Raw genomic sequence first — 53,433 nt, forward strand, 5'->3', positions numbered from 1 at the left:
CCAATTGTTGTTGGTTCAGCGCTGAAAGCACTGGAAGGTGATACAAGTGAGATTGGTGTGCCAGCGATTGAAAAATTGGTTGAAACACTGGATGCATATATCCCTGAACCAGTAAGAAACATAGACAAATCATTCTTATTACCGATTGAAGACGTATTCTCTATATCTGGTCGTGGAACAGTAGTNACAGGCCGTGTTGAGAGTGGAATAGTAAAAGTTGGTGAAGAGATCGAGATTGTAGGTATCCGTGATACACAGAAAACGACTTGTACTGGTGTTGAGATGTTCCGCAAACTTCTTGATGAAGGCCGTGCAGGAGATAACGTAGGTGTGTTATTACGTGGAACGAAGCGTGATGAAGTTGAGCGTGGCCAAGTATTAGCTAAGCCAGGCACAATCAAGCCGCATACAAAGTTTGAAGCTGAAGTGTACGTATTATCAAAAGAAGAAGGTGGACGTCATACTCCATTCTTCAATGGATACCGTCCACAGTTCTACTTCAGAACCACAGACGTAACAGGTACTTGTGACCTGCCCTCTGGAACAGAAATGGTAATGCCAGGTGATAACGTACAGTTAGTTATCAATCTGCATGCGCCTATCGCGATGACAGAAGGTTTACGTTTCGCAATTCGGGAAGGTGGCCGTACAGTAGGCGCCGGTGTTGTCGCTAAAATAATCGAGTAATTATAATGAGTAGCAATCAAAACATTAAAATAAGATTAAAATCCTTTGACCATCGATTGATTGATCTATCAACTCGAGAAATCGTAGAGACAGCTAAGCGTACTGGTGCACAAATTCGTGGACCAATACCCTTACCTATCCGTAAGGAAAAATTTACCGTATTGACTTCACCGCATGTGAATAAAGATGCACGAGATCAATATGAATTACGTACTCATAAACGCCTGGTCGTTATTGTTAAGCCAACTGAAAAAACAGTAGATGCTTTGATGAAACTGGATCTGGCCGCTGGGGTTGATGTTCAGATTAGCCTTGACGAATAAAGAATCGGAAAGGATATTAAAGAGGTGTTACAATGATGATCGGTTTATTAGGCCGTAAAATCGGCATGACGCGTGTATTCACACCAGAAGGAGTGTCAGTTCCTGTTTCTGTTGTTGAAGTACACCCAAATCGTGTTTCTCAGATTAAAACTGTAGAAAATGATGGTTATACTGCTGTTCAGCTTACTGGCGGAACCAAAAAGGCGAGTAAAGTGAGCAAGCCAATGGCTGGTCATTTCGCTAAAGCTGAGATTGAAGCTGGTGATATGCAAGTTGAATTTCATATTGATTCAGAAGATGCATTCAAACTAGGCCAGGTTATATCTGTTGCTGATGTTTTTACCGCCGGACAACATGTTGATGTATCAGGAACCACTAAAGGTAAAGGGTTTGCTGGTACAGTCAAGCGTTATAACTTCAGAACACAAGATGCTACACACGGTAACTCAAGATCACACCGTGTACCCGGATCTATTGGTCAAAACCAGACTCCAGGTAAAGTATTCAAAGGTAAGAAAATGGCTGGACATATGGGTAATGTTCGTTGCACTACACAAAGCCTGGAATTAGTTCGCGTTGATGCTGATAGAAATTTACTACTTATCAAAGGCGCTATTCCTGGAGCTCCAGGTTCACGAATAGAAATTAAGCCTGCTGTTAAAAAGCCAGCAAGAGGTGAATGATGGAAATTACTACGATAGATACAAAAGCACAACTAAAGCTGAACAAAGATGTTTTTGCCTACGATTATAACGAAGGTTTAGTTCATCAGGCAGTTGTTACTTATATGAATAATGCCCGAAGTGGTAATAGTGCTCAAAAAACTCGTGCTGAAGTACGAGGCGGTGGAAAGAAGCCTTGGAACCAAAAAGGTACTGGTCGTGCTCGTGCAGGAACCATACGAAGCCCTATTTGGAGAAGTGGTGGAGTGACTTTCGCATCTAAAAAGAGAGATTACTCACAAAAACTTAATAAAAAAATGTACAAACGCGCATTACGTAGTATAATCTCCGAACTTTGTCGTACTGGCAACCTTGTGGTAGTCAGTGATTTTCAGTGTGAAAGCCATAAGACAAAAGATTTCATCAGCAAAATGAATCAAATGAACATTAAAAATGCTTTGATCATTATGAATGAAGTTGGTGAAAGTGAATACTTAGGTTCAAGAAACCTGATTGATTATGATATCTGTGATGTTACAACTATAGATCCTGTTTCCTTACTCAGATTTGAAAAAGTTGTTGTTACAGAAGCTGCAATTAAAAAAATTGAGGAACAGTTACAATGAACGCTGAGAGATTGATGATGGTTCTACGCGAACCACATACTTCTGAAAAGGCTACTGTCATGGCCGATAAGTTTAAACAGTTCACTTTCAAAGTAATGAAAAATGCAACTAAAACTGAAATTAAAATGGCTGTAGAGCATATATTTAACGTAAAAGTTAAAAATGTATCTGTTATCAATGTAAAAGGTAAAGCAAAGCGCTTTAAGCAAACCAGTGGCAGAAGAAGTGACTGGAAGAAGGCATTTGTATCCCTTCACGCTGATCAAGATATTGACTTTACAGTTACTGAATAAGGCAGATTAAGATGGCACTATTAAAATCTAAACCGACTTCGCCTGGTAGACGTGGCGAAATACGAGTTGTTCATCACAATATACATAAAGGTAAGCCACATGCCGCTTTAGTTGAAAAACTAAAAAAATCAGGTGGCCGAAATAATCAAGGTCGCATTACTGTAAGACATATCGGTGGTGGGCAACGTCAAAAGTACAGACTTGTTGATTTCAAGCGTGATAAAGATGGAATCGCTGGTCGAGTAGAGCGTTTGGAATACGATCCAAACAGAACTGCTTTGATTGCTCTTATCGCTTACAAAGATGGTGAAAAAAGATATATAATCGCTCCAGCTAACCTTGAAGTCGGGGCAACAGTAGTAAGCGGTGCTGATTCACCAATAAGCGTAGGCAACTGCTTACCTTTAAAAAATATTCCAGTTGGTTCAACAATTCATTGTGTTGAAATGAAACCTGGGAAAGGTGCTCAGATGTTACGAAGTGCCGGATGCAGTGGACAGATCGTTGCAAAAGAAGGTATTTATGCAACATTAAGACTACGTTCTGGTGAAATGCGTAAAATTCATGTTTTATGCCGAGCTGTAATCGGTGAGGTTAGCAATAGCGAACATAGTTTACGTGCGCTAGGAAAAGCAGGAGCTAAGCGTTGGAGAGGTATAAGACCAACGGTACGAGGCGTTGCAATGAACCCTGTTGATCACCCACATGGTGGTGGTGAAGGTCGTACGTCTGGTGGTCGTCATCCAGTATCTCCTTGGGGAGTTCCGACTAAAGGATACAAAACCAGAAGTAATAAGCGTACAGATGGCTTCATAGTCAGAAGACGTAAGAAGAAATAATTATTGAGAGGATATCAAGTGGCTCGTTCAATTAGAAAAGGTCCATTTATTGACCATCATTTGATCAGCAAAGTTGAAGCTGCAATCGAATCAAAATCAAAGAAACCAATTAAAACCTGGTCTAGACGTTCAACAATCGTTCCTGAAATGATTGATTTAACTATAGCTGTGCATAACGGCAAAGACCATGTTCCTGTATACATTACAGATAATATGGTTGGTCACAAATTAGGTGAGTTTGCCATGACTCGTACATTCAAAGGCCACTCTGGTGACAGAAAGGCTAAAGGCAAGTAAGAGGATATGATGGAAGTTACAGCTAAGTTAAAAGGTGCTCCTTTATCCGCTCAAAAGGGCAGATTAGTAGCCGATATGATACGAAACATGAACGTATCTGGTGCGCTTGATGTCCTCAAGTTTACACCAAAAAAGGGTGCTCAATTAATGCTTAAATTATTAGAATCAGCAATTGCTAACGCTGAAAATAATAATGGTGCTGATATTGATGATCTGAAAGTAGGTATGGTATGCGTTGATGAAGCTACAACTTTAAAACGCATTAGTCCCAGAGCTAAAGGACGTGCAAATCGAATTTGCAAACGTACCTGCCATATCACGATTAAAGTGTCTGACGAGGAATAGCAATGGGACAAAAAGTCAATCCAATAGGCATACGCCTTGGTATTATAAAAGATTGGAATTCTAAATGGTTCGCAGGTAAGCGATATGCTGAATTTTTGATTCAGGATATTAAATTACGTAATGAACTCAAGAAGAAACTGATGGCTGCTGCAGTCAGTAAAATCCTGATTGAGCGTCCTGCTAACAACGCCGTAGTTACTATTCTTACAGCCAGACCTGGTGTAATTATAGGTAAAAAAGGTGGTGGTATTGAGACCTTACGTAAAGAAATCTCTACCAAGTTGGGCGTGCCTGTTCATCTGAATATTGAAGAAATTAAAAAGCCTGAATTAGATTCTACTCTTGTCGCTGAAGGTATTGCGCAACAGCTTGAACAGCGTGTTATGTTCAGAAGAGCTATGAAACGTGCAGTTACCTCTGCTTTAAAGGCAGGCGCGAAAGGTATTAAAATTTGTGTAAGTGGTCGTCTTGGCGGTGCTGAAATTGCTCGTAGTGAATGGTATAGAGAAGGTCGTGTGCCTTTACATACTTTCAGAGCTGACATTGATTATGGTACAGCAGAGTCTAAAACTACCTACGGAATTATTGGTGTAAAAGTCTGGATCTTCAAAGGTGAAGTTTTACCTCAAAAGAAAAGATCTACTGACAGCGCCCAGTGAGTGAGGATTAAGTATCATGTTACAACCAAAGCGTACTAAGTACCGCAAACAAATGAAAGGCCGCAACAGAGGTTTAGCTCTGCGCGGTAGCAAAATCAGTTTCGGTGAGTTTGGTCTGAAGGCATTAGAGCGTGGACGTTTGACCGCTCGACAAATTGAAGCTGCACGTCGTGCTATGACACGTCATATCAAGCGTGGTGGTAAAATTTGGATCCGAGTATTCCCGGATAAACCTATCACACAAAAGCCTTTAGAAGTGAGACAAGGTAAAGGTAAAGGTAGCGTTGAATATTGGGTTGCTCAAATACAGCCTGGTAAGGTTTTATTTGAAATGGAAGGTGTTAGCAAAGAACTTGCAATTGAAGCATTTGACTTGGCTAAAGCAAAACTTCCTTTCAAAGTAATATTTGAAGAACGGACGGTAATGTAATGAAAAAAATCGATGAATTGCGCAATTTGACCGTTGAAGAATTGCAAACTGAATTGCTTTCATTACGTAAAGAACAATTTAATTTACGAATGAAGAAAGCAAGTGGCTCACTAGATAAAACACATCTCATCACTCTGGTGCGTAAGTCAGTGGCAAGAGTTAAAACAATGTTGACTGAAAAGGCAGGTAAGTGAAATGTCTACTAATAGTGAATCGAACGCCAGAACAATGGTTGGAAAAGTAGTTAGTGACAAAATGGATAAGACTATAGTTGTGATGATTGAGCGTACAGTGAAGCATCCTAAATATGGAAAAATCATGAAACGTAGAACTAAAATTCACGCTCATGATGAAAATCAAGTATGCCAAATTGGTAATACTGTGAAAGTCCGTGAGTCAAGACCACTCTCTAAAACGAAAAGCTGGGTATTAGTCGAAGTAATTTCTTAATCAACTTTGTTGATTTACTTTTAAAACCCTAAAAGGCCTGATATAATCAGCAACCTTTTTCTGGTCGAAATTAGAGCTGGAGAGTAAAATGATCCAAATGCAGACAGTGCTCGAAGTGGCTGACAACAGCGGAGCACGAAAGGTAATGTGTATTAAGGTACTTGGTGGATCCCACAGACGTTATGCGCGTGTTGGTGATGTTATCAAAGTGAGTATTAAAGATGCCATTCCAAGAAGTAAAGTAAAAAAAGGTGCCGTAATGAAGGCCGTAGTTGTACGAACAGCACAAGGTGTACGAAGAGACGATGGTTCTCTGATACGTTTTGATGGTAATGCTGCAGTACTGTTAAACAACCAAAACGAGCCAATTGGTACTCGTATATTTGGCCCCGTTACTCGCGAGCTACGAGAGAGATTTATGAAGATAATATCTCTGGCTGCTGAAGTTTTGTGAGAAGGATTAAATATGAAACGTATTAGATCAGGCGATGAAGTAATTATAACCGCCGGTAAAAGTAAAGGTCATGTGGGTAAAGTCCTGCGCGTAATAGATGATAGTGTTGTTGTCGAGGGCGGTAACTTAATTAAGAAACACGTTAAGGCGAATCCTCAGCAACCAGAAAACAAAGGTGGAATTATTACTCGTGAGGCTCCACTGCACGTTTCAAACGTTGCTCATTATAATCCTATTACTAAAAAAGCGGATAAAGTAGGCTTTAAGTATCTTGAGAATGACGGCGTTAGCAAAAAAGTTAGATATTTTAAATCTAACAATGAAATAATAGACCGTGTTTAATTAGGTGAACGAAATGGCGAGACTTAAAGAGTTTTACAAGAAAGACGTCGTCTCTATGATGATGAAGCGATTCAACTATGCCAGCATTATGGAAGTCCCTAAAATACTCAAGATTACTTTGAACATGGGTGTTGGTGAGGCTGTAGGTGATAAGAAAGTGATGAACCACGCAGTTGAAGATATGACTTTAATTGCTGGACAAAAGCCGGTTGTTACCAAGGCGAAAAAATCACTCGCTGGTTTTAAAATCAGAGAAGGTTGGCCTATTGGTTGTAAGGTTACATTGAGACGTGAGCGCATGTACGAGTTTTTAGACAGGTTAATTTCTGTTACTCTACCCCGCGTAAGAGATTTTCGTGGTCTGAATCCTAAATCTTTCGATGGTACTGGAAATTACAGTATGGGTATACATGAGCAAATCGTATTCCCCGAAATTGATTTTGATAAAACAGATGGTATACGAGGATTAGACATTTGTATTACTACAAGTGCTAAAACAAACGAAGAAGCTAAAGCTTTACTAGAAGCATTTAATCTTCCATTGAAAGATAGAGATAGAAAATAAAAGGGTGAAATTGTGGCTAAGAAATCAATGCTTGTGAGAGAGTTAAAGCGCGGAAAACTGGTAGAAAAATACAGACAGCGCAGAAACGAATTAAAACAATTGATTAAATCATCTGATGATTTCCAAGTAATTATGGAAAGTCAGGCAAAACTAGCAAAATTACCAGTTAATTCAAATCCTGTTCGTCATAGTACTCGATGCCAGTGTTGTGGTAGACCACACGCGGTATATCGCAAGTTTAGTCTTTGCAGAATCTGCTTGAGACAACAGCTTATGATTGGCAATGTACCTGGCGGTAGAAAATCAAGCTGGTAAATTATTTTGATTGGAGAACGATTGTGAGTATGCATGATCCAGTTGCTGATATGCTGACCAGAATAAGAAATGGTCAACAGGCGAAACATCAGCAGGTAACGTTAGTTTCTTCTAAGTTAAAAGAAGAAATTGCACGTGTTTTAAAAGAAGAAGGTTATATTGAAAATTTCTTTGTTGAAACTTTAGATAATAATCTGAAATCTATAACTGTTAAGCTGAAGTACTATCACGGCCGACCAGTAATTGAGTTGATTAAAAGAATCAGTCGCCCTGGTTTAAGAGTATATAAGTCATATAAAGATTTATCCTCTATCCCTGGTTTTGGAGTGGCTATATTATCCACCTCTAAAGGTATAATGACTCATATATCTGCAAAGCTGAAAGGTGTTGGTGGCGAAGTCATTTGTGAAGTGGCTTAATACTTGCGAGGAATGATATGTCTAGAGTAGCAAAAGCCCCAGTTGTTCATCCTGCGAATGTTGATGTAACTTTTGCAGACGGAACAATAACAATTAAAGGGCCTAAAGGAACACTAACCCAAAAGATTAACAGGTTAGTTAGTATTACGAAAAATAAAGAGTCTAATCAGTTAGAATTTGCTCCAGCTGCAAATGATCCTAAAGCATGGGCTCAGGCAGGAACTGCAAGAGCATTAGTAAGCAACATGGTTCATGGTGTTACTGAAGGCTTTACGATTACTTTGGAATTGGTTGGCGTGGGATATAGAGCACAAGCTAAAGACCAATCTATAAGCTTATCTCTTGGTTTTTCGCATCCTGTTGAATATGAGTTGCCAAAAGGTGTAGCCGTAGAGACTCCTAACAATACCACAATAATTCTCAAGGGTGTTGATAAGCAAATTTTAGGACAGGTAGCTTCTGAAATCAGAGCATTCAGACCGCCAGAGCCTTATAAAGGTAAAGGTGTTCGTTACGCTGGTGAAGTCATTGTTCGTAAAGAAGCGAAGAAGAAATAAGGTATAAGTTATGAATAAGCAAAACTCTCGTGATAGACGTGGATTAAAAGCTAAAGCTTTAATTCGTAAGTCGGGTAGAGCAAGGTTAGTTGTTTATAGAAGCGGAACGCATATCTATTCTCAAATAGTCCAGGCTGATAAACTCGGTGATAAGGTATTAGTAGTTTGTTCAACTAATGATAAAGAATTAAGAGCCAGTTTATCTGGAAAATGCAAAGTAGAGCAGGCCACTCTTGTTGGCAAGCTGTTGGGTAAACGCGCTAAAGAAAATGGCATTACTCAAGTTGCATTTGATCGTGCTGGTTATAAATATCATGGCCGAGTGAAAGCGCTTGCTGAAGGTGCTCGCGAAGCTGGATTAGATTTTTAAGGAACGATTATGGCATTCGAAGAATCACCCAAGTCAGATGGATATCAGGAAAAGCTGGTATCAGTCACTCGTACAGCCAAAGTAGTTAAAGGTGGACGTGTTTTTGGCTTTGCTGTTTTAGTTGTTGTTGGTGACGGTAAAGGTAAAGTTGGATTTGGCAGAGGTAAAGCAAGAGAAGTTCCTATTGCAATACAAAAAGCTATGGATCAAGCCAAGAAAAATATGGTTTATATACCACTTTCTGGCACTACTATTTTCCATGAAATCACATGGAACTATGGTGCATCAAAAGTATTTATGAAACCAGCCAGCGAAGGTACTGGAATTATTGCCGGTGGCGCTATGAGAGCGGTATTGGAAGTTCTTGGTGTTCAAAATATTTTAGCTAAAAGCATAGGTTCTACTAATCCAAGTAACATTGTGAGAGCTACTATCGGAGCTTTGACAAGTATTGGAACTCCTGATTATGTAGCAGCCAAACGTGGTAAAACTGTTGAAGAAGTTATGGCGGGCTAATTATGGAAAAGAAAATTAAAATTACTTTGGTTAAGAGCACTATAGGTCGAAAACCAAAACATATTAATATTGCCAAGCAATTAGGGTTGGGCAAGACTAATTCAAGTGTATGTCATAACGATACTCCAGCGATACGCGGACTCGTTAATGCCATTAACTACTTATTGCTAGTTGAGGAGAGTGTATAATGAATTTAAATTCACTATCACCAGATCCCGGTTCACGACCACCTAAAAAGCGTTTAGGTCGTGGTATTGGTTCCGGATTAGGTAAAACCAGTGGTAAAGGTCATAAAGGTCAAAAGGCCAGAGCTGGTGGTTACCACAAAATCAACTTTGAAGGCGGTCAAATGCCAATTCAAAGAAGATTACCAAAAATGGGCTTTAAATCTCGTGTTGGTAGAACTGTCGACCAGGTTTGCCTTAGTGAGCTTGCTAAATTGACTGCTGAAGTCATTGACTTACAGGTTTTACGTGATGCAGGAATAATTAATAGCTCAATAAAAGAGGTAAAAGTAATCTTATCCGGCGAACTAACCACTGCTGTTAAGCTAAAAGGCTTAAGAGTCACTAAAGGAGCTCGCTCGGCCATTGAAGGTTTGGGCGGTAGCATAGAAGAGTGACTATGAAAAACCAAAAGCATAATGGAAGCCAATCCCGAGGTGGGTTGGCAGAACTAAAATCAAGATTATTTTTTGTTATTTTAGGAATCTTAGTCTATCGTTTAGGTGCTCATATACCTGTTCCAGGTCTTGATCCCGCTAAACTGGCTAACTTTTTTAATGAGCAACAAAATACAATCTTTGGCTTGTTTAATATGTTTTCTGGTGGTGCATTATCGCGTGTTACAGTATTTGCAATAGGTATAATGCCTTACATTTCTGCATCTATTATTATTCAGCTTTTTTCTGTTGTGTCTCCGAAACTGGAGCAATTAAAGAAAGAAGGTGAATCCGGGCGTAGGAAGATTAATCAATATACACGCTATTTAACTTTGTTGTTGTCGATTTTCCAGTCTTTGGGGATGGCTCGATGGCTGGCTGGCCAACAAATAGCATTGCAACCTGATTTTTCATTTTATTTCACGGCAGTTACTACATTAGTTACGGGTACTATGTTTCTGATGTGGCTGGGTGAGCAAATAACTGAAAAAGGCGTAGGAAACGGAATTTCTCTGATTATTTTCTCAGGTATTGTATCGAGCATGCCTGGTGCTATTGCATCTGTACTTCAGCAAGTCAAGGAAGGCCAAATGCAAGCATTGACTCTGGTTATCGTTGCAGTAGTGGTCGTGGTAGTTACTGGATTTGTCGTCTTTATGGAACGTGCTCAGCGCCGTATAAGAGTAAACTACGCGCAAAGAACGCAGGGTAGAAAAGTGTATGCAGCTCAGACAAGTCATCTGCCATTAAAAATTAATATGTCTGGTGTGATACCTCCAATCTTCGCATCCAGTATCATATTATTACCAGCTACTTTGGCTCAATTCTTTTCACATACAAAAGGAATGGGTTGGTTATCAGATGTTGGTATGGCTTTGTCTCCAGGACAACCGTTGTATCTGATGGTTTATGCTGCTGCGATATTGTTTTTTGCATTCTTTTATGCAGCATTGGTTTTTAACCCAAAGGATACCGCAGAGAATCTGAAAAAGTCAGGTGCGTATATTCCCGGAATCAGACCTGGTGAACAAACTACAAAGTATATCGATGCGGTCATGACTCGTTTAACTTTGGTGGGTGCAATATATCTGGTTTTAGTATGTTTGTTGCCTCAGATTTTAATGTACACATGGCATGTTCCCTTTTATTTTGGAGGAACATCATTGTTAATTATCGTTGTAGTTATTATGGATTTTGTAGCTCAGATACAAGCTCATTTAATGACCCAACAATATGATTCTTTAATGAAAAAGGCTAATTTTAAAGGTACGAAACTACCTGGTCTTCTATGATTTTTATCGGAGTTAGGAATGAAAGTAAGAGCATCAGTAAAGCGAATTTGTCGCAATTGCAAAATAATTAAAAGAAGTGGCACTATACGAGTAATTTGTAAGGATGCCAGACATAAACAAAAGCAAGGTTAATCTGCTTGATTTTATTTTATAGAAATAGTATTCTTCTGTCCCTTTCGACAGAACAAAATAACGTTCGGAGAAGCTAATGGCTCGTATTGCAGGAGTGAACATACCTGACCACAAACATGTGGTGATTGCTTTAACAGCTATATATGGTATTGGTAAAACCACATCATTAAAATTATGTAAAACCGTTGAGATTGATCCTTCAGCGAAAGTATCACAATTAACAGATGCTCAATTAGAGTCACTGAGAACTGAAATCGCTAAAATTACTGTAGAAGGTGATTTACGTCGTGTTGTTACTATGAATATTAAACGACTGATGGACTTGGGCTGTTACCGTGGTCTCAGACACAGAAGAGGATTACCTTTACGCGGACAACGCACGAAGACTAATGCTCGTACAAGAAAAGGCCGTAGAAAAGGCACTACTAATTGATTTTTCATGTAGGAAAATAAGATGGCAATAACGAAGTCAAAACAGCAAAAAGTACGAAAGAAAGTTAAACGCGTCGTATCAGATGGTATAGTTCACGTTCATGCTTCTTTCAACAATACTATTGTTACCTTTACTGACAGACAAGGTAATGCTTTATGTTGGGCAACATCTGGTGGCTCTGGTTTCAGAGGTTCACGTAAAAGTACACCTTATGCTGCACAGGTAGCAACTGAACGTGCTGCTGCTGTTGCAAAAGAATATGGTATGAAATCTGTAGCTGTATTTGTTCATGGTCCTGGTCCTGGAAGAGAGTCCACTATTCGTGAATTAATAACTCAGGATTTTAAAATTGTTGAAATAACCGATGTGACTGGCATACCTCATAATGGATGTAAGCCACCTAAAAAACGTCGTGTATAAGACTCAGGAGTAATTAATGGCTAGATATCTTGGTCCAAAATGTAAATTATCACGTCGTGAAGGTTGTGATTTATTACTGAAAAGTGGAGTTCGTGATCATAAATCCAAGTGCAAATCTGAAAAATTGCCTGGACAACATGGTGATAAAAAGCCACGTTTAAATGGTTATGGAATTCAGCTTAGAGAGAAACAAAAAATCAGACGATTGTATGGTGTTCTTGAAAAGCAATTTAGAAACTACTATAAAATGGCTGCTCGCCAAAAGGGTTCTACTGGTGAAAACCTGATGTCCTTGTTGGAAAGACGCCTTGATAATGTTGTATATCGTATGGGTTTTGCCAGTACACGTGCTGAAGCTAGACAATTAGTGACACATAAGGCAATACTTGTTAATGATAAAATAGTTAACGTGCCATCTTTCCTGGTAAATCCAGGTGATAGTATATCTGTTCGTCAAAAAGCCAAGAGCCAGGGTCGTGTTCAGGCTGCACTAGCTTTATCCGAACAAAGAGCGCCATGTGACTGGATCACTGTGGATACTGCTTCCTTTAAAGGAACATTTTCTACAGCACCAACGTTAACTGACTTATCTTCAGACTACAACGTAAATCTTGTTGTAGAACTTTACTCTAAGTAAGCTCGGAGAAATAGCTGAATGTATACTGAAATCAATGAAATGCTGACGCCAAAAGTTCTCAAAGTACAGGCTGAGTCACCTTATAAAGCTAGAATAGTTCTAGAGCCTTTGGAGCGAGGTTTTGGTCATACTCTCGGCAATGCTTTGAGACGTATATTATTGTCATCTATGCCAGGGTCTGCCATTACAGAAGCTTCGATAGATGGTGTACTGCATGAGTACAGCACAATTGAAGGAGTGCAAGAAGACGTTGTTGATTTGTTGCTTAACCTGAAATTGGTTGCAATCAAATTGACAGTAGGGGAAGAGGCATTAATCACCCTGAACAAGCAAGGTCCTTGTCAAGTAACGGCTGGAGACATTCAATTGAGTCATGGTCAGGAAATCGTTAATCCTGAACTTGTGCTTGCAAACCTGAATGAAAAAGGCAAGTTGAGTATGACATTAAAAGTTGAACGCGGAATAGGTTTTCATAATACTGATTCTTTTGTTCGACATTTTGATGACGAAATTGAGAAGAAATCTGTTGGTAAACTGAAAATAGATAATAGTTTCTCACCAGTCAAAAAAGTTGCCTATTTTGTTGATAGTGCACGGGTAGAAAATCGAACTGACCTTGATAAGTTAACGATAGAATTAGAGACAAATGGAACGATTGACGCTGAAGAAGCGATACGTATATCTGCTAGTATTCTTCAAAGACAACTTCATTCATTTGTAGATATGAAGTTTGAAGAATCACGTTCTGACAATAAAGAACGCAATGATTTTGATCCTGTATTATTACGTTCTGTTGATGACTTGGAGTTAACTGTTCGATCTGCTAATTGTTTAAAAGCAGAAAACATACATTATATAGGCGACTTGGTTCAAAGAACTGAGAATGAACTATTAAAAACTCCTAATTTGGGTAAGAAGTCACTTACTGAAATTAAGGATGTTTTGGCATCACGTTCATTATCGCTAGGTATGAAACTTGAGAATTGGCCGCCAGCAAGTTTAGGCGAGTAATATTTAGGAGTCTTTGTTATGCGTCACCGTAATTCGGGCCGTAGTTTTAGCCGTACAAGTAGCCATCGTAAAGCCATGTTTTCTAACATGTGTTGTTCTTTGATTGAGCATGAGTTAATTAAAACAACTCTGCCCAAAGCTAAAGACTTACGTCGTTACATAGAGCCTTTAATTACTGTTAGTAAGGCTGATTCAGTGGCATCACGCCGTCATGCTTTCGATATTTTAAGATCTAAAGTAGCAGTCGGTAAGTTATTTTCTGATTTAGGACCTCGTTTTTCTGAGCGACCAGGTGGATATGTCCGTATCATTAAATGTGGTTATAGAGAAGGTGATAATGCCCCTATGGCTATCGTTGAATTGGTAGACAGACCAAGAGCTGATGAATCAGAAGAGTAAATGATGTTTTATTATGGTTAGTGCGAAGCATTTACCAATTAGTTTTTAGTATTCAAAAAGCCGATGATTATTAATCACCGGCTTTTTTTTATGGGCTACAGAAATCTACATGGCCGCAAAAGATAGTTCGATTGCTTGTACTTGCTTAAGAGGTTTTGTAGCCCGGTCTGCTTGCAGCCGGGATGGTGTCACTTCGATCCCGGCTGCAAGCAGACCGGGCTACACGTCTTGGCAGTATTTAGATTTCGTTGTTTGTATTTGGTGTCAGTCGTTATACGATCCACGTCGTCCTGAGCGCGTCTTTTTGCGCGAAGGATCTCCTGAAAGTGGCATGGTGTATTTGGAGATCCTTCGCGCAAAAAGACGCGCTCAGGACGACGTGGATCGGGGAATGGAAAGGATGTGTCAAAACCACTACAAAGAGACAGTTGCAAGCAACCGTGATCTTGAGTTTGATTGTTGTACTGTTCCTTCAATAGGGCTGAACACTTACTGTTTTGCGGGATATTTTAATCAAGAGCAGCGTTTTACGTTTCGCTAAAGCGAAACGTAAAACGGAGATTCGGCTATTTTAAAACGGGATGTCATCATCTAATTGATCAAACGCATCATGAGCTGCCTGTGATGGCTGTTGTCTTGCTGCAGAGCTCTGATTTGCTGATGGTGCTGATTGAGCTTGTGGCATATCATCGTAGTTTGCATAACTGCTGCCACCACCACTTTTGCTATCGAGCATTTGAATATCAGACGCAATAATTTCGGTTGTGTATCTATCCTGGCCTTGTTGATCTTGCCATTTGCGAGTACGTAAACTGCCCTCAACATAGAGTTTGGAACCCTTACGTACATATTCTCCGGCTATCTCGCCTAAACGGTTAAAACAGACAACACGATGCCACTCGGTTCTATCTTGCTTTTCACCAGTTGTTTTATCTTTCCATGACTCACTTGTAGCTATTGATAAAGACGTAACAGCATTACCGTTTGGCAAATAGCGAACTTCTGGATCGCCTCCAACATTGCCAACCAAGATGACTTTATTTATTCCTCTAGCCATGTTTATTTTCTCCTGTATGCGAAAGTTAGAGAGCTATTATACCTGATTTACAAGTGGTTGGTAGTTAGCCCATTGAATTAACTTGAGTTGTTATATAATCTGCGTTTTAGCCATGTTAAGTAGACATTGCATCCAAAGCTCGCTCAGCACTTCCTGGGCTATACAGTTCTCTGTCAATGCGTAAATACAGAACTTCTTCTTCCTTTGCGAGAACCACCTCTTTTATTCCCGGAACATTAACCAATGTTTGAAGATCCTCTTCAGAATGAGCATTGGATGAGGGATAGTTAAGGATGAGGGTGGACAGGTAGTTATTGGGTTTCATAAAACATGCAACAGCTAACCATACAGCAGCAAAGAGCGCATTGGCAATGAAAATCGCTTCACTGTTGTGCCATTGATACAGTACCCCGGCAATAGAACCACCTGCAAAAATACCTAAAAATTGCCCGGTGGAATAAACACCCATCGCAGTGCCCTTATTGCTAGGATTGGCCTGCTTTGACACGAGAGACGGCAGAGACGCTTCAAGGATATTAAAAACGACAAAATAGGCAAACATCAGCAGGCATAAGCTTAGCCAGTGAGAATAAGTAAAGGCTAAAAGAGCTTGTGCAATTACGGTCGTCAGCACCGATCCAATAAAAACGGTTTTCATTAAGCGCTTTTTCTCTGCCAGAATAATAAAAGGGATCATTAAAATAAAAGAACACAACATCAAGGGTAAATAAAAGTGCCATTGATGGGTTAAATGACCTTGCTTCATCTGCTCACTTAAAATCATTGGAATTGCGAAGAATGTTGCTGTCAAAATAAAATGCTGGCAGAAGATGCCCAGGTTTAAACGCAACAGGTGGTAATTTCCCAATACAGATTTAAATAAGTGGGGATTAGTTTCACTATCTGAATGAAAGCGCTCTTTTGCTGGGGTAGGTATTACCAGATGCAATAATACAATTCCGAAAACCACCAGCACAGTAGTGAAATAGAAAATGCCCGCCAAGCCATAATGATGCGAGAGCGCTGGGCTAATAACCATAGCCAGGCTAAACGATGTGCCTATAGTCATACCAATGACGGCCATGGCTTTAGTTCGTTGTTCATCAGGGGTTAAATCTGCAAGTAATGCAATCAATACGCTTCCGATAGCACCTGTGCCTTGCAGGGTTCTGGCTAATATCATGGAATAAATGGATTCAGACAGCGCTCCGAGCAAGCTGCCCGCAGCAAATAAAATTAATCCCAGTGTTATTATCGGCTTTCTTCCCAATTTATCAGATAGCATACCAAAAGGCATTTGCAGAAGGCCCTGAGTTAATCCATAACCACCTAAAGCAAGTCCGATCAAGGTTGGTGTCGCACCTTCCAGGTTTGCAGCATAAAGGGTGAATACCGGTATGAGTAAAAATAATCCCAGCATCCGAAATGAAAAAATTGCGGCAATGGGAAAAACTGTTTTAGACCAGGAATACTTCATTGATACTGTATTATAAGATTTACGATGTGCAGATGGTACAAAGTTAGGGAATGAGACACAAGGTAATTTACTCGCGTCTTTTGATATTTCTACTATTTTGGCCAAAATAAACAGATTTGATGTGTTCTTGCGACTCAGATCGTGCGATAAGTCGGGAATTGCTGTCATTACTGGATTGGTCATTGACAGACTATAAGAATCCCGGTAATTTGATGCCTTTTTATACTAGAGGACTACTCTATGAGTGCAGTATTTGCAGGAAAAGTGGCATTAATTACCGGTGGGGCGCGTGGAATAGGAAAGGCAACCGCTTTAAAATTAGCTCAGGCTGGGTGTGATATTGCCATTGTTTACTACAATAGCTCTGATGAGGCGCAAAGCCTGGTAAAAGAAATTCAGGATATGGGAAGAAAGGCAATCGCCTTACAAGCGAATGTCGCGGATCACCAGTCAGTAAAAGAAATGTTTGTCCAGTTTCGCGAACATTTTGAGCACCTCAATTTTTTAATCAGCAATGCGGCAAGTGGTGTATTAAAACCTGCATTGAAAATGTCCACCAAACACTGGCGCTGGTGCATGGAAACGAATGCTTTGGCTTTAAATCATCTGGCATCTGAAGGGCGTGAATTAATGCCTAAAAACAGTCGTGTTATTGCCTTGTCAAGCCTGGGCGCTGTGCGGGCAATCCCTAACTATGCATTCATCGGCGCATCTAAAGCGGCATTGGAAGCCCTGGTCCGCTCTTTAAGTCTGGAACTGGCGGTTTATGGTATTACCGTTAATACCATTTCTGCAGGTGTTGTAGACACTGACGCACTAAAGCATTTTCCTAACAGAGAGCAGTTATTGGATGAATATCAGGCTCATGCTTTGGCTGACAGGCCTTTGGTTCCGGCAGATGTTGCTAATGCAGTCTATCTGCTCTGTTTACCTGAAGCTGCCATGATAAATGCGCACACGTTGTTTGTAGATGCGGGATACAGTCAAGTAGGATAAATCGTTATAGGTGATTAATATTAATTCTATGATATAATTTGTAGCTTTATGAATTTGATTATCTCTGGGGATTAGAATGAATGTAGATAATGTTTACCCTAAAGTTAGGGAAATTATTGCTGATGTATTGGTCATTGATGAAAATGAAGTGTCTTTAAATAGTCGTCTGATTAATGATTTGGGTGCTGAATCCATTGATTTTCTTGACTTGGTGTTCCAGCTTGAAAAAGAATTTAAAATTAAAATTCCTCGCGGGCAATTAGAAAAAAATGCTCGTGGTGACCTTGCTGAAGATGAGTTTGAAAAAGGCGGTTCGTTAACTCCTGCTGGTCTTGATGCCCTAAAAAATTATTTAAGCGAAGTACCTGCTGATCAGTTTAAAGCGAATATGAAAGTGAACGAAATCCCTATGCTGTTTACGGTAGAAACCTTCTGTAAACTGGTTGTGGCCGCTGTTAGCCAACAAAAAGCGGAAACTGTTGCCTGATGCGATTCTTATTTGTCGACAGAATTGTGGAACTATCCCCTGGTGAATTAGTCAGGGGTGTGAAACACATTACCCGAGACGACAGCTGTTTGACCATAGATAAACAGGGTAAAACCTGCTTTATACCCTCTCTCATCGGTGAAACGCTTGGTCAGTTAGCTGCCTGGAATGTAATGCAGCACAATGGTTTTACCTTGCGCCCTGTTGCTGGCGTGGTGGCCAGTGCTCAATTGCATCGTCCGGCTTATGTTGGTGAAACATTATTGCTTGAGTCCTTCATTGATGGATTAGACGATAGAGCCGTGCAGTATCATAGCGTTGCACGCGTAGGAAATGAGCTTGTTTTTAGCATAGAGGGTGCCTTGGGACCTTTACTGCCCATGGCTGATTTTATAAACCCTGATGAAATAAAACAGCAGTTTGATGAAATTTATCGTCCTGGCGATTGGTCGGTGATTGCCAATGCGCATTTAAGTCCTGCTCAGGATGAATTGATTGGTACCCAGGGTTCGCCTTGTGCTCCCATGATGTTTGATCGGATTATTGCCAGCGATCCTGGTGTCAGTCTGGTTGCTGAAAAACGGATTACTCGTTCGGCACCTTATTTTCCAGATCATTTTCCCAATAAGCCTGTCCTGCCAATGACTGTATTGCTGGAATGTAAATTAAACCTGGCAGAAGAATTTTTATCTCGAGCTCATTTTGCTGCAGATTATCAGGTTAAAGAATTACGTAAAATTAAAATGAACGAATTTGTTCAGCCCGGTGATGTGATTGTTTGTCAGGTAAAAGTGAAGCAATTAACTGAAGAAGAACTGATTTTGACTTACCGAAGTGAAGTAGAGGGTAAGCGAGTCTGTGTGGTGGATGTAGTGCTTGTCCCTAAAGGTAACTGATATGAAGAAAAGAAGAGTAGCGATTACAGGTTTGGGTGCGGTGTCTCCTATAGGCAATGATGTACATTCTACCTGGACTAATTTAATGGCGGGGCATTCAGGAATAGCTGAAATTAAACAATTTGATGCCAGCGCATTCCCCACATACATAGCAGCTGAAGTGAAAAATTTCACTCCCAATCCTTCACTGACCGGCAAGCATACACGATTCGCCATGTCTTTTACCCATTACGCCCTGGAAGCAGCGCGTCAGGCTTTTGAAGATGCAGCTATTGTTCCTACAGAGCAAACCTCATCTCGTTGGGGCATTGTAACTGGCAGTGGCATGATGACTGCTGAATTTGACTATTTAAATCGCTTCCAACAAGTTTGTGCGACAGACGGTGAAACAGATTGGAGCAAGCTTCACGCTCAGTCCAGAGAATTTTACAAGCTGGTCGATTTTGGTAAAACCACTTCAAATTCTGGCTTGTCTTTACTCATCCAGCAATTTGGCATTACAGGCTATGCTACTTCAGTTCATACCGCATGTGCATCAGGCGGCCAGGCTTTAGGTTTAGCCATGCAAGTTATTCGCCGAGGAGAAGCGGATTTTATGCTGGCTGGCGGATTTGATTCCATGATTAATCCTCTGGGCTTATCCAGTTTTTGTCTTTTAGGCGCGTTATCTACTTATAATGATACGCCGGAAACTGCAAGCCGTCCTTTCGATGGGACGCGTAATGGTTTTGTTTTAGGTGAAGGGGCTGCGTTTTTAATTCTCGAAGAATGGGATAAGGCCAAAGCTCGTGGAGCACGTATTTATGCCGAATTAGCTGGTGAAGGCAATTCACTCAGCTCTTACCGAATCACAGATTCACACCCCAATGGTGATGGCGCTATCCAGGCAATAGAAAGAGCTCTTCAGGATGCCGGTGTTCAGGCGCGTGATGTGGACTATATTAATGCCCACGGTACTTCAACCAAGATGAATGACTTAAGCGAAACCAATGCCATTAAAGCAGTATTTGGTGAGCGAGTGGCCAGTTTACCTGCCAGTTCAACCAAGAGCCAGACAGGGCATTTGATTGCAGCAGCAGGGGCTCTTGAAGCGGTTCTTGCAGTGAAATCCATAGAGCATGCACGAATACCTAAAACTGCAAATTTAACTACTCCCGATCCGGAATGCGATTTGGATTATGTGGTTGATGGCCCTCGGGAAAAATCGCTCGGTGTGGTTTTATCTAACTCATTTGGATTTGGCGGTTCCAATAGCTGTCTTTTATTTAAGCACCCTGAGTTTGAAGGAGTTAATAAATGAGTGATTTCAATCGAGTATTTATTACAGGGCGCAGTGCTTTAACCGCATCCGGAGCTACGGCTGATGACACCTGGAATTCGGTAGTTAACGGAACAAGCGGAATTGATGAAATCAAGTATTGGGATTTGTCGCAGTGGACTCATCGCTTAGGCGGTGAATTAAAAGATTTTCAGCCTGCTAAAATGTTGCCAGATCGAAAATTGATCAAAGTGATTTCACGACAGGACGTAATGGGAATTAATGCCGCGATGCAGGCTGTAGAACACAGTCAAATGATACCTTATCGTGATTCACTGTCTTCTGCTGAAGAATTCAATGAACAAACAGCAGTTTACGTAGGTTCTCCAGGAAATAAGTATTTTCAGCAATATGATTTTTTACCTTTGCTGGCTAAAACACAAGGTGATATGCAAGGCTTTGCCGGTCAATTATTTGATGAAGTGCATCCTATGTGGTTACTGCGCATTTTACCGAATAATGTTCTTGCATATACCGGCATTACCTATGGTTTCAAAGGGCCAAATCATAATGTCACCAATCATGCAGCCGGTGGGACACAAGCCATTTTGGAAGCATACCATGCAATTCGCAGCGGCCAGGCAGACCGAGCCGTAGTAGTCGCCTATGACATGGGAGTGGAGCCACAGGCTTTATTTTATTATGAAAAACTGGGTGTGGTAAGCCAACGTCATTTAAAGCCATTTGATGCAGAACATGATGGTACACTCCTGGCAGAAGGTGCCGCTGCCCTGGTATTGGAAAGCGAAGCCAGCGTACAGGCGCGCTCCGCAACCTGCTATGGTGAAATTACCGGCGGGCTATCTGCAAGTGAGGCAGCAGGCTTATTTTCCATAGAATCAGACGGACAACATTTGACCGATTTAATGTCCCGTACTTTGGATTCAGCCGGATTAACTCCTGAAGATGTTGGACTTATAGTTGCTCATGGCAATGGCAATACCAAATCGGATGAAAGTGAAGCCCAGTCCATCAAAACGGTGTTTGCAGACCATAAGGTTCCAGTCACCGCATTTAAATGGTCCGTAGGGCATACCTTGTGTGCTTCTGGTGTTTTAGACGCCGTAATGACTACCTATGCGCTGGAAACAAAGTGTGCCCCAGGAATTGCCAATTTACAGCAAGTTGCAACTACCTGTGAAGGATTATCGGTCAGTTCAGCACATCAGCAACTAAAGAACAATTCCTGTGCCGTGATGATAAATCGCGGATTTGCCAGTATGAATGCCTGTTTGGTGATAAAAGCCTGTGACTGAACTACATCAACAAATTAATGCGTTGCCAGTAAGCCTTGCTGGCCGATTTATTTATAGGTTTTTACCCTATAGAAAGCGATTAGTCCTGAAGAATATTGATCAGGTTTATAAAGATCAATTAACTGATTCTCAAAAGCAGCATTTAGCCAAATCCTATTATTCGCATCTGGCAAAGTCAATCAAAGAAATCATACAAATGCGTTTCATGAGTGAAAAGAAATTGCGTGATTCTGTAGAAGTCATTGGTCATGAAAAAATGCTGGCGGTTGTAGCAGAACAGAAGGGTGTTTTGGTCGTGACCGGCCATTTTGGCAATTGGGAAGTTGCGCCCTTAGGTGGTGTGCTTAACTTTAAAGAGTTTAAAGGCCAATTTCATTTTATAAGACGCACACTTCGTTTCAAGCCTATAGAGCGTCTGGTATTTAAAAGCTATTACAAAGCTGGCCTAAATGTTATTCCCAAAGCCAATTCTCTTGAACAAGTCCGTGTAGCAATGGAAAACAATCACGCGGTCATTTTTGTTTTGGATCAACACGCTTCTTTAGTCAATAGAGACGGTATCGCTGTTGAATTTTTTGGAAAAAAAGCCGGAACCTATCGTAGTATTGCGACTTTATCACGATATACAGGCGTGCCAGTAATTCCGGCAGCAGGCTATCGTTTGCCTAACGGTAAGCATGTTTTGGAATTTCATGATCCTATCCCATGGCAGGATTATGAATCTACCCAGGAATCGTTGTATCGTAATACTTTGGCTTATAACCAGGCTTTAGAGAGGATTATTTTGGCGCATCCGGAGCAGTGGAACTGGATGCACAAGCGCTGGAAACTCCCCTGAATGGGCATATTTGGTGCATCTTGCACGATCTGAGCTAGAGAAAAATGCTCACATATCTGATGTATGCTCCGCTTTTTCTCTAGCTCAGATCGTGCAACCTGCACGCAAATCTGCCCATTCAACGGAGTTTTCAAGGTATCGCCTCCCCTTAAATCCACGTCGTCCTGAGCGCGTCTTTTTGCGCGAAGGATCTCCTGGAAATGGCATGGTGCCAGTATCGGGAGATCCTTCGCGCAAAAAGACGCGCTCAGGACGACGTGGATTTGTAGGAGAGGCAACGGATTAGCGAAGGGATTTGGTGGTACTGGAAACATAATCACCTTTCAATACGGTCTACGTATTTGCCCATTCAATTCAATTTTCTTTGCTCGTCCCTTAAATTTTTTAACGCTCGGAACAGTTTATTTATTTCGAATTCCTTTTTAAATATTAAAACCATGGTTTCTTCATCGGTTCTTAATATTTGATAATGTATCAACATGTCAAAATTGTTGATTATAATTTCGATGGTGCCGGTTTGAGACAGATTTATATTCTTCTTGATAACCAGCGCACCGGAAGAAGATATTTCTACTACTTCGAGCGACTGCTCTGAAGATTTGGCCAGGATTTCTCCATGGTTTTTCAGCCTGAAAAATTTACGCTTTTCATCCATTTACTTGTCTAAACTCAGAGAGTTAATTTTTCATTGTAGGTTTAATCCGATAGATGCGTCAAGAGGATGATTTTAAATATAAAAATATGCCCTGTAACGTATACAGGGCATGGATGGTTAAACAGGAGGAGTCGTTTGTGCTGATTCGGCAGGAATGGCTGGTTCGGCAATTGTCGGAGTGCTTTGTGGCACTTGAGTGCCTGCAAATAATCCCCATACGCCATTTTTTGTCCATTCCCAGGCATCATTTACCAATACAGTCGCATTTCCCATTACATCTGCTGGCAAGATCGCATGGCTTTTTTCTCCTGCGGGTACAATTTTTTCTTTGAACTCTGGATAGTCCCGGTTCAATTCATTGGCTACAGAGTGCAGGAACGTTGAGTCTTCATCAATTTGTTTGATTAGGGAATCTAATTCATTTTGATTGTCTTTAAGCAGTACCATTTCTACAAGCTTAAATTGATTCGCAATAAATACAGACTTATTCTTTATGAGCCACTCATTCATTTCACTATTTTGTTTGCCATTTGAACGCAATTCTTGAAATAAACGGTTTATTTTATGCCGGATAACCAGTTCATCTCTAGAATTGGTGCTGAACGAGAAAGTACTCAAGATCTTTATCAGTTCATCCCGCTTTGGTTCACTGTATTGCGTTTCCAATTCGAGCAGTAGTGAAGATAAATTTGCTTTTACACTATCTCCTTGGGCAGGCTCACCTTCGGGAAATGGGGGTATGCTGGTTACAGGTTTTACTTCATATGACGGACAAACATAAACCGGTAGATTCGGTGCAAAAAAGCCGGTCCACCCATAAACCCAGCAGCGGATGAATCGTTCAAATATACGGGCAAAGAACCCCTTTTCTTCATAAAACCCTAACTCTTTTTTGGCCTCAGCCTGAGCTTGAGTAACTATTTGGATAGTGTCCTCATGTTTTTGAGGATCCAGTTTTTTAAGCGCCTCGTCACATAAATTTATAACGTGGTTGTAATGTTCTGTTCCACCTTGCATGCCAAAATGGAGCAAGGTTCTTTTGGTATCAAACAAAAGCATGGAATAACTTATCTGTTCATCATACAAATCAGGATAATCTAAAAATGCACTGTAGAGTGCTTCCTTAATCGATGCTGGCATTTCCGGCCTGGTCATCAAAATAGACAGATGATGGAGTGTTACCCGACGATTTTCTGTACACCCTTCCTGCATATGAAAATCCAGATAATCTTTAACAACGGCCTTGATTTTATTACCATCGCCCTGGTAATGCATTAAAAAATAATCAAAGGATTTGACTGATTTCTTTCGTACCGCTAATTCTTTGATGATGGGATGTTCCGGGATTTTTTCCCACACCTTCTCTTGCTTGGGTTCATCCGGTTTAGCCGGCGCTAACAAGCTGTCAAAGAACCCTTTTTCAGGCTCGGGCTCTTCTACTGGCTGGGGGGCGGTAAGCTGGACGGATTGCACCATACTTAATATGTTAATTTTTCCTTTAGTGTAAAATAATTCAGTTTCCCCCGCGTTAGCTTTTACTCTCAGATAGTGATTCATCAGATAATGCGTTTTATTATTTAAATTACTAAATACGTGATGCTCATTGAGTGAAAGAAGCAACTGAATAGCCTCTAGAGACAGAGGATAAGCTTTATTCATTAAATGCTCAGCCAAACGCTGGATATAGGCTACGTAGTGTTCATGATGTTTGCCATTCAGATAAAAGTGAATTGCCCTGATAAGATGCTGTTCTTTATTTCCTTCGAATAATAGTTTAGGGAGGGGTTTAAAGAGCTCCAAATGCTCAAGAATACTGGTAATAATTTCCTGTTTTTTTACCTCATCCAGTGCATTTAATTCTGCAGATAAGTAAGAAGAATCACATTTTAATAAATGAGCCAACATGTAATACGCATTTGGCAAATTGGCAAAATGTTTTACCCAATAAATCAGTAAAGCTCGCTCGGGATAGTGTCTGATTAATGCATCGACCTGTTCTTCGGTGATGTGGTGAAAGAGAGGAACAGCGCAGAGTATGCTGACCGCGGCTTCAGGCTGTAATCCCTCTATATCTTTCAGAGACAGGTTTTTTATATCGAGTTGATGGGTCAGTGCGTTCAGACGAGAAGGCGTATGGTCTTTATTAGTGCTGATCTGAGTCAGGAAGGACTCACCCTGCAGATTATCCAGATACTCTTTTTGACTCAGCACGAATGAAATGAGTAGGGATTTGATTTGTCTGTTTTTGGCGATTTGAATCAATTCAATGATTTGTGGGTACTCGATTTTACTAGCTACCAGATCGTTTAAAAATTGTTCCCGGCTTTCTTCTGTACGGTTGATTTCATTTAAATACTTTCTGCTGCTTAGGGCAACTTTTAGCAGTTCAAAATTCATTGGTGTGTTGTTCAGCATTTCTTTCTCCAAAAATCCTACAGCCAGGCATTGAAACAAAGCAGAGAATCTGCATCATTCACTGTATTATCTAGGTCAGGAGAGCAAGGAAACGAGAGAGTTACATCCTTGTTACGTATGAATAAAACGAAATCAACAGATACTCCTCCTGAACTTCATGTTGATGTGCCCAGAATAACTGTTTGAGAAAAAAATTCAATAGCTGTTTTAATTTTGCGAACAGTGTTATGAAAGTAATACGCCTTCATAAACAAAGGTTGCGGGACCGGTTAATGTTATAGAATCATTTAAATGTGGCCATTCAATGATTAAATCACCGCCAGGTAAGCTGACTTTAACCTGACTGTCGAGGCCATGATACAGGCGTCCTATTGCTGCCGCTGCTACTGCACCACTGCCACAAGCCTGGGTTTCACCACAACCGCGCTCATAAACACGTAATTTGATATGCTGTGGATTCATAATTTGCATAAATCCGGTATTGGTTTGTTCAGGGAAACGTGGATGCAAGCTGATTTGTGGTCCTAAAATGCTTACTGGCGCTGAATGAATGTCATCGACCAGTAATACGGCATGAGGATTACCTACACTAATGGCATGAATTGTTGCCTTTTCTTTCTCCTGGATATCCAGAGAGTATTCTGAAGATTGCTTTTCAGCAATCAATGGAATATTGGTGGGATTGGAATCAGGTATTCCCATATTCACGCTGACGCTGTTGTCTGTGTTAATGTGTAATTCCATACGAGTGGTTTTCGTGGCAACAGTTAATTTCTTTTTGGTGGTTAAACCATAATGGGTTACAAAAAGGGCAAGGCAACGTGCTCCATTACCGCATTGTCCCACTTCCTGGCCATCAGCATTGAAAATGCGGTAATTGAAGTCGATATCAGGATGCTGCGATGCTTGTACGAGTAAACACTGGTCAAAGCCAATGCCAGTATTACGTTGGGACAGAGCCGCAATTTGAGTCGGTTGCAGATCAATCTGCTGGTTAATGCCATCCAACACCATGAAATCATTACCCAGACCGTGCATTTTGGTAAATTTAATACCTTTCGTGTTGTTCATTTTGATTTCTCTGACTGTGGTGTAGGTTTGGCCTCTGGTAAATATAAAGGACCTTTTTGACCACAGCCGGACAAGAACAGCAATGTGGTACAAAGAAGCAAAGCCATACGTAAAGTATTCATGGAAATAATCGCCTGATAAAATTTGATTATATGAAACTTATGCTTAAAAGAGAAATAGCTTATTTCGCTTTGTGTGCCTACAGATTGTTAGACGCAGACGAAACCAGAATATTGTCATCATTATTCTCGTCCTGGGACTGGAAGAACACCATGTTGCTTCTATGCTTTCTTACTACTGCTATAGATTCATGCATGCTTTTGGTTATGCGCTGATAGGATTGAGGATTGATGTAGAAGACTTCGTTAAACTCCAGAGCAGCACCTGGTACATTTTGTTCTTTCCAGTTCAAATTATAGATTAATAAGTCAGGGATTAAACTTTCACCGCTGTATTGAGGAGTGACCTTAATGTGTATTTGGTCTGCTGCCTCTTCAACCAGTTTTTTTCTGATGAACAATTCTATGGCTTCAAGCGTATTGTAATTTGCCTCGGCGGTGGATGGCACTACATTGATTATTTCTTTGTCATCATTTTCAGTACAGATATCCTGAGTATCACCAAGGAAATGGGCTATGAGATGTGCCCAATGATAGGAACGCCCCATAGAAGGTGCTATTTCAATACCGTGGGCTCTAAAAACGTTACTGGCACTGGTTTTGGGTTTGTTTCGCCTTATCGCTCCGACACGCTCCTGGAGTAATTCTCGTGTTGCTATAAATTCAACGGGCTCGGCTCTTACAAATTCCAGTTGCGGAAGAGAATCCTGAATCCTGGATTTTGATGCGTCACGCACATCAATACGACCCTCTCTTGTCCCCTTAACGTAAGGACTGAGTGGTTGAAAGAATGGAATGGCGCCGATTTTACATACCTGTCGCACTTTGTTTCCGCCAGGAGTTCGCATCACCACGGGATGGCTTCGTTCCGGGGTTGCAGGGAATAGGGTTGTAGTACGCACTCCTGTTGCTCCAAGCGCGCTTTGTAATTGGGGATCATCCTGTTTTAGTACTACTAAAGGATTAACCCCATCATCTTCCTGATATCGATGAAAAATTTTTCTTGAGGCTAATTGTTCTGTCTGAAATTTGCGCTTTACCTGGCGTCCGGGTTGGGGGCTGTTCAGGCAGGCCATTAAATCACTGTATCTTGTTCTTCTAAGACAGCTGAGCGAATCAATAAAAAAAGGCATAGTGATTGCATGTCGATTTTGTTGTTCAAATCGTTTAATGATAAGCAACCATTCGTTTCTTGAAATGGCCAGCGGACTTAAATCCAGGTGATTAAAAAAGGGACGTTGCAGGAAGCGGTTAATCTGTTCTGTGGCATTGCTTTGTTGCGTTTGCAATTCACTTATCAGTTTTTCATATGCGTCACTGTCAGCGTTACGATAATGGCATAACCTGTCCAGAGCAGACTGAACCAGTGATTCAGGCACCCCACTACATGATGTGATAGCGTTAGAAAAACGAATACGCCCATCTACATCAGCTTCATGGTATAATGAGCTGAATTGCAGCCAGTCCTCCTCCGCGAGTTCGAACTCTCCAGGACTAAATGTCAGTTTTGCTATAATTTCATCTATCATCATTCAGTATTTAAATTTTAAATAAAGGCTGCGTTTATAAAGGCACCATGCTTTTAATTGGGCGCCAATGATAATTTTGTGGGCACAAAAAAGCAATAAAATGATTTATAAAGTCATCCCTTTTTCAACACCTTGAATTGCTCGTATGAAGAGCGGATTTAAAATTTCAGCCAACCGATTAATAATAATAAACTTGTTAAGGTTTGGTCTGAGTTCATTGGTATAAGGTATTTTTTCGTGAGTTACAGCAAATTCATTGAGCCTGCCTTGTACTTCTGTTAATAACACACTAAAAGAGGGCAGAAAAATAGTGTCAGGTTCGACAGTCTCTTTAAAGAGTCCAAAACATTCGGGAAGTTTAAGGGCTAATTCCTGATATAATTTTTTGATGTAACTTTGAGTGATTAGCTGGGTTTCTTCAGGGGATAAACCCAGGGCCATCTGGAATAGCTGTTTTAAAGACATATAATCCGACGGCCCCGTGCTGCTTAATGATTGATAGTAGTTTTTACACATTTGAAACTGTACTAAAGTATTCACTATTCCATCAATGGCTAAAGAATACCGTTCCTCAGCATTCGAAGTCCGTAATTGCTGCAATAATTCAAAGAGCGGTTTTGCCAGGGGAGGATTGGCATTAATATGCTGAAAGCGCAAACGTGCGACCAGAAATTCAGCCCGGTTCCTTAATTCTTGCTTTCTTAGTTTGTCGATATATTCGGCTGAAACCTGAGTATGCTCTGACTGCAGTAAGCCTGGAGACTGGCTTTCAATTACATAATCCTGAAGAGGAGGTTTCATAAAAACCATGGGATTACCCAGTATTTTGAGGGTCTCAAGCAAATAATCATAAAGGGCTTTGTATTCTTCATCTGTGTGGGCGTTAAGTTCTGCATAAGGCTTGCTGATGAATTCATCAAACAGGTCGGTCAGCTGAATAATATATAGGGTTTTTAAACGTTCCATCTCTAATGGTTCCTGAAATCGTGCATAGGCGGTTAACGTTTCAGGGGTATGCCAGAGATATTCTGATAATCGGAATGATTTATCCGTGCCAGGAAAAAAAGAAGGACCATTAGTTTTTAAAAAAGAAGAATTAATCTGAAGCAAAAAAGTGGAAAAAACAAGTTTGTGTGTTTCATCAATTATTCTGGGGGAGCGTAAAGTACTGTTAAAGGATTGCGCTGAAGTTCCTGCTGGCATTTGGATCGTCGGCAACATTTCCGCCAAACTGGGAACGCTGGCATTGCTATCTGATTTTCCTTGTGGGATGATCAGGTCGTCAATGTCATCACTGGAATCTTCCGGGGTTGAACTGAATGATTCAGGCTCTTTTTCCTTTTTCTGCGGTTCATGTGTCTCTTCCTGGTACATGTCTCTCGGGCTGGATTCCAGTGATGGAGTTCTGGAGCCACCGCTTAGTCTGCCTCTGAGGGCTGTAGAGGAGGTGCGGAACAAGTTCCTCAATGAACTGAAAGAGTCTTTAGCTGCTTCTCTTGGGGTTAAAGGGGAGTCGCTGGGGGAGCTTCTGTCTATACCGTCTGTTGCTAAAGAAGAGACAGAGTTTCTATCCGGTGAATGTGTTCTTGGAGCCGGGCTGGGAGAGCGCTGAATCGTCTTTTTAGGCATGATCGTCCTTACTGCAAAAATTTCCGCACATAATACAATAATTTTGCTCATCATGGAAATATTTTTTCCAATAATATTTTTAAATTTCGAACTTGCACTGATCTCCCGCATTGGCGATAATTTGTCTTTTTTTGTGGAGAATCAGCTTTGAGCGTTTATATTAAAGAACCGGAAGAGAAGGCACAGGCATGCATTATCTGGATGCATGGGTTGGGTGCAGATGCTTCTGATATGGCTGGTTTGGCAGAGCAATTGATGACTCAAAATATCGCTTTGCGCCATATTTTTATGGATGCTCCTTCGCGTCCGGTCACATTAAATGGTGGTATGGTTATGCCTGCCTGGTATGACATTGTTGGATTAGAGTTAACTGATAGAGAAGATAAAGAAGGCATTGCACATTCTGAAGCAATGATTCGTGATGTCATTGATTCGCAATTAAATGATGGTTTTAAGCCCTCCCAGATTTACCTTGCCGGCTTTTCACAGGGAGGGGCCATGGCCTTGCATACCGCGCTTCACACTAATTCCCGTCTGGGGGGAGTTATTGCTCTGTCTGCTTATTTACCTTTAGCACAATTTAGCCAGGCATTGCTGGATAAATCGACCCCTTTCTTCATGGGCGCAGGAACCTTTGATCCTTTGGTGAAGCCTGTTTGGGTTGAGAAAAGCAAGGAATGGGTCTTGGCGAATGGGTATGAAAATATGACGTTCCATTTTTATCCTATGGAACATTCCATTTGTTTTGAAGAGATTAGGGATCTCAGCTCTTGGCTGCGTGACCAGATTCAAGGAGTTATTTAATGCCTATAGTAAAACGATCTCGAACCGTTTCTTATTCATGCGAACAGATGTATGCCCTGGTTAATGAAGTAGAGCATTATTCTGAATTTTTACCTTATTGTTCAGACAGTAAAGTGCATCACAGGGATGAAGATGAAGTACAAGCTACCCTGGTCATTGGTGCTGCAGGAATGAGTAAATCTTTTACTACCCGTAACCGACTGCAAGTTAACAAAATGATCGAAATCCGCCTGGTTGATGGGCCTTTTAGCCATTTGGAAGGCTTTTGGCGTTTTGATCATGTGGATAGCGGATGTAAAATTTCATTCGATCTGGAGTTTGAATTCGCAGGAAAAATATTTTCCATGCTTCTTGGACCTATCTTTGACCAGGTAACTGATAAAATGGTTGATGCATTTTGTGATAGGGCTGAGGTCGTTTATGGTAAAAGTTGAACTGGTTTATGTGGCAGAGAATGGTTCAGTAGTTCATTTACCTATGGACTTAAAACAAGGCGCCACTGTTGGTGATGCCTTAAATGAGTCAGGGATTTATCACTCGCATCCGGAAACCAAAGAGCTTCCTGTGGGGATTTATGCAAAACAGGTGAGCCTCAGCGAGGTGCTTAAAGATGGGGACCGGGTAGAACTGTACAGGGCATTAAGCCGCGATCCGAAAGAAAAACGACGCCAATTGGCTAAAAAGAAGAAGTAAGTAGCTGCGAGGGTTCGGACCCTCTCACGGATCTACGTCGTCCTGAGCGCGTCTTTTGGCGCGAAGGATCTCCCCAAAGCGGCATAGTGCCACTTCGATCCCGGCTGCAAGCAGACCGGGCTACACTTCCTGCCAGCTTTCAGGAGATCCTTCGCGCCAAAAGACGCGCTCAGGACGACGTGGATCTGGTGGGTATGGGAGGCACTGCCATTAAGTTAAGCACTACTCCACCGTACCGCGGCTTGTCCGCGGTATCCAGAGATCTAAGTTCGGAGTGAGATTTCTGGATCCCGCGGACAAGCCACGGGACGTCGGAACTCCTTAACTTAATGGCAGTAGGGCTGGGGATAACGATAGGGTGCACTTTTTAAGGTTTATGTTCTATTCTTGCCAGTCTGCCATTGTTAAAATATAAAACCACAGTGCGGATTTCCATACTTCCCATACCGCGGCGCCAGGTGTAGGCATAGTCCCAACGATCATTATTAAAGGTTGGACTGATTAGACTGGTGCCCATTAAAATAGCGGCATCGCTTTTGCTCATTCCTACTTTCAGGCGTTCAATTTTTGATTGGGGTAACAAATTTCCCTGCTGACGGATGCGCCGCGCAAAATCATAGGATGCGCATTGAGTCAAAGTTAATGGTAATATGATACTAACGAGAAGGATTATTATTCGCATTTTTTTGCCTACCGTGAAAAATTTCGCCATAATACCATGCCATTTATCGAAAGACACCTGTAAAATTGCTAAGGAGCACTTGTGGAAGAAAGTCAGCAGTTAAGAGACGCGGGCTTGAAAATTACATTACCGCGTTTAAAAGTACTGCAAATACTGGAACAATCCAGAAATCATCACCTAAGCGCTGAAGGAGTATATAAAGCACTCCTGGAAACTGGTGAGGATGTAGGATTGGCAACGGTTTATCGCGTACTGACCCAATTTGAAGCTGCCGGATTGGTTTCTCGTCATAATTTTGAAGGTGGATATTCTGTGTTTGAATTATCCCAGGGAGAACATCATGATCATTTGGTTTGTGTCAAATGCGGTCGGGTCGAAGAATTTGTTGATGAAATTATAGAACAACGACAAAAAGTAATTGCAGAGCAAGCTCAGTTTAAAATGACGGATCATGCTTTAAATATTTATGGCATTTGTCCTCAGTGTCAATAACACTGCCAGGAAATAGCAGGCTATGAAGTTTATTGTTGTATTTTGATTTAATGTTGGGAACAAATATGGAATTTGATTATATTATTATTGGTGGCGGCAGCGCAGGATGTGTTTTGGCATCACGGTTGAGTGATGATCCTGCCAATCAGGTGTTACTTCTGGAGGCAGGAGGCAGTAATAAGTCCCCCTTTATTCAAATTCCTTTTTTAACTGTTTTAACCATGCCATTCTGGTTGAAGAATTGGCATTATCGTACGGTTCCTCAGCCGGGGCTTAACAACAGACGCGGCTATCAACCCAGAGGAAAAGCCTTGGGCGGATCCAGTGCTATAAATGCCATGATTTATATTCGTGGTCAGAGTGAAGATTATGATGAATGGGCCGAGACGACTTCAGCGGACTGGGCTTATCGCTCTGTTTTACCGATATTCAAAAAATTTGAGCATAATTCTGCTATTACGGATGTTTATCATGGACAAGATGGCGAGTTGTCTGTCAGCAATGTAATCAGTCCGAATTCAGCCTCACAGGCCTTTATAGAGGCAGGTCAGGCCTGTGGTCATACACATAATGTTGATTTTAATGGTGCCAGTCAGTCTGGTGTCGGGATGTATCAGGTAACCCAGAAAGCGGGTAAACGACATTCCTCGGCTGATGCCTTTTTAGAGCCAGTATTATCCAGATCTAATCTGACCATTTTAACCCATGCCCATGCCCTGAAATTACTGTTTCGTGACAAAGAGTGCCAAGGGGTAAGTGTTCGTCATGGTGGTAAAACCGAAGAGTTCAAAGCAAGAAAGAAAGTAATATTAAGCGCCGGCGCTATTAATTCCCCTCATTTACTCTTACTCTCTGGAATCGGGCCGCGAGAAGAGCTGGCTCGCCATGGCATAAACTGTGTCCATGACTTGCCCGGGGTTGGGGAAAATTTTCATGATCATCCTGATTATGTCCACAATTACAAATCCAGACACCGGGATTTGATTGGTTTTAACCCCTTAGGTATTTGGGACATAATCAAGGCGTACCAGTTGTATAGGAAAACATCAACAGGCTTGATTGCTTCAAATTTTGCAGAAGCGGGTGGTTTTTTGTCTACTAATCCAGAGGACCCCAGGCCTGATATACAGCTGCATTTTGTTCCTGGCATTGTCGATAATCATTGTCATAAATTTCATTTTTCCCGAGGTATGTCACTGCATTTTTGTGCTCTACGTCCTAAAAGTCGGGGGCGCATTAGCCTGAAATCAGCCAATCCTTTTCATGCACCAGCTATAGATCCCAATTTTTTAAGCCATGAATACGATATGGAAGTCATGCTACGTGCGTTTAAAATGAGCCGGGATATTATGGAGCATGGATTATTGCAGCCTTATCAAGGCAAATCTTTATACCAGGCTCAGTCAGATGATGAGATTATCAAATTAATCAGGCAACGTTCAGATACTGTTTATCATCCTGTAGGAAGTTGTCGCATGGGAAATGATGATTTGGCTGTGGTTGATCCCAGGCTGCATGTACATGGCATAGAAAAATTGGTAGTAGCTGATGCTTCAATTATGCCTCAGGTGGTTTCAGGAAATACGAACGCCCCTTCAATGATGATAGCAGAACAGGCTGCACGATTTATTTTGGAATAGTGAGTGGATGATCTTGCAGTCTGAGGATCTAAAAATAGCGTGAGTAAATGGCTAAATAGGTCCCATCATTTTCCATATCGTCCAGGGCTTTATTAATACGGGATATAAGAGCTGCTTTATTAAATTGGGCCATAATACCGTAACCAAAACCAAAGGGCATAGATGGCCCCACCAATTGAAAACCGCCCTGGCTATTATTCACCCAGTAAGTTGCTCCGATGAAATCAAACATCACCAGATCTATTTTTCTATCGGATAAAGCTTCCAGTATTTCTTGCTGGTTATTGTATTCAATGACATTAACGTTCCCATACAATTTTAATAAAAGTTCTTTAAAAACGGTTCCTTTCTCAACACCTATAGTTTTTCCATTAATGGTCGCGGCATTAATTTGGGGATTACGCAAAGATAACAGCTGTGCTTTGGTTTGCAGATAAGGTTGGGTAAACAGGTAGTGCTTCATTCGTTCCTCAGTGATAAAAAAACCATCCATACCCAAGTCTACTTTTCCTGCGGCTACTGCCTCCATTATTTCTTTAAAACTCATAGGTTCAAAGACACAGGTCGCCTGGATTCTGCGACAAACTTCGTTGACCAGGTCAATTTCAAATCCTGAAAAGATATTATTTTTAGCGGTTTGGATTTCCATAGGAGGATCGAAAGGGGACGTTCCGATAACGAGCCGCTCTGCCCAAAGAGGTGAACTGAGTAATAATGACAGAAATAGTATCAACAATTGCTTCATAAAATGAAATCCATGTATTTTATATAGAAATCGGAAACCTTTATTTTCAATATAGCAAATTTGAAAGCAAATGGCATTTTCAGCCATCTCGGATATACTTATCATATTGAACTTATAAGGATATTTTTTATGTATGATGATCTGCGTGCTCCCTACCAGGCGGGTAATTTGCCTACATTGCAACTGGGTGGAATAATCGTTGATAGCCAGTTAATAAAAGATGGTCCCGTCAACCTGGTTTTGAAATCATTTAACCGGCATGGTCTTATCGCTGGTGCGACAGGAAGCGGTAAAACAAAGACAATTCAGGTTTTAAGTGAACAATTATCTCTGATGGGGGTTCCAAGTCTGGTGATGGACATCAAGGGTGATATATCCGGTTTGGCCATGCCTGGTGAGGCAACTGAGGCAATGAAAGCGCGCAGCCAATCTTTAGACCTGGTTTATAGTCCACGAGGCTTTCCTGTGGAATTTTTAACTTTAAGTGAAACTCATCCTGGCGTTCCCCTTCGCTCAACGATCAATGATTTCGGGCCTATTTTGTTTTCACGCATGCTGGATGTGAATGAAACCCAAGAAGGTGTTGTTACTATTCTTTTTGAATATGCCAAAAAAGAAAAACTGCCTTTAATTGATTTGGCTGATTTAAAAAGCTTATTACAGTTTGTTCAAAGTGATGCAGGACAAAAGAAAATTGAAGCGCAGTTTGGGGCAGTTGCTTCTTCCTCTGTGGGCACCATTATGCGTAAGATTATTGAACTGGAAACACAGGGGGGCGATGAGTTTTTTGGTGAGCCCGCTTTTGATGTCATGGATTTGGTCAGGACTAATGCTCAAGGTTTGGGGATTATTTCCATTCTGCGCTTGTTGGATATGCAAGATAAGCCCAAATTATTTTCCACCTTTATGTTGAAATTATTGTCTGATGTATACAGAAAAATGCCGGAATTAGGTGATCCTGAAAAACCCCGGTTAATTTTATTTATCGATGAAGCCCATTTAATTTTTAACAATGCCAGTAAGGCCTTGCTCAGTCTTCTGGATACTATGGTGAAGTTAATTCGCTCCAAGGGAGTTGGATTGATCTTTTGTACTCAGACACCTAATGATATCCCTGAGAATGTCTTAAGTCAGTTAGGTTTGAAAGTACAACACGCATTGCGTGCCTTTACGGCCAAAGACAGAAAGGCAATGAAACTGGTAGCTCAGAACTTTCCTTCCTCAACGCATTACGATACTGAGCAGTTGTTGACCGCCTTGGGTATAGGGGAGGCTTTAGTGAGCAGTCTGGACGGCAAAGGTCAGCCAACTCCTTTAGTACAGTGCATGGTACGTGCTCCTGAATCCAGAATGGGGATACTCACCGATCAGGAATTAGCACAAATTGTTGCCTCGTCTACTTTATATCCACGCTATGGAAAACGCCAGGATCGACAGTCAGCCAAAGATATTTTGGCGGCTCAAAAAACGACTACGCAGGAAGAGCCAAAGACTACTGCAAAAGCAAGCAAAGAGGACGACTCCATAGTGACTACAGTGGCAAAAAGCTCTCTCTTCCGTCAGATTGTACGCCAGCTTGTGCGTGATATGACTCGCGCATTAATGACTGCTTTGGGGATTAAACGACGGTAACCAGAGTTGTAAGTGTTCAGCCCTATTGAAGGAACAGCCATATTTGGCTCATCTTGAGAGAAAAACCCGCGAAATGATGCTCACATAGCCACCTATGCTCCGCTCATTTCGCGGGTTTTTCTCTCAACCTGAGCTCAAATCTGGCTGTTCGAGTACACATAAGCCCATGCCCCCTGAACGGTTACCCAGAGTTATTCTCCAGTATAACTGTTCCGCTTCCTGACGGTCGCGGCTCGGTTTTCGTGCGTTCGTATCTACTTCATCGTGCACCGGAAACCGAGCCGCGACCGTCAGGAAGCGGAATTTTTGTTGCGGCACAAAACCTGATTTAGTGCGTAACCCTGGCTTTTATTGCCTGGATTGGACTGTTTCACTCACTCCCCTTGCGGAGAGTGAGTGATGATTCATTTCAATCCAGATTAATTGAATAAGAATAACTGCCAAAGCCATCATAAGTGGTATTAATATAACGAATACCGTTACAGGATGCGCTGACTACAGGGTGATTCATTAAAGGGCCGTCTTTAATATCCAGTACGCACCAATTGTTTGCATCATAAGCCACAGTTACGTGAGCATACCCGGCGCGGCAGTCAAAACCGTCTTTAATCACAAAGCTTCGAGGACCAACCATTTGCAGAATAACGTCTGGTTCACTGTATCCTTGTACTACATAGATACCAGGATGGGAGGCATCACTTAAATGAAAGAAATCTTTATAGCCACAGTATGATTCTTTCGCATGTGCACCACCAAGTACCAGGCTGCCTGCCAATGCTAATAGCAATTTGTTCATTTGAATCCTCTTGTTATTATTAAATCGGAGCTGATTATAAGAAAAGCATGAGCATTTAACAATCATATTGTGGAAATTACGAAAGCAGGCTTCTCCAAATATTGGCATCATGCCGCTTTCGGGAGATCCTTCGCGCCAAAAGACGCGCTCAGGACGACGTAGAGCTGTAGCCTTGATGCAGCGATAGTGTAATCAAGGTTTTCCTATGGTCAGTATTGGCAGATATGTTATTCTGAAATGGCAACCACAACACATGAACATGAAGCTTTAGGGTAAAATACTCCAATTAAAACAGGTACCTGAATTTTATGAATTCACAAAAGCAAAAGATGATTCTGCGCTTTATAGGCTGGTTTTTCCTGATCAACAGTGTCCTTTTCTGGATAGCTGGTTATGGATATTTAAGAAATATTTTATTGTCTCCCTCATTATTTGAAAATTCTCTGGCAGATTACTCAAGCCTTACAGGCAAAATATTAATAGTGGCATTTAGTGTGATTAATTATCTCAGTTACATGATGCTACTGGCCTATATACCCGCGGTATTGATACTCATCCTGGCTTTTATTGTACCCTCCAGACGCTTTATCTTTACGATCAGCATATTGATTGCCTCCTCAAGCCTGATGCTGCTGATTATTAATAATTGCATTTACTCCATGTTTAAATTTCATTTGAATGCGTCGTTAATTCAGCTGATTTTTAACGGGCAATGGTATGATGTGTTTGATTTTTCCACACGCGAAGTCGTATTTATTTTGTCTGTATTCGCATTGATTCTCTGTTTTGAGGCCTGCATTACATTTTTGGTATGGAAGAAAATTATAGTCGTCAGGCGTTTTCAGGTAGGGCGAAGCATCGCGGTATTTTGGCTTGGCGGTTTTCTCTTCAGCTATTTTACTTTATTGCAATCCATTGCCCAGAATAATAACCTTTTCAGCCAGCAAACACCGAATTTACCTTTTTACAATCAATTAATTGTTTATTTAATTCCTGATAAAAATGCAGAAGACATATTATATCGTTACAGTGAAGATCATTTCTCCCAACCGCTTTTTTCCAATGATCCTTTGAATTATCCGCTACATCCTTTGCATTGTACTAAACCGATCAATCCTCCTAATATCATCATGATCATGGTGGATTCTCTTCGTTTCGACAGCGTCCAGCCTCAGTATATGCCGGAGCTGACGAAATTCGCTGCACATAATTGGCAATTTCGGCAGCATGTTAGTGGAGGGAATTCAACCCAACCTGGGTTATTTTCTTTATTTTATTCTATTCCGAGCAGCTATTGGACCGCTGCTTTGGAGCAAAAGGTTGCTCCGGTATTGATGCAATTATTGCTTCAATACGGTTATCTGGCTCAGGTGATATGGTCGAGTGAAATGATCAATCCTCCTTTTGACAAAACGATTTATGCAGGAATAACACGGCTGAACCTGAAGGGGGCGCCCGGAAATGATATTGGCAATCGCGACCGTTATGTCAGCCAGGAAGCTATTAAATTCTTAAGCCAGAAGCAGGAACAGCCCTTTTTTCTCAATCTTTTTTATGATGCACCGCATGGATATTGCCGTGATCAAAGTTTCCCGGCCCTCTATCAGCCGGCAATTAAAGAATGTTCACGTATCGCCATGACGAATGAGGTTAATCCTTTACCTTACTATAACCGTTATTTAAATACAGTGCGCTTTGTCGATGGAGAGATCGCAAAAGTACTTGCCCACATTGAGCAACAGGGATACTTAAACAACAGTATTGTCATTATCACCTCAGATCATGGCCAGGAGTTTAATGACAATAAGCAAAATTACTGGGGACATGCAGGTAATTTCACTCAGGCACAGGTTCATGTTCCTCTGATTATCCATTGGCCTGGAAAAGCAGCAGGCGTTTTTGATTATTTAACCAGCAGTTACGATGTGGTTCCTACGTTACTGCAGGAACTGTTCCATTGTGATAATGCTGTTATTGATTACAGTATTGGCCAGAATCTGTTAAAGAAAGATGACCGCTTACCTTTTATTTTATCAGGTAGTTACAGCAATATGGGGATTATTGAACCAGACCGATTGACTACTTTACGTACCTCGGGAAGCATTGCGATTACCAATACCAAAGCAGAGCCTGATCTAAAGGCTAAGCCTCGTATGGATAGCCTTAAGAAGGCTTTGGAGTTGATGCGCTTGTATTTTAAGTAAGGTGTCCCCTGGGGACTTTCGCCTTCCCCTCCACCACACCCCCTCATCCACGTCGTCCTGAGCGCGTCTTTTTGCGCGAAGGATCTCCTGAAAGCGGCATGGTGCCAGTATTGGGAGATCCTTCGCGCAAAAAGACGCGCTCAGGACGACGTGGATCGGGGGGAGGGGAGTTTCCTGGAAAACTCCCATATTCTTCCAGGTTGAGGCTTATGCGCTGATATGGCCACGAGTCTACTGATTGATTTATGCGGCAGTTGCTGCGGCTGTTGCTTCCAGTGTTTCCTCTTCCTCAGCAGCTTCGGCTGTTGCTGCTGGCGGTGTCGCAAATAAACCAAAGCGTTTGGTCAGTTCCCCAATTTGCGGTTTTGTATCTACCGCACTTTTCAGGTTGTTATGCAGCTTGGTACTGGTTGGAGTATAAAGATACAGAGCTTCTAATAAAGATAAAATACACTGTATCAGGTAGGTAAAACTAAAGCTGTCTTCTTTTTTATAATCCAGCATGATTTTATTAAATCTGACGTTTTCAACCTTTGCTTTTATCTGGCTAAAACGATCGTCAATGCTGAGTTTTTCATTTTCTGCAATATCAATGATTTTATTTATTTTTTTCGTCTTTCGAGCCAAAGTCACTTCATCTTCAAATATGGAGAAGGAGCTTTCAATCGCCAGATTAGACACGCTAAAGTAATTTTTAAATTCGGATAAAGCTACTCTTACGGTATCCAGATGATAGTACTTGGTAAAATTCTCTTCTTCGAATAACTTGATTTTCTTTTTAAGTAAATTTTTAACACTCAAATTAATGTCATCTGCTGTTTTTGCTTCATCAATGATACTGTCTTTGAAGGTCATCAGATATTCTTTTAATTTATTACGATATTCCTTATCCGTGTACTGTAAACCAATATGGCGGTTACAAAATACAGTCATTTGCTTGTCAAACGATTCCGTAGTGTATTCTTTAACAAAAAGAAGAGTATCTTGATTTTGTACTTGAGTTAATTCATTGAGATAGCTCAATTTTTCAGTTGCTGTATTTAATTCCATCTCATAACTTGCTTTGGTGCTTAAATAACGATGACGGCTTGCTGTGACCAAACTTTTGATGTGGCTGAAATGAGGTGCATATTCTTCAAGTTGGGAGTTTAGCAACGCATCAAGAGCTTCGCTTTTAGGGGCGGTCGTTGGGTCAACTGTAATTTTCTTTTGGAGCAGCGCCAGTTTAGGCAGCGCTTTTTTATAGGTTGCAATTAAATCTTTGCGGCTCAATTCAATAATCATTTCCGAGGTAGGAACAAATCCTCCCGATAATTGCTCGTAACTTTTTATTTTTTCAAATAAATCATTGATGTGCCTGTAGTTAGTATCTAACTTGGCCAATTGCTGTTTGACAAGGGCAATTTTTTCATCAGTGACTGTTTTGCGCTTTTCTAAAGGAGCTTTATCACAAATCATTCCAATGTGTGTTTTAGAATCCAGCTTAACTGAATGTAATAAGCCTTTATAATATTCATCAGTTATTTGTTTTAACGGGCCTGATACGGTTCCGGGAATGAGTCCTAATTTATCTTCCCACTGGTCGGCTTCTAATAACATAGGGGTAAAAATTTTGGCTCGGAATTGATCCAGATTATTGATCACCGTGTCATGGGATGTCGTGACAAACTCGTTCAGTCTGCTGCTCATATCCCGGTACAGGAAGTACATATTGGGTGTTTGTAAGAATAATTGGAAATACGAGCCAGAACTTTTAATGATGGCTTCAATATTCACCGTGGTTTTCTTGGCGTTAAGGTGTAATTCGTTAAGTTCTTCTGCTGTAAGGTAGTTATTATTCCTTAAGCTTCTGATGTGCTTTGGCACAATATGGAAGGCATTGAGCACATACCATAAGGCATTATAAGTAACTGTTTCATCGTGAGGGACCTCCAGGGGCGTAACCTGATACGCATCACTGTGTTCCTGAAAGGTTGCAATAAGTGTTTGCGCATTTTCGAAGAGCTCACGGCCTATTAAGCCAAAATGAGGATCTGCTGCGACTTCCTGCGTGATGTTTATTATTTCCTCAATATGCCCATATGCCTGTAACAAATGGTACATGTACAAGGTTTCGGGACTGCGGTTGTCCAATTTTTCCAGTTCAATAAATATGCCTTCCAGATGATACAGGCCATTGAAAATTCGTTTCAGGGCAAGAACCTGCTTGCTTTGGTGGGCTAATTTCTCTGGATCTCCCAATTCTGGAAAAGGGAGCCCTGATGTATTGATTTTTAGCTCAGCCTGCATGCTTTTATTAAACAGGGTAAGAATTTGATTCAAGTTGGTTCGAAACTCATTCATCCCTTTTGAATACTTAGTATGCTGAATTAAGTGGTGTCCTCGTTTGCCTATATCTTTATCGTGTTCTAAGGGTAAGGCATTGCTTTCTTCGGTAAATTTTTCTTGCGCCAGGCGCTCATAGGTTCGACTTTTTTTCCCCCAGCTTAAATCTATTTCAGTAAAATAAATTTGAAAATGCTCGTTCAATTGTTCAAACATATCAATGGTGGGCGAGCTGGTGGACGAGGTTTGATCGGTAAATGAGTGCACCAGATATTTATCAAAAGATAATGCAGACGCTCTCAGTTCTTCCGGTATTCCATTGATGAAATAAGGTTGAAACAAATTATATAAATTACGGCATTGGTCTTTAATTGATTTATCCATTTTATCAAGACGCAGAACGCCATTTTTAGCTCTGGGAATGGTTAAGCTTTGCTTTTTTAAGAGTGCATTAAATTCATCATAAGCATTTTTGGCTACCAGAAACTTTTCCCGTTTATTGCGGTAGTATTGATAGAGATCTAGTGCTTGATCGGCACTTAATTGCTTAGGATTGGTTAAAAGGATATTGCTCTTATCTGTTCGGAAGATAAGACTGGTTTTTGTTGTATCTGTAACGTTTAACGCTGCTTTTTCATCAATGGCAAATACATTGGTTTTTTCGCTATAAGGAAATAAGACCAGGTTAGTTTGCTTGTTCACTGAATCAATCAAATCCATATTTAAATCAATATGAAATTGCTGTGTTGCCCTTTTTTTAGCAATCAGGTTTTGCAATCCATCTCTTTTGGCCAGAATGATACTTACATGGTCAGCAGGGAGAGAGCCTCTCAACCAACGCCATGGGTTGGCTAAATAGGATGTCCAGGTTTCAGGTCCCTGAAGGCTGTCAATCAATCGATCATTTAAATCATAATCCAGCTTTGCCATGTAAGGCCTGAGGATTTTATAATGACTGATCAGTTCGCCTTTCACCTCTTGAGGCAATTGGTGTATTGCCATATCTTTGTACAGGGGATTTTCAAGGATCTCATAAAATTGGGTTAGTGCATCCTGAGCTTTTTTGACTTTAAAAAGGGCTTTATTCGCGTGATCAATGCGTTTGTAAGTTCGCTCCAGTCTTAACGCGACAAAACGGGAGTCTTCTATACTGAGTAATTCTTCGCCCTTTTCCTGGAAATCCACAGGCTTGGAAGCGTAATAAATAAGCAACTCATAAAGTGGCTTAATTTGTTCCATTAAGGGATGAGACAAGGTACCAGGTTTTAACATGGTATTGTCTTCAATTTTATCCACTAAACCAAATAAAGACGGCAGTACAACATATTTCAATTGCGCCAGATTATCCCTGATTACATCCTGGGATGAATCGCTAAAATGCTCAATCTGTTCCAGGGAGCTCATGGACAAAGTAATGATGTTGCTAATAATGTGAATGTAATTGATTACTTTTAGCGGTAAAAAGACACTGTTTGTCTTTAAGGTTTCCAACTCATTCAATAATGTTAGGGCAGACGTTTGCAACTCCTGCAAATGGGTATTATCCAGAGCAGGCTCATTTTCCATAATTTTATAGGAATATGTTCTGATAAAGCCGGTTAATTTATTGATGTAACCGGGTAAGTCGGCACTGAATTGAGTCAGAAATTTGTAATCCAGATCGCCACTATTGGGTTGCATCTGTTCGACAGCAATACCACTGATTTCCCCTATTTTATAGCTTAAGGGATAAGTTCTCAGACTTTCAGCAAACTTTTTGGTGTCTTCAGTGTGATCTTCAACAAAAGTCTGTAGTTGCCCTAATATGGGTGCAAGCAGTTGTAACTCTTCGCTAAACATCTCGCGAACATCGACATCAAGATGCGTTAACAAATAGCAGGCCTGATACGCTTCATGAGTCGTATGATTATAAAGCAGGGAAAGGTTTTCTTTTGTTTTATTGATTTGCTGAAGATTGATGGCTTCTATATTCAGATCGATAGCTTCTATGTCCAGTACCGCTTGACGGCCATGATAAAGCGCATTGATCAGCTTTTTTATTTGTGAAATATTGTCCGGGTCACGATCATAATCCGTAAAAGGAATACCCTCTTTGTTCATTTTACTTAAATAGGGGGCTAATCTTGAATTAAAGTGAGGACTCTTTAACGTATCTATGACTCGGTCATGAATCAATGCTATTAATTTGGAGTACTGACGTTGCTTAATTGATTCTAACAGCTTAATTTTTTCTGCAATCATCAAAAATACTCACTACGTTAAAATTACTTTGACATTATAAATTAAAATTATTAAGCGAATATTAACATAATATCTTTAATAAGCTAAGTGATAATATATTTTTTAAACTGTTTAGCGCTTGATCATTGGCAGTTAATGCCTGATTTAATTCAATTTGAATACCTAAATACTCGTTGGCAGAAAATTGTTTCCGCAGGCATTTGGTGAAACCATCGCTTATTCCCTTGTAGGGGTAGTTCATCCGTATCCTGAGCTGAGGAGACAAAACGGCCATTTCTGTTTTCCATTGCTTGGCTACAGCCTTTTCTTCTAAACGTCTGGGGTCATAAAGAAGCCCTATATCCGTCTTGCGAATGATTTCATTCATTACTGGGGTAAAGCTATGAATTGAGATGTGCCATACTTTCAAACCTTCGGAGTTACTCCTTTTTATAAAATCAATGACCTGGTTTCGATAAGGTGTGTAGTACAGGTCTATAAGATCGCTTTTTGCCTCTGGAGGCAGGGCTCTGGTAATTTCTGAAAAAAATGTTGGATGATTGATACTGCGATTACAGTCGACAAGCAGACGCGTCATTGTTGATTGCACTAAATAGCTGGGCACAGTTTCCTTTAGATATTGGGCAATTTCCAAGGCTCCAATGTCTATCCCTCTATGAGTGTTTAACAGTTCGTTAAAGGGGGTAAAATGATTGATGTATTGTTCGGGAACTGTATTCACTGCATGTTCACAACTGATTAGCAAGGCTATGTTCTTGTTCATCGTCCTGTAAAATAATATGTTATTTCTGATAGTTACCTTATAAAAAGCATAGCACAGATGACAGATTATACTATTTTGCCATCAGAGAACTGGCCATGCTCTAAGTTTATGCAATAACTTTAACCGATAATTCAAGGATGAAATCAGCCACCTCTTCAGGATTATTTAAATAATTAATATAGGCTTTGATGTTGACTGGTTTGTTGATCCGCTCACCAGAGGTTTTTGATTCATTAATCATGGTTTTTACTGACATACCTTCGTTACAGACGAAATAGACATCAGATTCTGGTCTGCGCAAGAATTGCGCCTGAAAGGATTTGAATGCGAGCGATACTTTGCATTTTGCCTGATCAGCGTGATAAAACCCATGCAGTCCTCCAGCCAAATCAGCCCCAACAGCCAAAGCGCCAAAGTACATTGAATTTAAGTGATTTCGGCTGCGTCTTCCCAGGGGCAGCATGACGACTATCTCTTCGTCACTGAGTTTAATCAGGCGTGGCCTTAAGTAACCAATCATTGCTACTTTGAAATGACCGAAATACCATAGGAAGAATTTAAAACGGGTAAAAAGACTCATGCACTTTCCTTAATCTCTAAATGGGTGATAATTTTCTTTACTCCCTTGATGGCATTGACGCGTTTTATGATGCTGGCAAGTGCTTGAGCACTGCTTACACTGCCCGAAAGAGTGACGACGCCATTGGTTGTTGTTGCATTGATCCCAACGAGAGGAATGGATTCATCATCCAAAACTTTTGCTTTAAGAACAGCCGTTTCAACCTGGGCAGTAATAAATGCATCGGTCAATGCAGTGTTGACCTTTTTAATATGTAACTCGTTGGCGCTGACGGCTGTTACACCTTTAGTATGTTTAGCAATACGCAAAGCGTCAACATAAGCCTCTCTATCACCGACATAGCCACTTAGTGTCACGATTCCCTGTTCTGTTGTGACCGAAACTTTGAGTGGATTCAGGTTTTTGCTTTCTGTAAATTGAGCGGTAATTTTTGCAGTAATTACTGAATCACTGATTTCCCTGCTAATTTGTTTCAGGTTATTAGCGTGCAGTGGGTTTATTAATAAAGCCAGTGTCAGCGCAAGCGTATGATAAAAAAATTTTCGCATAAGATTCTCCTTATATATGCTCTATTCAACCAGAATTTATTACTGGAGTATATACTCCATGGCGCAGGATTTATGGGGATTTTCGTATGTCCATGCTTTGGATAATATAAGGACTGCCTGTGGATGGATCACGAGCCAGAATCAGCACGGAAAAAAAGAGCTCAATGCCAAGTTCCGGTATGGTTATGTTTTGATTGATGCGCCAATAATTTATGCCGGACACTGTCCCCGATTTGATAATCTGGGCATCACCTGCAGGCACAGGATGCAGCGTCAGTTGTTTGGCACGAATCACATTCATATATCCGCCGAGGAAGTTCACTATGCCATTCCAGGCATCGAAGGTATAATTCGCACGTATCTGGGCAAAATCATCGGCTTGCTCTGTGTAATTGACAGACAGAGTGTCGAGCAGCGTTTGTTGCGTCCATTGGTTGACCGTTACCTGTTCATCTGCATGGGCAAAAGATGGGAAAAAGAACAGCGCAGAGATAAAAAAGCAGATGGGCAAAAAAGGCTTCATATTTATAATCCCTTTCTCATTCAAAATGGACAATTTGTTTTATTATTATAGCAGAGATATACTTCTCCTCTTTTACCCCTTGAAATCGAATTTTATGCAAACGATCAGTATCCGTGGCGCAAGAACCCATAACCTTAAAAATCTGGATTTAGAACTTCCCCGCGACAAATTAATCGTCATTACCGGATTGTCAGGCTCCGGGAAATCGTCTTTAGCCTTTGATACCCTTTACGCGGAAGGGCAGCGCCGTTATGTTGAGTCCCTATCGGCCTATGCGCGCCAGTTTCTCTCTATGATGGAAAAACCGGATGTTGATTCTATTGAAGGGTTATCGCCGGCCATTTCCATTGAACAAAAGGCTACCTCTCATAATCCCCGTTCGACAGTGGGCACCATTACTGAAATTTATGATTATTTGCGTCTTTTGTATGCACGGGTTGGTGAACCTCGTTGCCCCACGCACAAAATCAGTTTGCATGCCCAGACCATTAGCCAGATGGTTGATCAGGTTCTTACCTTACCAGTGGACAGTAAGGTCATGATTTTGGCGCCCGTAGTGCGTGAGCGTAAAGGCGAACACGTCCAATTATTGCAGCAATTACAGGCTCAGGGTTATGTTCGTGCCCGAATTGATGGTGAATTGTGTGAACTGGATTCCCCTCCCAAACTGGGCTTGCGCACCAAACATACTATAGAAGTAGTGGTGGATCGTTTTAAAGTCAGGCCGGATATTGCTCAGCGTTTAAGTGAATCTTTTGAAAATGCGTTGAATTTGGCTGAAGGCGTTGCTTTGCTTGCTTCTATGGATAAAGAGTTTGATGACATTTTATTTTCTTCAAAATTTGCCTGCCCTGAATGCGGTTATAGTTTAAGTGAATTAGAGCCCAGACTCTTTTCGTTTAATAATCCTATGGGAGCGTGCTCGTCCTGTGATGGTTTGGGGGTGGATCAGTTTTTTGATCCTGAGCGTGTGGTGCATGATGCTACTGCCAGTCTGGCAGAAGGGGCCATCAGAGGCTGGGATAAGAAAACTTCTTATTATTTCAGTATGTTGGAATCTCTTGCCCATCATTATGGTTTTGATACCAAAACCGCCTTTTGCGATTTGTCTGAAGCCATGCAGCATGTGGTTTTATATGGCAGTGGTGGCGAACAAATTGAATTTAATTATCATAGGCCCAACGGCGGGTATATGATGAAAAGGCACAGTTTTGAAGGGATCATCCCTAATATGCAGCGACGCTATCGTGAGTCTGATTCGGGGATGATTCGTGAGGAATTAGCTAAATACTTGTCTTCCCGCCCTTGTCAGTCTTGCCAGGGGGCACGATTGCGTGAAGAGGCGCGCAATGTGTTTGTTGATAATAAAAACTTACCAGAGGTTTCTGCATATTCTATAGAAAAAGCCTATGAATTTTTTAAGGATTTGCAATTACCTGGCTATAGGGGTGAAATTGCGGCCAAAATCAACAAAGAAATTGTTGAGCGCTTGGGATTCCTGGTTAACGTGGGATTGGACTATCTTTCTTTAACGCGCAGCGCAGAAACCTTGTCGGGTGGTGAGGCTCAGCGCATTCGTCTGGCCAGTCAGATTGGTTCCGGACTGGTTGGCGTCATGTATATTCTGGATGAGCCCTCAATTGGTTTGCATCAGAGAGATAACGATCGCCTATTGAAGACCCTGATGCATTTACGCAACCAGGGAAACACTGTTATCGTTGTTGAGCATGATGAAGATGCGATCCGTAATGCAGATTTTGTGATTGATATTGGTCCTGGCGCAGGAGTGCATGGTGGGGCAATTGTAGCGAAGGGAACACCAGAGCAAGTAATGAAAACCCCGTCATCCTTGACAGGCCAGTACTTGTCAGGGAAACAATCTATAGCCATACCTGAATCAAGATTAGCAGTGAATCCTGAGCGCATGATTCATATGAAAGGGGTGAGCTGTAATAATCTTCATGATGTGGATGTGAGCATTCCATTGGGATTGCTTACCTGCATTACAGGGGTTTCTGGCTCAGGTAAATCGAGCCTTATCAATGACACCTTATATCCAGTCGCTGCAAATACCTTGAACAGGGCGAGTTTACTGACTACAGGCTCTATAAAGGAACTTTCCGGTTTAAATCTTTGCGATAAGGTGATTGATATTGATCAAAGTCCGATTGGGCGTACCCCCCGTTCTAATCCTGCAACCTATACCGGTATTTTTACTCACATCAGGGATTTATTTTCCGGCACTCCAGAGTCTCGAGCACGTGGTTATCAGCCAGGACGCTTTAGCTTTAACGTTCGGGGTGGTCGTTGTGAGGCCTGCCAGGGTGATGGTTTAATCAAAGTTGAAATGCATTTTCTCCCTGATATTTATGTTTCCTGCGATGTATGCCAGGGGAAACGGTACAATCGGGAAACATTAGAGATTCAGTACAAGGGTAAAAACATTCACGAAATACTGGATATGACTGTTGAAGACGCTAATGCTTTTTTTGCTGCAATTCCTGCCCTTGCCCGAAAATGCCAGACCTTAATGGATGTAGGCTTGTCTTATATTCGTTTGGGACAAAGTGCAACCACCCTTTCTGGTGGTGAGGCGCAAAGGATTAAATTGGCCCGTGAATTATCTAAAAGAGATACTGGAAATACGTTGTACATACTTGATGAACCGACTACCGGGCTTCACTTCCATGATACAAAGCAATTGTTAACGGTTTTAACCCGCTTACGTGAGCAGGGTAATACTATCGTTATTATTGAGCATAATCTGGATGTAATTAAAACGGCTGACTGGATTATCGATCTGGGGCCTGAGGGGGGAAGTAAGGGGGGGCGTATTATTGCAACCGGAACTCCTGAAGCTGTTGCCCAATGTGCTGGATCTTATACCGGACAATTTTTGAAGCCGATTTTGGCTAAGTAATCTCCAGCGATTGATTTTTTAAAAACTGTAGCCTTGATGCAGCGATAGCGTAATCAAGGTTTTCCTATGAGCATGAAAACCTTGATTACGCTATCGCTGCATCAAGGCTACACTGTTTTAAATCAACTCCTTATGTCCCTGTCATTTTTACCATTTTAGGCTATAACTTATGTAAGAACTCTTGCATAGGATAAAAAAATGAGCACTTTTTTTATAGCTGTTTTAGTTATTGTGGTACTCATCATTGTATGGGCTATCAGTATTTATAACACCTTGATCGGGCTGATTGAGGCAATAAATAACAATAAAAAACAAATAGATATCCAATTAGATCGCCGGTTTAAGGTATTTGAATCATTGATTGAATCCGTGAAAAAATACATGGACTATGAAAAAACCACCTTGAAAGATGTCGTTGCCCTGCGTAATCAGGCTCAGGCTGCGAAAGCTGCCGGTAATGAGCAGGCGCGTATGGAAGCAGAAAATGGCATATCAAAAATCGCATCCGGTCTGAATCTGGTATTTGAACAATATCCTGATTTAAAGGCGAGTCAGAATGTGTTGCAATTACAAGAAGAAATAGTCAACACCGAAAATAAATTAGCCTATGCAAAACAGGCCTATAATGATGCCATCGAGCGATATAATGCCAAGAAAAAATCCTTTTTTGAAGCAATGGTTGTTTCAATGTTTCCCGCTGCTTTGGATAAAGAATTTGTTTATTGGGGGCTTCCTGAAGAACAGATTCAGGCTAAAGAAGATTATACAGTCAAACTCTGAGAATAGACTATGGCTATTGCGGACTACCACGCTTCAGCAGGGGATTGGCGTGCACAACTAAAACAAAATGAGCGTAAAACCCGCCGGGTTATTGCGCTCTTTTTTTTGGTTTATTTAGTTGTTGGGATGGTTGCAGATACTTTTGCCTTGCAATCTTTTTATCCTGGTATTTCGCTGGAACAAAGTTTCCATGCCTTAATTACTTTGAAAGTAGTTCCCTATGCAACCTTGTTGATGATTGCTTTTGCGGCAATTTCTTTACTGATTACTTATTCTATGTATGACCGTATTATGTTGCTGGGCACGGAATACCATGAAATCACCCCGGAATCGGCGCAAACACTGCAAGAGAAACAATTATATAATGTGGTCGAAGAGATGAAGGTAGCTTCGGGGTTAAAATACATGCCCAAGGTTTTTATCATCGATGCGGATTATATGAATGCTTTTGCCAGCGGTTACAGTGAAAAATCGGCTATGGTTGCTATTACCAGAGGATTAATGGAAAAACTGGACAGGGCAGAGCTTCAGGCTGTCATGGCACATGAATTAAGCCATATCAGACACCATGATATTAAATTAACGCTGATGGTCGCAGTGCTCAGTAACATCCTCTTAATCGTGATAGATGTTCTTTTTTATTCCATGGTGTTTAAACGAGACAGGAAAGGGGACAATCGTTTGTTTCTGGTGATTATGATTCTGCGTTATGTTTTACCTCTTATTACGGTTTTATTGACTTTATTTTTAAGTCGTACGCGAGAATACATGGCTGATGCGGGCTGTGTGGAACTGATGCGCGATAATGAACCTATGGCACGTGCCTTACTTAAAATCAGTGAAGATCACCAACAACATGCAGAAGAGTATGCTCAAGCTTATGGCAATACACCCCATGAACAGGTACGCCAGGCTTCTTATCTTTTCGACCCATCCGCAGTGGATCCGGTAAAGTCTTTAACCAGTGCGTTTTCCACCCATCCATCAGTAGACCAGCGCTTGCAGGCTTTGGGTTTTAAGAGGAAGCCTGAATAAGGATACGTAATAATACCCCGATTCACGCGCTCAGGACGACGTAGATCGGGAAATGGCAAAGACCAGCATTCTACTCACGTAATCCCACCCCTTTATTTAACAAGATAAGATTAATTACCGTGAGACTAATCAACATGCCAAAAATGATCCCCATTGCCAATGTCATGCTGACCTCTTCCTGACCTATCATGGCATGCCGTAAGGCATTGACCATATATAAAATAGGATTCAAATAGGATATTTTTTGCCAGAATGGGGGGAGCATACTGATACTGTAAAACACTCCACCTAAATAAGTGAGAGGGGTGAGAACAAATGTGGGCACCAACATAATGTCATCAAAATTACGGGCAATCATCGCATTAGTAAAGCCTGCCAGTGAGAAGATAGCCGCCACTAATAAAACCACTAAAAGAGTCATAGGCAAATGATTGAGCTCAACGGCCGGCAGAAAAAAGCTGGCAATGACAAAAACCAGAATAGCAACAATTAAGCCTCTCAATACCCCACCTAAAATATAACCCAACAACAGTACACCATTATTCATGGGGCTCACTAACATTTCTTCGATGCTTTTTTGAAAGCGCACACTAAACAGAGAAGTGGACACATTACCATAAGCATTAACGATAACGGACATCATGATTAAGCCTGGAGCAATAAAGGTGGTATAACTGACTCCTTCTATGGCCCCTATACGTGCTCCAATCAAGCTGCCAAAGATCAGAAAATAGAGCATGGTAGTAATAACTGGAGGCAAGAACACCTGGCTGGCGATACGAAACATACGAACCAGTTCGCGGCGTACCAGGGTATAAAGCCCAATGAATTGTTGTTTAATGGCCATTTTTAATAAGATCCAGAAAAAGTTCTTCCAAGCGATTCGTTTTATTACGCATGCTGTGAATTTTTATGCCGCGTTTTGTTAATACTGCGAATACTTCGTTCAAAGTCAGCTCGTTTTCAACCCTTAATTCAAAGGAGTTGGCATCTATCAGTGTTGCAGCAAAAGGTGACAAGTCAGGCAAAGTATCTATAGGCTCTTCTGTATTCAGGATAAAAGTCTGATGATGCAAGGTTTGCAACAGAGCCTTCATCGACGTGTTTTTAATGATTTCCCCTTTATCGATGATGGCTATATTTTTACACAATTGTTCTGCTTCTTCCAAATAGTGGGTGGTCAGAATAATAGTTGTTCCTTCTGCATTAGTTCGGGTCAGAAAGTCCCACATGCTGCGTCTGATTTCTATATCAACACCCGCCGTTGGTTCATCCAGTATGAGTACCTTGGGTTGATGAATCAACGCTCGGGCTATCATCAGCCGGCGCTTCATCCCACCAGACAAGTGGCGGACTATAGACCGTCTTTTTTCCCACAGCCCTAACTGTTCTAATAAAGCTTCAGCTCTGGGAAGCGCTTCCTGGCGGGTGATCCCGTAGTAACCCGCCTGGCTTAATAAAATCTGAATGCAATTCTCAAAAATATTGAGGTTTACTTCCTGAGGAACAAGGCCTAGGCATGATTTTGCCTTTTCAGGCTCTTGTTCCAAATCAAAACCATGAATTTTAATGCTGCCGGAAGACTTGCTTACCAGGGTAGTAATTAAACCTATAGTGGTGGATTTTCCTGCACCATTAGCACCTAAGAGGGCAAAAAAATCACCGGTATTGACCGTTAAGTCAATTCCTTTTAATGCCTGAACCCCATTAGCATAGGTTTTGGAAAGTTGTTTAATTTCTAGCGCGTACATAAAATTTCTAGAGAAGAAAAAAATGATTATACATGATAACAGGACTTACAAAAAACTCCCATGGTCATTAAGTCATGGAAACCGGGCAGCGAATGGAGCCACGTCGTCCTGAGCGCGTCTTTTTGCGCGAGGGATCTCCAAATACTGCACCATGCCGCTTTCAGGAGATCAACTATGTTTCAGAACATATTTTCAATGATTTAAATTTGCCTAATTTGACACATTTAACTTCGTTCCTGCATCTCTCACTCTGGCATTAGCAATAACAATGATTTTCCGCATTAAAGCAGTTAATGCCACCATTTTTTTCTTTCCAGCGGAAATAAGCTGATTAAAAAATGTTTTCAATGACGAGTTAGAGCGTCTGGCCGCCATAGCTGCCATAAATAACATAGATTTAAC

The 53,433-nt window shown here is 41.1% G+C and carries 64 protein-coding genes and 1 pseudogene; 46 read left to right on the forward strand and 19 right to left on the reverse strand.

Going from position 1 to position 53,433, the window contains the following annotated elements:
* The 30 genes from B094_RS0107065 to B094_RS17440 all read left to right on the forward strand — a co-directional run.
* Positions 1 to 687, forward strand: a 687-nt coding sequence (locus B094_RS0107065; protein ID WP_018577109.1) for an EF-Tu C-terminal domain-related protein, incomplete at its 5' end; no start/stop codon positions are given.
* A 5-nt stretch (positions 688 to 692) separates the two neighbouring features.
* Positions 693 to 1,010, forward strand: coding sequence for a 30S ribosomal protein S10 (gene rpsJ, locus B094_RS0107070; protein WP_018577110.1), 318 nt, complete (start codon positions 693 to 695; stop codon positions 1,008 to 1,010).
* A gap of 32 nt (positions 1,011 to 1,042) precedes the next feature.
* Positions 1,043 to 1,693 carry a 50S ribosomal protein L3 gene (rplC, locus tag B094_RS0107075; protein ID WP_018577111.1) on the forward strand — a complete coding sequence of 217 codons (651 nt, stop codon included), beginning with the start codon at positions 1,043 to 1,045 and terminating at the stop codon, positions 1,691 to 1,693.
* Positions 1,693 to 2,298, forward strand: a complete 606-nt coding sequence (gene rplD, locus B094_RS0107080) for a 50S ribosomal protein L4 (protein ID WP_018577112.1) — start codon at positions 1,693 to 1,695, stop codon at positions 2,296 to 2,298. The genes rplC and rplD overlap by 1 nt, the downstream gene beginning before the upstream one ends.
* Positions 2,295 to 2,591 (forward strand): 50S ribosomal protein L23, encoded by a 297-nt coding sequence (gene rplW, locus B094_RS0107085; RefSeq protein WP_018577113.1) that lies wholly within the window; start codon positions 2,295 to 2,297, stop codon positions 2,589 to 2,591. Before rplD ends, rplW begins: the two co-directional genes overlap by 4 nt.
* A gap of 11 nt (positions 2,592 to 2,602) precedes the next feature.
* The gene (gene rplB / locus B094_RS0107090; RefSeq protein WP_018577114.1) at positions 2,603 to 3,430 is read left to right on the forward strand and encodes a 50S ribosomal protein L2; all 828 of its coding nucleotides are present in this window, start codon (positions 2,603 to 2,605) and stop codon (positions 3,428 to 3,430) included.
* A gap of 18 nt (positions 3,431 to 3,448) precedes the next feature.
* Complete coding sequence (gene rpsS, locus B094_RS0107095) at positions 3,449 to 3,727, forward strand: 30S ribosomal protein S19 (RefSeq protein ID WP_018577115.1); 279 nt, start codon at positions 3,449 to 3,451, stop codon at positions 3,725 to 3,727.
* 9 nt (positions 3,728 to 3,736) lie between these two features.
* Positions 3,737 to 4,072 carry a 50S ribosomal protein L22 gene (gene rplV / locus B094_RS0107100; protein WP_018577116.1) on the forward strand — a complete coding sequence of 112 codons (336 nt, stop codon included), beginning with the start codon at positions 3,737 to 3,739 and terminating at the stop codon, positions 4,070 to 4,072.
* 2 nt (positions 4,073 to 4,074) lie between these two features.
* On the forward strand, positions 4,075 to 4,731 hold the full coding sequence (rpsC, locus tag B094_RS0107105) for a 30S ribosomal protein S3 (protein ID WP_018577117.1): 657 nt from the start codon (positions 4,075 to 4,077) through the stop codon (positions 4,729 to 4,731).
* Between the two features lie 16 nt (positions 4,732 to 4,747).
* Entirely contained in the window at positions 4,748 to 5,161 is a 414-nt protein-coding gene (gene rplP / locus B094_RS0107110) for a 50S ribosomal protein L16 (protein ID WP_018577118.1), read from the forward strand.
* Entirely contained in the window at positions 5,161 to 5,355 is a 195-nt protein-coding gene (rpmC, locus tag B094_RS0107115) for a 50S ribosomal protein L29 (RefSeq protein WP_018577119.1), read from the forward strand. The genes rplP and rpmC overlap by 1 nt, the downstream gene beginning before the upstream one ends.
* A gap of 1 nt (position 5,356) precedes the next feature.
* Positions 5,357 to 5,611 (forward strand): 30S ribosomal protein S17, encoded by a 255-nt coding sequence (rpsQ, locus tag B094_RS0107120; protein ID WP_018577120.1) that lies wholly within the window; start codon positions 5,357 to 5,359, stop codon positions 5,609 to 5,611.
* Positions 5,612 to 5,699: 88 nt separating this feature from the next.
* Positions 5,700 to 6,065 (forward strand): 50S ribosomal protein L14, encoded by a 366-nt coding sequence (rplN, locus tag B094_RS0107125; RefSeq protein ID WP_006872243.1) that lies wholly within the window; start codon positions 5,700 to 5,702, stop codon positions 6,063 to 6,065.
* A 12-nt stretch (positions 6,066 to 6,077) separates the two neighbouring features.
* Positions 6,078 to 6,407, forward strand: coding sequence for a 50S ribosomal protein L24 (gene rplX, locus B094_RS0107130; protein WP_018577121.1), 330 nt, complete (start codon positions 6,078 to 6,080; stop codon positions 6,405 to 6,407).
* 13 nt (positions 6,408 to 6,420) lie between these two features.
* Complete coding sequence (rplE, locus tag B094_RS0107135; RefSeq protein ID WP_018577122.1) at positions 6,421 to 6,972, forward strand: 50S ribosomal protein L5; 552 nt, start codon at positions 6,421 to 6,423, stop codon at positions 6,970 to 6,972.
* Positions 6,973 to 6,984: 12 nt separating this feature from the next.
* Positions 6,985 to 7,287, forward strand: coding sequence for a 30S ribosomal protein S14 (gene rpsN / locus B094_RS16825; RefSeq protein WP_081621054.1), 303 nt, complete (start codon positions 6,985 to 6,987; stop codon positions 7,285 to 7,287).
* A gap of 29 nt (positions 7,288 to 7,316) precedes the next feature.
* Positions 7,317 to 7,706 (forward strand): 30S ribosomal protein S8, encoded by a 390-nt coding sequence (gene rpsH / locus B094_RS0107140; protein ID WP_202814220.1) that lies wholly within the window; start codon positions 7,317 to 7,319, stop codon positions 7,704 to 7,706.
* Between the two features lie 17 nt (positions 7,707 to 7,723).
* Positions 7,724 to 8,263, forward strand: coding sequence for a 50S ribosomal protein L6 (rplF, locus tag B094_RS0107145; RefSeq protein WP_018577124.1), 540 nt, complete (start codon positions 7,724 to 7,726; stop codon positions 8,261 to 8,263).
* Positions 8,264 to 8,273: 10 nt separating this feature from the next.
* On the forward strand, positions 8,274 to 8,633 hold the full coding sequence (gene rplR, locus B094_RS0107150; RefSeq protein ID WP_018577125.1) for a 50S ribosomal protein L18: 360 nt from the start codon (positions 8,274 to 8,276) through the stop codon (positions 8,631 to 8,633).
* Positions 8,634 to 8,642: 9 nt separating this feature from the next.
* Positions 8,643 to 9,149, forward strand: a complete 507-nt coding sequence (gene rpsE, locus B094_RS0107155; protein WP_018577126.1) for a 30S ribosomal protein S5 — start codon at positions 8,643 to 8,645, stop codon at positions 9,147 to 9,149.
* Positions 9,150 to 9,151: 2 nt separating this feature from the next.
* On the forward strand, positions 9,152 to 9,337 hold the full coding sequence (rpmD, locus tag B094_RS0107160; RefSeq protein WP_018577127.1) for a 50S ribosomal protein L30: 186 nt from the start codon (positions 9,152 to 9,154) through the stop codon (positions 9,335 to 9,337).
* The gene (gene rplO / locus B094_RS0107165) at positions 9,337 to 9,771 is read left to right on the forward strand and encodes a 50S ribosomal protein L15 (RefSeq protein WP_018577128.1); all 435 of its coding nucleotides are present in this window, start codon (positions 9,337 to 9,339) and stop codon (positions 9,769 to 9,771) included. The genes rpmD and rplO overlap by 1 nt, the downstream gene beginning before the upstream one ends.
* A 2-nt stretch (positions 9,772 to 9,773) precedes the next feature.
* Positions 9,774 to 11,102, forward strand: a complete 1,329-nt coding sequence (secY, locus tag B094_RS0107170; protein WP_018577129.1) for a preprotein translocase subunit SecY — start codon at positions 9,774 to 9,776, stop codon at positions 11,100 to 11,102.
* Positions 11,103 to 11,120: 18 nt separating this feature from the next.
* Positions 11,121 to 11,234: a 50S ribosomal protein L36 gene (gene rpmJ / locus B094_RS16830; protein ID WP_010946099.1), complete on the forward strand. Its 114-nt coding sequence runs from the start codon at positions 11,121 to 11,123 to the stop codon at positions 11,232 to 11,234.
* A 76-nt stretch (positions 11,235 to 11,310) separates the two neighbouring features.
* The gene (rpsM, locus tag B094_RS0107175; protein WP_018577130.1) at positions 11,311 to 11,667 is read left to right on the forward strand and encodes a 30S ribosomal protein S13; all 357 of its coding nucleotides are present in this window, start codon (positions 11,311 to 11,313) and stop codon (positions 11,665 to 11,667) included.
* Positions 11,668 to 11,688: 21 nt separating this feature from the next.
* Positions 11,689 to 12,087 (forward strand): 30S ribosomal protein S11, encoded by a 399-nt coding sequence (gene rpsK, locus B094_RS0107180; protein WP_018577131.1) that lies wholly within the window; start codon positions 11,689 to 11,691, stop codon positions 12,085 to 12,087.
* A 16-nt stretch (positions 12,088 to 12,103) separates the two neighbouring features.
* Complete coding sequence (gene rpsD / locus B094_RS0107185) at positions 12,104 to 12,724, forward strand: 30S ribosomal protein S4 (RefSeq protein WP_018577132.1); 621 nt, start codon at positions 12,104 to 12,106, stop codon at positions 12,722 to 12,724.
* 18 nt (positions 12,725 to 12,742) lie between these two features.
* Positions 12,743 to 13,735, forward strand: coding sequence for a DNA-directed RNA polymerase subunit alpha (locus B094_RS0107190; RefSeq protein ID WP_018577133.1), 993 nt, complete (start codon positions 12,743 to 12,745; stop codon positions 13,733 to 13,735).
* Positions 13,736 to 13,753: 18 nt separating this feature from the next.
* The gene (rplQ, locus tag B094_RS0107195; protein ID WP_018577134.1) at positions 13,754 to 14,134 is read left to right on the forward strand and encodes a 50S ribosomal protein L17; all 381 of its coding nucleotides are present in this window, start codon (positions 13,754 to 13,756) and stop codon (positions 14,132 to 14,134) included.
* Between the two features lie 109 nt (positions 14,135 to 14,243).
* Positions 14,244 to 14,675, forward strand: a complete 432-nt coding sequence (locus B094_RS17440) for a hypothetical protein (protein ID WP_162263937.1) — start codon at positions 14,244 to 14,246, stop codon at positions 14,673 to 14,675.
* A 30-nt stretch (positions 14,676 to 14,705) separates the two neighbouring features.
* Here the strand turns inward: B094_RS17440 and ssb are convergent, their stop codons facing one another.
* Positions 14,706 to 15,191, reverse strand: coding sequence for a single-stranded DNA-binding protein (ssb, locus tag B094_RS0107200; protein ID WP_018577135.1), 486 nt, complete (start codon positions 15,189 to 15,191; stop codon positions 14,706 to 14,708).
* Positions 15,192 to 15,306: 115 nt separating this feature from the next.
* The gene (locus B094_RS0107205) at positions 15,307 to 16,668 is read right to left on the reverse strand and encodes an MFS transporter (protein ID WP_026253924.1); all 1,362 of its coding nucleotides are present in this window, start codon (positions 16,666 to 16,668) and stop codon (positions 15,307 to 15,309) included.
* 240 nt (positions 16,669 to 16,908) lie between these two features.
* Here B094_RS0107205 and fabL point away from each other — a divergent pair, with 240 nt between their 5' ends.
* The 6 genes from fabL (at position 16,909) to B094_RS0107235 (ending at position 22,459) form a co-directional block, all read left to right on the forward strand.
* A complete protein-coding gene (gene fabL, locus B094_RS0107210; RefSeq protein WP_018577137.1) occupies positions 16,909 to 17,664 on the forward strand; it encodes an enoyl-[acyl-carrier-protein] reductase FabL in 756 nt (251 codons plus the stop codon).
* 76 nt (positions 17,665 to 17,740) lie between these two features.
* Positions 17,741 to 18,151 carry an acyl carrier protein gene (locus tag B094_RS0107215; protein ID WP_018577138.1) on the forward strand — a complete coding sequence of 137 codons (411 nt, stop codon included), beginning with the start codon at positions 17,741 to 17,743 and terminating at the stop codon, positions 18,149 to 18,151.
* Positions 18,151 to 19,047 (forward strand): ApeI family dehydratase, encoded by an 897-nt coding sequence (locus B094_RS0107220; RefSeq protein ID WP_018577139.1) that lies wholly within the window; start codon positions 18,151 to 18,153, stop codon positions 19,045 to 19,047. Before B094_RS0107215 ends, B094_RS0107220 begins: the two co-directional genes overlap by 1 nt.
* A 1-nt stretch (position 19,048) precedes the next feature.
* On the forward strand, positions 19,049 to 20,347 hold the full coding sequence (locus B094_RS0107225) for a beta-ketoacyl-[acyl-carrier-protein] synthase family protein (protein WP_018577140.1): 1,299 nt from the start codon (positions 19,049 to 19,051) through the stop codon (positions 20,345 to 20,347).
* Positions 20,344 to 21,621 carry a beta-ketoacyl-[acyl-carrier-protein] synthase family protein gene (locus tag B094_RS0107230; RefSeq protein ID WP_018577141.1) on the forward strand — a complete coding sequence of 426 codons (1,278 nt, stop codon included), beginning with the start codon at positions 20,344 to 20,346 and terminating at the stop codon, positions 21,619 to 21,621. The genes B094_RS0107225 and B094_RS0107230 overlap by 4 nt, the downstream gene beginning before the upstream one ends.
* The gene (locus tag B094_RS0107235; protein ID WP_018577142.1) at positions 21,614 to 22,459 is read left to right on the forward strand and encodes a lysophospholipid acyltransferase family protein; all 846 of its coding nucleotides are present in this window, start codon (positions 21,614 to 21,616) and stop codon (positions 22,457 to 22,459) included. Before B094_RS0107230 ends, B094_RS0107235 begins: the two co-directional genes overlap by 8 nt.
* Positions 22,460 to 22,808: 349 nt before the next feature.
* Here B094_RS0107235 and B094_RS0107240 read toward each other — a convergent pair whose 3' ends face one another.
* From B094_RS0107240 to B094_RS0107265, 6 genes are all read right to left on the reverse strand, one after another.
* Positions 22,809 to 23,114, reverse strand: a complete 306-nt coding sequence (locus B094_RS0107240) for a PilZ-like domain-containing protein (RefSeq protein WP_018577143.1) — start codon at positions 23,112 to 23,114, stop codon at positions 22,809 to 22,811.
* Positions 23,115 to 23,231: 117 nt separating this feature from the next.
* Positions 23,232 to 25,529, reverse strand: a complete 2,298-nt coding sequence (locus B094_RS15875; RefSeq protein ID WP_018577144.1) for a hypothetical protein — start codon at positions 25,527 to 25,529, stop codon at positions 23,232 to 23,234.
* Between the two features lie 225 nt (positions 25,530 to 25,754).
* Complete coding sequence (gene dapF, locus B094_RS0107250) at positions 25,755 to 26,600, reverse strand: diaminopimelate epimerase (protein WP_018577145.1); 846 nt, start codon at positions 26,598 to 26,600, stop codon at positions 25,755 to 25,757.
* The gene (lptM, locus tag B094_RS16840; RefSeq protein ID WP_018577146.1) at positions 26,597 to 26,722 is read right to left on the reverse strand and encodes an LPS translocon maturation chaperone LptM; all 126 of its coding nucleotides are present in this window, start codon (positions 26,720 to 26,722) and stop codon (positions 26,597 to 26,599) included. Before lptM ends, dapF begins: the two co-directional genes overlap by 4 nt.
* Before the next feature lie 77 nt (positions 26,723 to 26,799).
* Positions 26,800 to 28,251 carry a DNA/RNA non-specific endonuclease gene (locus B094_RS0107260; protein ID WP_018577147.1) on the reverse strand — a complete coding sequence of 484 codons (1,452 nt, stop codon included), beginning with the start codon at positions 28,249 to 28,251 and terminating at the stop codon, positions 26,800 to 26,802.
* 102 nt (positions 28,252 to 28,353) lie between these two features.
* Entirely contained in the window at positions 28,354 to 29,877 is a 1,524-nt protein-coding gene (locus tag B094_RS0107265) for a hypothetical protein (protein WP_155823702.1), read from the reverse strand.
* 147 nt (positions 29,878 to 30,024) lie between these two features.
* Between B094_RS0107265 and B094_RS0107280 the strand changes: the two genes are divergently transcribed.
* From B094_RS0107280 to B094_RS0107290, 3 genes are read left to right on the forward strand one after another with little or no spacing between them, the layout of a single operon-like run.
* On the forward strand, positions 30,025 to 30,681 hold the full coding sequence (locus tag B094_RS0107280; RefSeq protein ID WP_018577151.1) for an alpha/beta hydrolase: 657 nt from the start codon (positions 30,025 to 30,027) through the stop codon (positions 30,679 to 30,681).
* Positions 30,681 to 31,115, forward strand: coding sequence for a type II toxin-antitoxin system RatA family toxin (locus tag B094_RS0107285; RefSeq protein WP_018577152.1), 435 nt, complete (start codon positions 30,681 to 30,683; stop codon positions 31,113 to 31,115). Before B094_RS0107280 ends, B094_RS0107285 begins: the two co-directional genes overlap by 1 nt.
* Complete coding sequence (locus B094_RS0107290) at positions 31,102 to 31,374, forward strand: RnfH family protein (RefSeq protein WP_018577153.1); 273 nt, start codon at positions 31,102 to 31,104, stop codon at positions 31,372 to 31,374. The genes B094_RS0107285 and B094_RS0107290 overlap by 14 nt, the downstream gene beginning before the upstream one ends.
* A 367-nt stretch (positions 31,375 to 31,741) precedes the next feature.
* Here B094_RS0107290 and B094_RS0107295 read toward each other — a convergent pair whose 3' ends face one another.
* Positions 31,742 to 32,086 carry an outer membrane protein assembly factor BamE gene (locus B094_RS0107295; RefSeq protein WP_018577154.1) on the reverse strand — a complete coding sequence of 115 codons (345 nt, stop codon included), beginning with the start codon at positions 32,084 to 32,086 and terminating at the stop codon, positions 31,742 to 31,744.
* A gap of 51 nt (positions 32,087 to 32,137) precedes the next feature.
* Between B094_RS0107295 and fur the strand changes: the two genes are divergently transcribed.
* A complete protein-coding gene (fur, locus tag B094_RS0107300; RefSeq protein WP_018577155.1) occupies positions 32,138 to 32,548 on the forward strand; it encodes a ferric iron uptake transcriptional regulator in 411 nt (136 codons plus the stop codon).
* Between the two features lie 65 nt (positions 32,549 to 32,613).
* Entirely contained in the window at positions 32,614 to 34,188 is a 1,575-nt protein-coding gene (locus tag B094_RS0107305) for a GMC family oxidoreductase (RefSeq protein WP_026253926.1), read from the forward strand.
* 28 nt (positions 34,189 to 34,216) lie between these two features.
* On the opposite strand, the gene B094_RS0107310 is transcribed toward B094_RS0107305, so the two are convergent.
* The gene (locus B094_RS0107310; protein ID WP_026253927.1) at positions 34,217 to 34,933 is read right to left on the reverse strand and encodes a transporter substrate-binding domain-containing protein; all 717 of its coding nucleotides are present in this window, start codon (positions 34,931 to 34,933) and stop codon (positions 34,217 to 34,219) included.
* 129 nt (positions 34,934 to 35,062) lie between these two features.
* Between B094_RS0107310 and B094_RS0107315 the strand changes: the two genes are divergently transcribed.
* Positions 35,063 to 36,565 carry a helicase HerA-like domain-containing protein gene (locus B094_RS0107315; RefSeq protein WP_018577158.1) on the forward strand — a complete coding sequence of 501 codons (1,503 nt, stop codon included), beginning with the start codon at positions 35,063 to 35,065 and terminating at the stop codon, positions 36,563 to 36,565.
* Between the two features lie 409 nt (positions 36,566 to 36,974).
* Here B094_RS0107315 and B094_RS0107320 read toward each other — a convergent pair whose 3' ends face one another.
* Positions 36,975 to 37,361, reverse strand: a complete 387-nt coding sequence (locus B094_RS0107320) for a hypothetical protein (RefSeq protein WP_018577159.1) — start codon at positions 37,359 to 37,361, stop codon at positions 36,975 to 36,977.
* 308 nt (positions 37,362 to 37,669) lie between these two features.
* Between B094_RS0107320 and B094_RS0107325 the strand changes: the two genes are divergently transcribed.
* Positions 37,670 to 39,565, forward strand: coding sequence for a DUF3413 domain-containing protein (locus B094_RS0107325; protein WP_018577160.1), 1,896 nt, complete (start codon positions 37,670 to 37,672; stop codon positions 39,563 to 39,565).
* A 243-nt stretch (positions 39,566 to 39,808) separates the two neighbouring features.
* On the opposite strand, the gene B094_RS0107330 is transcribed toward B094_RS0107325, so the two are convergent.
* From B094_RS0107330 to B094_RS17290, 5 genes are all read right to left on the reverse strand, one after another.
* On the reverse strand, positions 39,809 to 44,131 hold the full coding sequence (locus tag B094_RS0107330) for a hypothetical protein (RefSeq protein WP_018577161.1): 4,323 nt from the start codon (positions 44,129 to 44,131) through the stop codon (positions 39,809 to 39,811).
* 61 nt (positions 44,132 to 44,192) lie between these two features.
* Entirely contained in the window at positions 44,193 to 44,894 is a 702-nt protein-coding gene (locus B094_RS0107335; RefSeq protein ID WP_018577162.1) for an N-formylglutamate amidohydrolase, read from the reverse strand.
* 106 nt (positions 44,895 to 45,000) lie between these two features.
* Positions 45,001 to 45,474, reverse strand: a complete 474-nt coding sequence (locus tag B094_RS0107340; RefSeq protein ID WP_018577163.1) for a hotdog family protein — start codon at positions 45,472 to 45,474, stop codon at positions 45,001 to 45,003.
* Complete coding sequence (locus tag B094_RS0107345; protein WP_018577164.1) at positions 45,471 to 46,022, reverse strand: BON domain-containing protein; 552 nt, start codon at positions 46,020 to 46,022, stop codon at positions 45,471 to 45,473. Before B094_RS0107345 ends, B094_RS0107340 begins: the two co-directional genes overlap by 4 nt.
* A 70-nt stretch (positions 46,023 to 46,092) precedes the next feature.
* Complete coding sequence (locus B094_RS17290) at positions 46,093 to 46,545, reverse strand: DotI/IcmL/TraM family protein (RefSeq protein WP_155823704.1); 453 nt, start codon at positions 46,543 to 46,545, stop codon at positions 46,093 to 46,095.
* A gap of 94 nt (positions 46,546 to 46,639) precedes the next feature.
* Between B094_RS17290 and uvrA the strand changes: the two genes are divergently transcribed.
* The 3 genes from uvrA (at position 46,640) to htpX (ending at position 51,280) form a co-directional block, all read left to right on the forward strand.
* Positions 46,640 to 49,465 carry an excinuclease ABC subunit UvrA gene (gene uvrA, locus B094_RS0107355; RefSeq protein ID WP_026253928.1) on the forward strand — a complete coding sequence of 942 codons (2,826 nt, stop codon included), beginning with the start codon at positions 46,640 to 46,642 and terminating at the stop codon, positions 49,463 to 49,465.
* A gap of 198 nt (positions 49,466 to 49,663) precedes the next feature.
* The gene (locus tag B094_RS0107360) at positions 49,664 to 50,245 is read left to right on the forward strand and encodes a LemA family protein (protein ID WP_018577167.1); all 582 of its coding nucleotides are present in this window, start codon (positions 49,664 to 49,666) and stop codon (positions 50,243 to 50,245) included.
* Positions 50,246 to 50,254: 9 nt separating this feature from the next.
* Positions 50,255 to 51,280, forward strand: a complete 1,026-nt coding sequence (gene htpX, locus B094_RS0107365; RefSeq protein WP_018577168.1) for a zinc metalloprotease HtpX — start codon at positions 50,255 to 50,257, stop codon at positions 51,278 to 51,280.
* Positions 51,281 to 51,350: 70 nt separating this feature from the next.
* Here the strand turns inward: htpX and B094_RS0107370 are convergent, their stop codons facing one another.
* The 3 genes and pseudogenes from B094_RS0107370 to B094_RS0107380 form a co-directional block, all read right to left on the reverse strand.
* Positions 51,351 to 52,127, reverse strand: a complete 777-nt coding sequence (locus tag B094_RS0107370) for an ABC transporter permease (RefSeq protein ID WP_018577169.1) — start codon at positions 52,125 to 52,127, stop codon at positions 51,351 to 51,353.
* On the reverse strand, positions 52,117 to 53,031 hold the full coding sequence (locus B094_RS0107375; RefSeq protein WP_018577170.1) for an ABC transporter ATP-binding protein: 915 nt from the start codon (positions 53,029 to 53,031) through the stop codon (positions 52,117 to 52,119). Before B094_RS0107375 ends, B094_RS0107370 begins: the two co-directional genes overlap by 11 nt.
* Before the next feature lie 210 nt (positions 53,032 to 53,241).
* Positions 53,242 to 53,433 (reverse strand): annotated as a pseudogene (locus tag B094_RS0107380) (hypothetical protein); the annotation flags it as partial.

The organism is Legionella shakespearei DSM 23087, assembly GCF_000373765.1.
Taxonomy (GTDB): Bacteria; Pseudomonadota; Gammaproteobacteria; order Legionellales; family Legionellaceae; genus Legionella; species Legionella shakespearei.

Coding starts and splice junctions, on each gene's coding strand:
- rplP (WP_018577118.1), top strand. CDS start 4,748: ATGTTACAACCAAAGCGTACTAAGTACCGCAAACAAATGAAAGGCCGC.
- B094_RS0107325 (WP_018577160.1), top strand. CDS start 37,670: ATGAATTCACAAAAGCAAAAGATGATTCTGCGCTTTATAGGCTGGTTT.
- rplQ (WP_018577134.1), top strand. CDS start 13,754: ATGCGTCACCGTAATTCGGGCCGTAGTTTTAGCCGTACAAGTAGCCAT.
- rplN (WP_006872243.1), top strand. CDS start 5,700: ATGATCCAAATGCAGACAGTGCTCGAAGTGGCTGACAACAGCGGAGCA.
- lptM (WP_018577146.1), bottom strand. CDS start 26,722: ATGAATACTTTACGTATGGCTTTGCTTCTTTGTACCACATTGCTGTTC.
- B094_RS0107260 (WP_018577147.1), bottom strand. CDS start 28,251: ATGATGATAGATGAAATTATAGCAAAACTGACATTTAGTCCTGGAGAG.
- rpmC (WP_018577119.1), top strand. CDS start 5,161: ATGAAAAAAATCGATGAATTGCGCAATTTGACCGTTGAAGAATTGCAA.
- B094_RS0107225 (WP_018577140.1), top strand. CDS start 19,049: ATGAAGAAAAGAAGAGTAGCGATTACAGGTTTGGGTGCGGTGTCTCCT.
- B094_RS0107315 (WP_018577158.1), top strand. CDS start 35,063: ATGTATGATGATCTGCGTGCTCCCTACCAGGCGGGTAATTTGCCTACA.
- B094_RS0107305 (WP_026253926.1), top strand. CDS start 32,614: ATGGAATTTGATTATATTATTATTGGTGGCGGCAGCGCAGGATGTGTT.
- B094_RS0107240 (WP_018577143.1), bottom strand. CDS start 23,114: ATGGATGAAAAGCGTAAATTTTTCAGGCTGAAAAACCATGGAGAAATC.
- B094_RS0107190 (WP_018577133.1), top strand. CDS start 12,743: ATGTATACTGAAATCAATGAAATGCTGACGCCAAAAGTTCTCAAAGTA.
- B094_RS0107205 (WP_026253924.1), bottom strand. CDS start 16,668: ATGAAGTATTCCTGGTCTAAAACAGTTTTTCCCATTGCCGCAATTTTT.
- B094_RS0107265 (WP_155823702.1), bottom strand. CDS start 29,877: ATGCCTAAAAAGACGATTCAGCGCTCTCCCAGCCCGGCTCCAAGAACA.
- B094_RS0107345 (WP_018577164.1), bottom strand. CDS start 46,022: ATGCGAAAATTTTTTTATCATACGCTTGCGCTGACACTGGCTTTATTA.
- htpX (WP_018577168.1), top strand. CDS start 50,255: ATGGCTATTGCGGACTACCACGCTTCAGCAGGGGATTGGCGTGCACAA.
- B094_RS0107335 (WP_018577162.1), bottom strand. CDS start 44,894: ATGAACAAGAACATAGCCTTGCTAATCAGTTGTGAACATGCAGTGAAT.
- ssb (WP_018577135.1), bottom strand. CDS start 15,191: ATGGCTAGAGGAATAAATAAAGTCATCTTGGTTGGCAATGTTGGAGGC.
- rplB (WP_018577114.1), top strand. CDS start 2,603: ATGGCACTATTAAAATCTAAACCGACTTCGCCTGGTAGACGTGGCGAA.
- rpsK (WP_018577131.1), top strand. CDS start 11,689: ATGGCAATAACGAAGTCAAAACAGCAAAAAGTACGAAAGAAAGTTAAA.
- B094_RS0107370 (WP_018577169.1), bottom strand. CDS start 52,127: ATGGCCATTAAACAACAATTCATTGGGCTTTATACCCTGGTACGCCGC.
- B094_RS0107360 (WP_018577167.1), top strand. CDS start 49,664: ATGAGCACTTTTTTTATAGCTGTTTTAGTTATTGTGGTACTCATCATT.
- B094_RS0107340 (WP_018577163.1), bottom strand. CDS start 45,474: ATGAGTCTTTTTACCCGTTTTAAATTCTTCCTATGGTATTTCGGTCAT.
- B094_RS0107215 (WP_018577138.1), top strand. CDS start 17,741: ATGAATGTAGATAATGTTTACCCTAAAGTTAGGGAAATTATTGCTGAT.
- dapF (WP_018577145.1), bottom strand. CDS start 26,600: ATGAACAACACGAAAGGTATTAAATTTACCAAAATGCACGGTCTGGGT.
- rpmJ (WP_010946099.1), top strand. CDS start 11,121: ATGAAAGTAAGAGCATCAGTAAAGCGAATTTGTCGCAATTGCAAAATA.
- B094_RS0107285 (WP_018577152.1), top strand. CDS start 30,681: ATGCCTATAGTAAAACGATCTCGAACCGTTTCTTATTCATGCGAACAG.
- rpsQ (WP_018577120.1), top strand. CDS start 5,357: ATGTCTACTAATAGTGAATCGAACGCCAGAACAATGGTTGGAAAAGTA.
- fabL (WP_018577137.1), top strand. CDS start 16,909: ATGAGTGCAGTATTTGCAGGAAAAGTGGCATTAATTACCGGTGGGGCG.
- rpsC (WP_018577117.1), top strand. CDS start 4,075: ATGGGACAAAAAGTCAATCCAATAGGCATACGCCTTGGTATTATAAAA.
- rpsD (WP_018577132.1), top strand. CDS start 12,104: ATGGCTAGATATCTTGGTCCAAAATGTAAATTATCACGTCGTGAAGGT.
- rpsH (WP_202814220.1), top strand. CDS start 7,317: ATGCATGATCCAGTTGCTGATATGCTGACCAGAATAAGAAATGGTCAA.
- rplO (WP_018577128.1), top strand. CDS start 9,337: ATGAATTTAAATTCACTATCACCAGATCCCGGTTCACGACCACCTAAA.
- rpsJ (WP_018577110.1), top strand. CDS start 693: ATGAGTAGCAATCAAAACATTAAAATAAGATTAAAATCCTTTGACCAT.
- rpmD (WP_018577127.1), top strand. CDS start 9,152: ATGGAAAAGAAAATTAAAATTACTTTGGTTAAGAGCACTATAGGTCGA.
- B094_RS0107320 (WP_018577159.1), bottom strand. CDS start 37,361: ATGAACAAATTGCTATTAGCATTGGCAGGCAGCCTGGTACTTGGTGGT.
- rplV (WP_018577116.1), top strand. CDS start 3,737: ATGGAAGTTACAGCTAAGTTAAAAGGTGCTCCTTTATCCGCTCAAAAG.
- rplE (WP_018577122.1), top strand. CDS start 6,421: ATGGCGAGACTTAAAGAGTTTTACAAGAAAGACGTCGTCTCTATGATG.
- rplD (WP_018577112.1), top strand. CDS start 1,693: ATGGAAATTACTACGATAGATACAAAAGCACAACTAAAGCTGAACAAA.
- B094_RS0107295 (WP_018577154.1), bottom strand. CDS start 32,086: ATGGCGAAATTTTTCACGGTAGGCAAAAAAATGCGAATAATAATCCTT.
- B094_RS0107220 (WP_018577139.1), top strand. CDS start 18,151: ATGCGATTCTTATTTGTCGACAGAATTGTGGAACTATCCCCTGGTGAA.
- rpsM (WP_018577130.1), top strand. CDS start 11,311: ATGGCTCGTATTGCAGGAGTGAACATACCTGACCACAAACATGTGGTG.
- B094_RS0107310 (WP_026253927.1), bottom strand. CDS start 34,933: ATGAAGCAATTGTTGATACTATTTCTGTCATTATTACTCAGTTCACCT.
- B094_RS15875 (WP_018577144.1), bottom strand. CDS start 25,529: ATGCTGAACAACACACCAATGAATTTTGAACTGCTAAAAGTTGCCCTA.
- rplX (WP_018577121.1), top strand. CDS start 6,078: ATGAAACGTATTAGATCAGGCGATGAAGTAATTATAACCGCCGGTAAA.
- B094_RS0107330 (WP_018577161.1), bottom strand. CDS start 44,131: ATGATTGCAGAAAAAATTAAGCTGTTAGAATCAATTAAGCAACGTCAG.
- B094_RS17290 (WP_155823704.1), bottom strand. CDS start 46,545: ATGAAGCCTTTTTTGCCCATCTGCTTTTTTATCTCTGCGCTGTTCTTT.
- rplW (WP_018577113.1), top strand. CDS start 2,295: ATGAACGCTGAGAGATTGATGATGGTTCTACGCGAACCACATACTTCT.
- B094_RS0107230 (WP_018577141.1), top strand. CDS start 20,344: ATGAGTGATTTCAATCGAGTATTTATTACAGGGCGCAGTGCTTTAACC.
- secY (WP_018577129.1), top strand. CDS start 9,774: ATGAAAAACCAAAAGCATAATGGAAGCCAATCCCGAGGTGGGTTGGCA.
- B094_RS17440 (WP_162263937.1), top strand. CDS start 14,244: ATGGCCGCAAAAGATAGTTCGATTGCTTGTACTTGCTTAAGAGGTTTT.
- rplC (WP_018577111.1), top strand. CDS start 1,043: ATGATGATCGGTTTATTAGGCCGTAAAATCGGCATGACGCGTGTATTC.
- rplR (WP_018577125.1), top strand. CDS start 8,274: ATGAATAAGCAAAACTCTCGTGATAGACGTGGATTAAAAGCTAAAGCT.
- rpsE (WP_018577126.1), top strand. CDS start 8,643: ATGGCATTCGAAGAATCACCCAAGTCAGATGGATATCAGGAAAAGCTG.
- B094_RS0107375 (WP_018577170.1), bottom strand. CDS start 53,031: ATGTACGCGCTAGAAATTAAACAACTTTCCAAAACCTATGCTAATGGG.
- uvrA (WP_026253928.1), top strand. CDS start 46,640: ATGCAAACGATCAGTATCCGTGGCGCAAGAACCCATAACCTTAAAAAT.
- rplF (WP_018577124.1), top strand. CDS start 7,724: ATGTCTAGAGTAGCAAAAGCCCCAGTTGTTCATCCTGCGAATGTTGAT.
- B094_RS0107290 (WP_018577153.1), top strand. CDS start 31,102: ATGGTAAAAGTTGAACTGGTTTATGTGGCAGAGAATGGTTCAGTAGTT.